Origin of the sequence: Rhizobium sp. TH2 (assembly GCF_024707525.1) — a bacterium.
GTDB lineage: Bacteria > Pseudomonadota > Alphaproteobacteria > Rhizobiales > Rhizobiaceae > Rhizobium_E.
The window spans coordinates 5055501-5108614 of record NZ_CP062231.1 but is presented as its reverse complement, the minus strand read 5'-3'; the positions used below and the strand labels follow the sequence as shown (position 1 = coordinate 5108614).

General features: G+C 61.1%; 63 protein-coding genes, 1 tRNA gene and 1 riboswitch (2 of these 65 cut by a window edge). Of the genes, 31 read left to right on the top strand and 33 right to left on the bottom strand.

Annotated elements, in window-relative coordinates; genetic code table 11:
• The 5 genes from IHQ71_RS25035 to IHQ71_RS25015 all read right to left on the bottom strand — a co-directional run.
• Positions 1-105: the start of an alkaline phosphatase gene (locus IHQ71_RS25035; RefSeq protein ID WP_258159114.1), read on the bottom strand. The gene continues 1479 nt to the left of window position 1, outside the view; 105 of the gene's 1584 nt are visible here — the first part of the coding sequence; the start codon lies at positions 103-105; the stop codon falls past the left edge of the window.
• A 128-nt stretch (positions 106-233) separates the two neighbouring features.
• A complete protein-coding gene (locus tag IHQ71_RS25030; protein ID WP_258159113.1) occupies positions 234-899 on the bottom strand; it encodes a Fic family protein in 666 nt (221 codons plus the stop codon).
• Positions 896-1072 carry a hypothetical protein gene (locus IHQ71_RS25025; protein ID WP_258159112.1) on the bottom strand — a complete coding sequence of 59 codons (177 nt, stop codon included), beginning with the start codon at positions 1070-1072 and terminating at the stop codon, positions 896-898. The genes IHQ71_RS25030 and IHQ71_RS25025 overlap by 4 nt, the downstream gene beginning before the upstream one ends.
• An 85-nt stretch (positions 1073-1157) precedes the next feature.
• Entirely contained in the window at positions 1158-3215 is a 2058-nt protein-coding gene (locus IHQ71_RS25020) for a M3 family metallopeptidase (RefSeq protein ID WP_258159111.1), read from the bottom strand.
• A gap of 116 nt (positions 3216-3331) precedes the next feature.
• Positions 3332-3886: a TetR family transcriptional regulator gene (locus tag IHQ71_RS25015; RefSeq protein WP_258159110.1), complete on the bottom strand. Its 555-nt coding sequence runs from the start codon at positions 3884-3886 to the stop codon at positions 3332-3334.
• A gap of 92 nt (positions 3887-3978) precedes the next feature.
• Here IHQ71_RS25015 and IHQ71_RS25010 point away from each other — a divergent pair, with 92 nt between their 5' ends.
• A complete protein-coding gene (locus IHQ71_RS25010; protein ID WP_258159109.1) occupies positions 3979-5154 on the top strand; it encodes an NAD(P)/FAD-dependent oxidoreductase in 1176 nt (391 codons plus the stop codon).
• An 87-nt stretch (positions 5155-5241) separates the two neighbouring features.
• Here IHQ71_RS25010 and IHQ71_RS25005 read toward each other — a convergent pair whose 3' ends face one another.
• The 3 genes from IHQ71_RS25005 to IHQ71_RS24995 form a co-directional block, all read right to left on the bottom strand.
• Positions 5242-6465: an argininosuccinate synthase gene (locus tag IHQ71_RS25005; protein ID WP_258159108.1), complete on the bottom strand. Its 1224-nt coding sequence runs from the start codon at positions 6463-6465 to the stop codon at positions 5242-5244.
• A gap of 87 nt (positions 6466-6552) precedes the next feature.
• Positions 6553-6984, bottom strand: coding sequence for a plasmid maintenance toxin (PemK-like) (locus IHQ71_RS25000; protein ID WP_258159107.1), 432 nt, complete (start codon positions 6982-6984; stop codon positions 6553-6555).
• The gene (locus IHQ71_RS24995) at positions 6971-7246 is read right to left on the bottom strand and encodes a type II toxin-antitoxin system Phd/YefM family antitoxin (RefSeq protein ID WP_258159106.1); all 276 of its coding nucleotides are present in this window, start codon (positions 7244-7246) and stop codon (positions 6971-6973) included. Before IHQ71_RS24995 ends, IHQ71_RS25000 begins: the two co-directional genes overlap by 14 nt.
• A 120-nt stretch (positions 7247-7366) precedes the next feature.
• Here IHQ71_RS24995 and IHQ71_RS24990 point away from each other — a divergent pair, with 120 nt between their 5' ends.
• Positions 7367-8230 carry an SDR family NAD(P)-dependent oxidoreductase gene (locus IHQ71_RS24990; RefSeq protein WP_258159105.1) on the top strand — a complete coding sequence of 288 codons (864 nt, stop codon included), beginning with the start codon at positions 7367-7369 and terminating at the stop codon, positions 8228-8230.
• Positions 8230-8871 carry a LysE family translocator gene (locus IHQ71_RS24985; RefSeq protein WP_258159104.1) on the top strand — a complete coding sequence of 214 codons (642 nt, stop codon included), beginning with the start codon at positions 8230-8232 and terminating at the stop codon, positions 8869-8871. Before IHQ71_RS24990 ends, IHQ71_RS24985 begins: the two co-directional genes overlap by 1 nt.
• A gap of 68 nt (positions 8872-8939) precedes the next feature.
• Here IHQ71_RS24985 and IHQ71_RS24980 read toward each other — a convergent pair whose 3' ends face one another.
• From IHQ71_RS24980 to rlmN, 7 genes are all read right to left on the bottom strand, one after another.
• Positions 8940-11171 (bottom strand): methyl-accepting chemotaxis protein, encoded by a 2232-nt coding sequence (locus tag IHQ71_RS24980; RefSeq protein ID WP_258159103.1) that lies wholly within the window; start codon positions 11169-11171, stop codon positions 8940-8942.
• Between the two features lie 127 nt (positions 11172-11298).
• Positions 11299-12549, bottom strand: coding sequence for an RNA polymerase sigma factor (locus tag IHQ71_RS24975; protein WP_258159102.1), 1251 nt, complete (start codon positions 12547-12549; stop codon positions 11299-11301).
• On the bottom strand, positions 12549-12902 hold the full coding sequence (locus tag IHQ71_RS24970; RefSeq protein WP_258159101.1) for a YciI family protein: 354 nt from the start codon (positions 12900-12902) through the stop codon (positions 12549-12551). Before IHQ71_RS24970 ends, IHQ71_RS24975 begins: the two co-directional genes overlap by 1 nt.
• An 87-nt stretch (positions 12903-12989) precedes the next feature.
• Positions 12990-13376: an MAPEG family protein gene (locus IHQ71_RS24965; RefSeq protein ID WP_258159100.1), complete on the bottom strand. Its 387-nt coding sequence runs from the start codon at positions 13374-13376 to the stop codon at positions 12990-12992.
• 94 nt (positions 13377-13470) lie between these two features.
• On the bottom strand, positions 13471-14019 hold the full coding sequence (locus IHQ71_RS24960) for a DUF924 family protein (protein ID WP_258159099.1): 549 nt from the start codon (positions 14017-14019) through the stop codon (positions 13471-13473).
• 75 nt (positions 14020-14094) lie between these two features.
• The gene (locus IHQ71_RS24955; RefSeq protein WP_258159098.1) at positions 14095-14724 is read right to left on the bottom strand and encodes a DUF1287 domain-containing protein; all 630 of its coding nucleotides are present in this window, start codon (positions 14722-14724) and stop codon (positions 14095-14097) included.
• Positions 14725-14814: 90 nt separating this feature from the next.
• Positions 14815-16005, bottom strand: a complete 1191-nt coding sequence (gene rlmN, locus IHQ71_RS24950; RefSeq protein ID WP_374990054.1) for a 23S rRNA (adenine(2503)-C(2))-methyltransferase RlmN — start codon at positions 16003-16005, stop codon at positions 14815-14817.
• A 221-nt stretch (positions 16006-16226) separates the two neighbouring features.
• On the opposite strand from rlmN, the gene IHQ71_RS24945 reads away from it, so the two are divergent.
• On the top strand, positions 16227-16484 hold the full coding sequence (locus IHQ71_RS24945; RefSeq protein ID WP_258159096.1) for a type II toxin-antitoxin system RelE/ParE family toxin: 258 nt from the start codon (positions 16227-16229) through the stop codon (positions 16482-16484).
• Positions 16477-16881, top strand: a complete 405-nt coding sequence (locus tag IHQ71_RS24940; protein ID WP_258159095.1) for a helix-turn-helix domain-containing protein — start codon at positions 16477-16479, stop codon at positions 16879-16881. The genes IHQ71_RS24945 and IHQ71_RS24940 overlap by 8 nt, the downstream gene beginning before the upstream one ends.
• Before the next feature lie 48 nt (positions 16882-16929).
• On the opposite strand, the gene IHQ71_RS24935 is transcribed toward IHQ71_RS24940, so the two are convergent.
• From IHQ71_RS24935 to IHQ71_RS24925, 3 genes are all read right to left on the bottom strand, one after another.
• Entirely contained in the window at positions 16930-17439 is a 510-nt protein-coding gene (locus tag IHQ71_RS24935) for a DUF1176 domain-containing protein (protein WP_258159094.1), read from the bottom strand.
• Positions 17440-17725: 286 nt separating this feature from the next.
• Positions 17726-18106: a YkvA family protein gene (locus tag IHQ71_RS24930; RefSeq protein ID WP_258159093.1), complete on the bottom strand. Its 381-nt coding sequence runs from the start codon at positions 18104-18106 to the stop codon at positions 17726-17728.
• Between the two features lie 51 nt (positions 18107-18157).
• On the bottom strand, positions 18158-18454 hold the full coding sequence (locus IHQ71_RS24925) for a 4a-hydroxytetrahydrobiopterin dehydratase (protein WP_258159092.1): 297 nt from the start codon (positions 18452-18454) through the stop codon (positions 18158-18160).
• Between the two features lie 36 nt (positions 18455-18490).
• On the opposite strand from IHQ71_RS24925, the gene IHQ71_RS24920 reads away from it, so the two are divergent.
• On the top strand, positions 18491-18976 hold the full coding sequence (locus tag IHQ71_RS24920) for a low molecular weight protein-tyrosine-phosphatase (protein WP_258159091.1): 486 nt from the start codon (positions 18491-18493) through the stop codon (positions 18974-18976).
• Here IHQ71_RS24920 and IHQ71_RS24915 read toward each other — a convergent pair whose 3' ends face one another.
• The 3 genes from IHQ71_RS24915 to IHQ71_RS24905 form a co-directional block, all read right to left on the bottom strand.
• On the bottom strand, positions 18977-19312 hold the full coding sequence (locus tag IHQ71_RS24915; protein ID WP_258159090.1) for a hypothetical protein: 336 nt from the start codon (positions 19310-19312) through the stop codon (positions 18977-18979).
• Between the two features lie 148 nt (positions 19313-19460).
• Positions 19461-20039, bottom strand: a complete 579-nt coding sequence (thpR, locus tag IHQ71_RS24910) for an RNA 2',3'-cyclic phosphodiesterase (protein ID WP_258159089.1) — start codon at positions 20037-20039, stop codon at positions 19461-19463.
• Between the two features lie 95 nt (positions 20040-20134).
• A complete protein-coding gene (locus tag IHQ71_RS24905) occupies positions 20135-20770 on the bottom strand; it encodes an arylesterase (protein ID WP_258159088.1) in 636 nt (211 codons plus the stop codon).
• 62 nt (positions 20771-20832) lie between these two features.
• On the opposite strand from IHQ71_RS24905, the gene IHQ71_RS24900 reads away from it, so the two are divergent.
• The 4 genes from IHQ71_RS24900 (at position 20833) to IHQ71_RS24885 (ending at position 25652) form a co-directional block, all read left to right on the top strand.
• Positions 20833-21513: an ABC transporter ATP-binding protein gene (locus IHQ71_RS24900; protein WP_258159087.1), complete on the top strand. Its 681-nt coding sequence runs from the start codon at positions 20833-20835 to the stop codon at positions 21511-21513.
• Position 21514: 1 nt separating this feature from the next.
• Entirely contained in the window at positions 21515-24070 is a 2556-nt protein-coding gene (locus IHQ71_RS24895) for an ABC transporter permease (protein ID WP_258159086.1), read from the top strand.
• A gap of 211 nt (positions 24071-24281) precedes the next feature.
• On the top strand, positions 24282-25028 hold the full coding sequence (locus tag IHQ71_RS24890; protein ID WP_258159085.1) for a Bax inhibitor-1/YccA family protein: 747 nt from the start codon (positions 24282-24284) through the stop codon (positions 25026-25028).
• 72 nt (positions 25029-25100) lie between these two features.
• Positions 25101-25652 (top strand): GNAT family N-acetyltransferase, encoded by a 552-nt coding sequence (locus IHQ71_RS24885; protein WP_258159084.1) that lies wholly within the window; start codon positions 25101-25103, stop codon positions 25650-25652.
• Positions 25653-25817: 165 nt separating this feature from the next.
• Here the strand turns inward: IHQ71_RS24885 and IHQ71_RS24880 are convergent, their stop codons facing one another.
• Positions 25818-26024: a DUF1737 domain-containing protein gene (locus tag IHQ71_RS24880; protein ID WP_258159083.1), complete on the bottom strand. Its 207-nt coding sequence runs from the start codon at positions 26022-26024 to the stop codon at positions 25818-25820.
• Complete coding sequence (locus tag IHQ71_RS24875) at positions 26021-26941, bottom strand: CoA ester lyase (RefSeq protein WP_258159082.1); 921 nt, start codon at positions 26939-26941, stop codon at positions 26021-26023. The genes IHQ71_RS24880 and IHQ71_RS24875 overlap by 4 nt, the downstream gene beginning before the upstream one ends.
• A 120-nt stretch (positions 26942-27061) precedes the next feature.
• Here IHQ71_RS24875 and IHQ71_RS24870 point away from each other — a divergent pair, with 120 nt between their 5' ends.
• From IHQ71_RS24870 to ubiG, 5 genes are all read left to right on the top strand, one after another.
• On the top strand, positions 27062-27316 hold the full coding sequence (locus tag IHQ71_RS24870; RefSeq protein WP_258159081.1) for a hypothetical protein: 255 nt from the start codon (positions 27062-27064) through the stop codon (positions 27314-27316).
• A 104-nt stretch (positions 27317-27420) separates the two neighbouring features.
• A complete protein-coding gene (locus IHQ71_RS24865) occupies positions 27421-28263 on the top strand; it encodes a MoxR family ATPase (protein ID WP_258159080.1) in 843 nt (280 codons plus the stop codon).
• A gap of 77 nt (positions 28264-28340) precedes the next feature.
• Positions 28341-28418, top strand: a riboswitch (SAM riboswitch).
• A 43-nt stretch (positions 28419-28461) separates the two neighbouring features.
• Complete coding sequence (metA, locus tag IHQ71_RS24860) at positions 28462-29403, top strand: homoserine O-succinyltransferase (protein WP_258159079.1); 942 nt, start codon at positions 28462-28464, stop codon at positions 29401-29403.
• Positions 29404-29412: 9 nt separating this feature from the next.
• Positions 29413-30597 carry a VWA domain-containing protein gene (locus IHQ71_RS24855; RefSeq protein ID WP_258159078.1) on the top strand — a complete coding sequence of 395 codons (1185 nt, stop codon included), beginning with the start codon at positions 29413-29415 and terminating at the stop codon, positions 30595-30597.
• Positions 30598-30648: 51 nt separating this feature from the next.
• Positions 30649-31392: a bifunctional 2-polyprenyl-6-hydroxyphenol methylase/3-demethylubiquinol 3-O-methyltransferase UbiG gene (gene ubiG / locus IHQ71_RS24850; protein ID WP_258159077.1), complete on the top strand. Its 744-nt coding sequence runs from the start codon at positions 30649-30651 to the stop codon at positions 31390-31392.
• Between the two features lie 12 nt (positions 31393-31404).
• Here ubiG and IHQ71_RS24845 read toward each other — a convergent pair whose 3' ends face one another.
• The 4 genes from IHQ71_RS24845 to secA form a co-directional block, all read right to left on the bottom strand.
• On the bottom strand, positions 31405-31785 hold the full coding sequence (locus tag IHQ71_RS24845) for a YciI family protein (protein WP_258159076.1): 381 nt from the start codon (positions 31783-31785) through the stop codon (positions 31405-31407).
• A 103-nt stretch (positions 31786-31888) separates the two neighbouring features.
• Positions 31889-32098: a dodecin gene (locus IHQ71_RS24840; protein ID WP_258159075.1), complete on the bottom strand. Its 210-nt coding sequence runs from the start codon at positions 32096-32098 to the stop codon at positions 31889-31891.
• A gap of 88 nt (positions 32099-32186) precedes the next feature.
• Positions 32187-32996, bottom strand: a complete 810-nt coding sequence (locus tag IHQ71_RS24835) for a sulfotransferase family 2 domain-containing protein (RefSeq protein ID WP_258159074.1) — start codon at positions 32994-32996, stop codon at positions 32187-32189.
• 231 nt (positions 32997-33227) lie between these two features.
• A complete protein-coding gene (secA, locus tag IHQ71_RS24830; protein ID WP_258159073.1) occupies positions 33228-35948 on the bottom strand; it encodes a preprotein translocase subunit SecA in 2721 nt (906 codons plus the stop codon).
• 241 nt (positions 35949-36189) lie between these two features.
• Between secA and IHQ71_RS24825 the strand changes: the two genes are divergently transcribed.
• From IHQ71_RS24825 to IHQ71_RS24805, 5 genes are all read left to right on the top strand, one after another.
• The gene (locus tag IHQ71_RS24825) at positions 36190-37044 is read left to right on the top strand and encodes a peptidylprolyl isomerase (RefSeq protein WP_258159072.1); all 855 of its coding nucleotides are present in this window, start codon (positions 36190-36192) and stop codon (positions 37042-37044) included.
• A 77-nt stretch (positions 37045-37121) separates the two neighbouring features.
• Positions 37122-38357, top strand: coding sequence for a bifunctional glutamate N-acetyltransferase/amino-acid acetyltransferase ArgJ (argJ, locus tag IHQ71_RS24820; protein WP_258159071.1), 1236 nt, complete (start codon positions 37122-37124; stop codon positions 38355-38357).
• Complete coding sequence (locus tag IHQ71_RS24815; protein ID WP_258159070.1) at positions 38338-39117, top strand: N-acetyltransferase; 780 nt, start codon at positions 38338-38340, stop codon at positions 39115-39117. Before argJ ends, IHQ71_RS24815 begins: the two co-directional genes overlap by 20 nt.
• A complete protein-coding gene (locus IHQ71_RS24810; RefSeq protein WP_258159069.1) occupies positions 39108-39530 on the top strand; it encodes a (deoxy)nucleoside triphosphate pyrophosphohydrolase in 423 nt (140 codons plus the stop codon). Before IHQ71_RS24815 ends, IHQ71_RS24810 begins: the two co-directional genes overlap by 10 nt.
• Positions 39531-39624: 94 nt before the next feature.
• A complete protein-coding gene (locus tag IHQ71_RS24805) occupies positions 39625-39945 on the top strand; it encodes a hypothetical protein (protein ID WP_258159068.1) in 321 nt (106 codons plus the stop codon).
• 117 nt (positions 39946-40062) lie between these two features.
• Here the strand turns inward: IHQ71_RS24805 and IHQ71_RS24800 are convergent, their stop codons facing one another.
• Positions 40063-40920: a methyltransferase domain-containing protein gene (locus IHQ71_RS24800; RefSeq protein ID WP_258159067.1), complete on the bottom strand. Its 858-nt coding sequence runs from the start codon at positions 40918-40920 to the stop codon at positions 40063-40065.
• Positions 40921-40977: 57 nt separating this feature from the next.
• Between IHQ71_RS24800 and IHQ71_RS24795 the strand changes: the two genes are divergently transcribed.
• The 6 genes from IHQ71_RS24795 (at position 40978) to IHQ71_RS24770 (ending at position 46192) form a co-directional block, all read left to right on the top strand.
• Positions 40978-41778, top strand: coding sequence for a ComF family protein (locus IHQ71_RS24795; protein ID WP_258159066.1), 801 nt, complete (start codon positions 40978-40980; stop codon positions 41776-41778).
• 39 nt (positions 41779-41817) lie between these two features.
• Positions 41818-42075 (top strand): glutaredoxin 3, encoded by a 258-nt coding sequence (grxC, locus tag IHQ71_RS24790; RefSeq protein ID WP_258159065.1) that lies wholly within the window; start codon positions 41818-41820, stop codon positions 42073-42075.
• Positions 42076-42086: 11 nt separating this feature from the next.
• On the top strand, positions 42087-42935 hold the full coding sequence (locus IHQ71_RS24785) for a carbon-nitrogen hydrolase family protein (RefSeq protein ID WP_258159064.1): 849 nt from the start codon (positions 42087-42089) through the stop codon (positions 42933-42935).
• Positions 42936-42939: 4 nt separating this feature from the next.
• Positions 42940-43368 (top strand): DUF1178 family protein, encoded by a 429-nt coding sequence (locus IHQ71_RS24780; RefSeq protein WP_258159063.1) that lies wholly within the window; start codon positions 42940-42942, stop codon positions 43366-43368.
• Between the two features lie 129 nt (positions 43369-43497).
• Positions 43498-44913, top strand: a complete 1416-nt coding sequence (locus tag IHQ71_RS24775) for an oligosaccharide flippase family protein (RefSeq protein WP_258159062.1) — start codon at positions 43498-43500, stop codon at positions 44911-44913.
• A 49-nt stretch (positions 44914-44962) separates the two neighbouring features.
• Entirely contained in the window at positions 44963-46192 is a 1230-nt protein-coding gene (locus IHQ71_RS24770; RefSeq protein ID WP_258162946.1) for a GNAT family N-acetyltransferase, read from the top strand.
• A gap of 6 nt (positions 46193-46198) precedes the next feature.
• On the opposite strand, the gene IHQ71_RS24765 is transcribed toward IHQ71_RS24770, so the two are convergent.
• Together IHQ71_RS24765 and IHQ71_RS24760 are read right to left on the bottom strand one after the other, a co-directional pair.
• Complete coding sequence (locus tag IHQ71_RS24765; RefSeq protein WP_258159061.1) at positions 46199-47119, bottom strand: prephenate/arogenate dehydrogenase family protein; 921 nt, start codon at positions 47117-47119, stop codon at positions 46199-46201.
• 23 nt (positions 47120-47142) lie between these two features.
• Positions 47143-47937 (bottom strand): class I SAM-dependent methyltransferase, encoded by a 795-nt coding sequence (locus IHQ71_RS24760; RefSeq protein ID WP_258159060.1) that lies wholly within the window; start codon positions 47935-47937, stop codon positions 47143-47145.
• A gap of 93 nt (positions 47938-48030) precedes the next feature.
• Here IHQ71_RS24760 and gloB point away from each other — a divergent pair, with 93 nt between their 5' ends.
• The 3 genes from gloB (at position 48031) to IHQ71_RS24745 (ending at position 50109) form a co-directional block, all read left to right on the top strand.
• Complete coding sequence (gloB, locus tag IHQ71_RS24755) at positions 48031-48801, top strand: hydroxyacylglutathione hydrolase (RefSeq protein ID WP_258159059.1); 771 nt, start codon at positions 48031-48033, stop codon at positions 48799-48801.
• 4 nt (positions 48802-48805) lie between these two features.
• A complete protein-coding gene (locus IHQ71_RS24750; RefSeq protein ID WP_258159058.1) occupies positions 48806-49447 on the top strand; it encodes a DNA-3-methyladenine glycosylase in 642 nt (213 codons plus the stop codon).
• Positions 49448-49551: 104 nt separating this feature from the next.
• Positions 49552-50109 carry an HNH endonuclease gene (locus IHQ71_RS24745; protein WP_258159057.1) on the top strand — a complete coding sequence of 186 codons (558 nt, stop codon included), beginning with the start codon at positions 49552-49554 and terminating at the stop codon, positions 50107-50109.
• A 318-nt stretch (positions 50110-50427) separates the two neighbouring features.
• Here the strand turns inward: IHQ71_RS24745 and IHQ71_RS24740 are convergent, their stop codons facing one another.
• Positions 50428-50952 carry a disulfide bond formation protein B gene (locus IHQ71_RS24740; RefSeq protein WP_258159056.1) on the bottom strand — a complete coding sequence of 175 codons (525 nt, stop codon included), beginning with the start codon at positions 50950-50952 and terminating at the stop codon, positions 50428-50430.
• 13 nt (positions 50953-50965) lie between these two features.
• A complete protein-coding gene (locus IHQ71_RS24735; protein WP_258159055.1) occupies positions 50966-51553 on the bottom strand; it encodes a YqaA family protein in 588 nt (195 codons plus the stop codon).
• A 155-nt stretch (positions 51554-51708) separates the two neighbouring features.
• Between IHQ71_RS24735 and IHQ71_RS24730 the strand changes: the two genes are divergently transcribed.
• Positions 51709-52665, top strand: coding sequence for an aldo/keto reductase (locus IHQ71_RS24730; protein ID WP_258159054.1), 957 nt, complete (start codon positions 51709-51711; stop codon positions 52663-52665).
• Positions 52666-52734: 69 nt separating this feature from the next.
• Positions 52735-52819: transfer RNA gene (locus tag IHQ71_RS24725), tRNA-Leu, on the top strand.
• 33 nt (positions 52820-52852) lie between these two features.
• Here IHQ71_RS24725 and IHQ71_RS24720 read toward each other — a convergent pair.
• Positions 52853-53114, bottom strand: partial view of a helix-turn-helix domain-containing protein gene (locus IHQ71_RS24720; protein WP_258159053.1) — the 3' portion only. It continues 107 nt past the right edge of the window; only the last 262 of its 369 coding nucleotides appear in the window; the start codon falls outside the window, past its right edge; its stop codon occupies positions 52853-52855.

Genomic DNA, 53114 nt, shown 5'->3' with positions numbered 1-53114 from the left:
CGCATAGAAGGGCAGCGCGAGACTGGACGTGGCCGCGAAGAGGCCTGTCGCGGCCGTGCTCTTCAAAAGGGTTCGGCGTGAAAGTGTGCTGGTGATCCTTGACATGAAGCTCTCCTTGATTCCGCTCGCGGGTCTTGCCCGCGGGCGGCAACAAACAGGGGATTCATGTCAGCCGGGTAATGCCCCGATGACGTTTCGATGATGCTTTGGTGACGGTGTCGGATAGAGCTTGGCTAAAGCAATGTCTTGCCGGTCGCTGTTTCCATCACGCTGGTCAGCTGTGCCGCGAGCATGTTTCCGAGCAGCTCTTCCATAGCCGACAAATCAAATGGTCCCTCAGAAGGATTTTGGTCGGCCTGTTCGAGGGCTGCAAAATAGGGAGTTCTATTTTCCACAATCTGGTCAGGTATCGTCTTTTGTCCTGGCAACAGAAGGCCAAGCTTGATGCAAAGCACTGCGTAGGAAATCATTCTGGATGTCCGGCCATTGCCATCGCTGAACGGATGAATCCAATTCAACCTCCACATGGCGAAGGAAGCCAGATGGATCGCGGTGCTCCTTGTCCAATGCTCGTTAATGTAGTCGCAAAGGTCTTCGATGAGTTCGGGAACTCGATGCGCATCGACCGGTTTGTGCCGACTGCCTTCGATAACAACCGAAGCAGGGCGATAATTGCCGGCGTAGGAGCTTATACCCTGAAGTGCTTCCCTATGTAGGCCAAGAAGTAAGGATGGCCGCAACCGCCAACTCGAGCCCTTTTCTATAGCATCGATGATCGCGCGGCACGCGTAGTCGTATTGGAGCAGGCCGTTTCTGGCTTCGGCCTCGGCACGCAATATCTCATCGGTGATAAGGGTCGCCTCACTGGCAACACTATGCCGACGAGTCTCATCAGTCATTTCGTCTCTTTCAGAATTTGTTCTGCAGCCTTGTCGATCATCTCGCGTGTGATCAACTGGTTCTCGAAATGCGTGTTCCCATAGGCGAAGCTGCGGCGCTGCTGCTCATGGTCCGATTCGGTAGGCTTCACTTTTCGTGCCGCCTCAACCAGTTTCTCCAATGACTCATTCATGTCTTTTCTCCCTCGGCTACACACCATAAGCTGATTGCCGGATCATGCGAATAGTGTTGCACGACTATTTTGATTCAAGCTGGATTCACGCCGCCAGCCCTTTCTTCTTCAGCATTGCGTCGGGGCTCGGCAGCTTGCCGCGGAAGGCCTTGTAGGCGTCTTCCGGATCGATCGAACCGCCGACGGAATAGATGTTTTCCTTGAGCCGCCTGGCTGTCTCGGCGTTGAACGGATTGCCGGTTTCCATGAAGGCTTCGAAGGCGTCGGCGTCTAGCACTTCCGACCACATGTAGGAATAGTAGCCGGCGGAATAGCCATCGCCGGAGAAGACGTGGCTGAAATGCGGCGTGCGGTGGCGCATGACGATCGACGACGGCATGCCGATCTCGGCGAGCACCTCCGCGGTCAGCACCATCGGGTCGCCCGGCGGCCTGGTGTGGAAGGCCATGTCGACCAGCGCCGAGGAGGTGAACTCGACCGTGTTGAAGCCGGCGTTGAAGGTGCGGGCGGCAAGCACCTTGTCGAGCAGTTCCTCGGGCATCGGCGAACCAGTCTCGTAGTGCAGCGCATATTCCTTGAGGATATCGGGCACGGTCAGCCAGTGCTCGTAAAGCTGTGACGGCAGCTCGACGAAATCGCGGGACACGCTGGTGCCGGAAACCGTGGGATAGGTCACGTTGGACAGCATGCCGTGGAGCGCATGGCCGAACTCGTGGAACAGCGTCTTGGCGTCGTCGATCGACAGCAGCGCCGGCTTGCTTTCGGCCGGTTTGGCGAAATTGCAGACATTGTAGATGATCGGAATCTCGCCCTTGGCGCCGTTCTTGAGCGGCAGCTTGTGCTGGCTCTGGAAGGAACTCATCCAGGCGCCGGAACGCTTCGAGGAGCGGGCGAAATAGTCACCCATGAACAGTGCAACGAGATTGTCTTCGAAATCGCGGATCTCGTAGACGCGGACATCGGGGTGGTAGCCGGCGATATCGGTGCGGCGCACGGCCCTGATGGAGAAGAGCTTGGCTGCGACCGCAAAGCAGGCGTCGATGATCCTCTCAAGCTGGAGATAGGGTTTGAGTTCGCTTTCCGAGAAGTTGAACGTCCGGGCCCTGAGCTTCTCGGCGAAATGCCGCCAGTCCCAGGGCTGCACGCCGTGGTTCCTGCCTTCCTCGGCGATCAGGCGGGCGAGATCGGCCTCTTCCTCCAGGGCGCGGAGACGGGCCTTTTCCCAGACCTTCATCAGAAGGCCATTCACGGTGCCGGCGTCCTTGGCCATGGTGTTGTCGAGCTTCAGCGCCGCGTAATGCGGGTAGCCGAGCAGCCTGGCCTTCTCGTCGCGGAGCGCCACGGTCTCGGCGATGATCTCGCGATTGTCTGTGGGGCCGGGATTTTCGCCGCGCGCGGCCCAGGCATTGAAGGCCTGTTCGCGGAGATCGCGGCGTTCGGAGAAGGTCAGGAACGGTTCGATGATCGAGCGCGAGAGAGTGACGGCATATTTGCCTTTCTCGCCGCGCGCCTCGGCGGCCGCGGCCATGGCGTCGCGGACGAAATCCGGCAGGCCGGCGAGCTCGTCTTCATCGGAGAGCAGCAGGAACCAGTTCTTCTCGTCGGCCAGCACGTTCTGGCCGAAATTGGTGCCGAGGCTTGAAAGCGTCTCGTTGATCTTGGCGAGCCGCTTCTGCTGGTCCTTGGGCAGCTTGGCGCCGGATTTCACGAAGCCCTTCCAGTGGCGCTCGAGCACGCGGGTTTCCTCGAGCGTCAGGCTGAGGCTGTCCTTGCTCTCCCAGAGCGCATCGATGCGCTTGAAGAGCGGCTCGTTCTGGCCGATCTTCGAATAGTGCCGCGACATGACGGGCGAAATCTCGCGTTCGAGATGCTGGATCGCTTCGTTGGTGTCCGAACCGGCCTTGTTCCAGAAGATCGACGAGACGCGCGACAGCTCGTCGCCGGCGATTTCGAGCGCGGTGATCGTGTTGGCGAACGTCGGCGCTTCCGGATTGTTGGCGATAGCGTCGATCTCCGCGTCATGGGCCACTAGAGCGAAATCGAAGGCCGGCTTGAAATCCTCGTCGCGGACGGCGGCGAAACGCGGCAGGCCGTGCGGGCCGTCCCAGTTGAAGATGGCCTGGTTGATGGCGGGTTCGGTCATGGGCTTTCCTTCGCGGATGCATCTGGTCTCGTGAATCACCAGCAATATAGGAAGTCATGCCGGGGATTTGATACCGCAAACGTTGAAAGGGCCGAAAATTCCGCTTGTTGCCTACCTCAGCCCTTCAGGTAGGCTTGCAGCGTACGCCCCAATTCGCGGACGATGAGTTCCGGGGGAAGATCGACGACAGGCTGCAGCTTGATGACGTAGCGGCTGAAGGCAAGGCCGAGCAACTGGCTTGCGACGAGGCCGGCTCGGTCCTTTGGGTTCAGCGGTCCCTCGATGCGCGCCAGCGCCGGCATGACCTGGCCGGCGAAGATCTCCCGCAGCTTTTGCAGCGCGAACTCGTTCGATGCGGCGGAGCGCAACAGAACCGCCATGCCGCTATTGCCCTGCTCGCCCTCCCAGATATCGAGGAAATGCCGGACCAGCACTTCGCCCAACCGGGAAGGCTCGATCTGGCCGGGGTCGGGGAGCTTGAGATCGAACACGGCAATGCGGGCAAAGAGTTCGTCCTTGCTGCCGAAATAGCGGATCACCATGGCCGGATCGATCGAGGCCGCCGAGGCGATATCGCGGATCGTGGTGCGCTCATAGCCGTTGCTGGCGAAGATCTGGCGGGCGGCCTCCAGTATGGTCGCTCGGGTTCGTTCGGATTTGGTCTGCTTCACGGAATCACTCACCTGACAAAAATGCCAACACATGTTGACAAATGCAAGGGCTTGATCTAAAAGTCAACACACGTTGACAAAAGGAGATCGAGATGTTGACCGAGAACACGGATGTACTGATCGTCGGCGCCGGCCCCACCGGACTGGCCCTGGCCATTGCACTGAAGCAGGCGGGCGTGGACCATCTGCTGGTCGAAAAGCTGCCTTCCGGAAAGAATACGTCGCGGGCGGCGGTCATCCATGCCCACACGCTGGAGGCATTGGAAAAACTGGGAGTCGTCGGCGAACTGACGCGCCGCGGTATGAACCTCACGAAGTTCGCACTCAGGGATCGCGACCGCACATTGCTCAAGTTGCGGTTCGACCAATTGCCTTCGCGCTATGCCGAGATTTTGATGCTGCCACAGGACGAGACGGAAGCGGTGCTGAAGGAGCGGCTTTTGGTTCTGGGCGGATCGGTTCACTGGAACACGGCGGTGTCGTCCGTTGAAAAGCATGGCGATGGCCATGTGGTGCGGCTCACGACATCAGAGGGCCAGCGTGTCGTCGAGGCCCGCTTCGTGGTCGGCGCCGACGGCATGCATTCGATCGTGCGCCAGAGTGCGGGGATCGGCTTCGAAGGCGAGACCTATGCCGGATCCTTCGTGCTGGCCGATATCACCATGGACTGGAGCATCGGCAATGAGGAAGTGTCGCTGTTCTTCTCGCCATCAGGCATGGCCGTTGTCGCGCCTTTGCCGCACGGCCGTTACCGCATCGTTGCTACGATGGAAAATGCGCCCGAAAAGCCCGGCATTGCCGACGTCCAATCGATCCTTGCGGCGCGTGGGCCTTCGGATGGCAAGACGAAGGTGCGAGACGTGATCTGGAGTTCGCGCTTCCGGCTGCATCACCGCGTCGCGACCGCCTATCGCAACGGCGGCATGCTGCTGATGGGTGACGCCGCCCATGTCCATAGCCCGGCGGGCGGGCAGGGCATGAATACCGGGCTGGTCGATGCCATGGTGCTGGGCGAGGCGCTGACACGGGTGATACGGGATGGAAAGCCGGAAACGGAACTCGACCGCTACGAGGCGCTCCGCCGTCCGGCAGCGATCGAGGTTCTCGCGATGGCGGATCGCCTGACCGGTCTCGCAATGGTTCAGGGCGGGTTTCGCCGCGCGGTGCGCAACATGGCGCTTGGCGTTCTCGACAAGATCGGACCGCTGAAGCGGAAGCTGGAACTTGGACTGTCGGGACTCAGTCGCAAGGCTTATTCCGAGCTGTGAGTTTCGGGCATCAAGTGCCCGAAGGACGGGCACTTAAGGAATTCAACGCTGCGGCCGATCGTCTGGCCGCGGAGCAAGCGTCAGGGATCAACCCTTGAGGTTGCGCTTGCCGAGCGTGCGCAGGCGCAGCGCGTTGAGCTTGATGAAGCCGGCCGCATCCTTCTGGTCGTAGGCACCCTGGTCGTCCTCGAAGGTGACCAGCTGGTCGGAATAGAGCGACTTGTTCGATTCGCGGCCAATGACCATGACATTGCCCTTGTAGAGCTTGAGCGTCACTTCGCCCTCGACATTTTTCTGGCTGAGATCGATCGCGGCCTGCAGCATTTCGCGCTCGGGCGAGAACCAGAAGCCGTAATAGATCAGCTCCGCATAGCGCGGCATCAGGTCGTCCTTGAGGTGGGCGGCACCCCGATCCAATGTGATCGATTCGATTGCGCGATGGGCCGTGAGCAGGATCGTGCCGCCGGGGGTCTCATAGACGCCGCGAGACTTCATGCCGACGAAGCGGTTCTCGACGAGGTCGAGGCGGCCGATGCCGTTGTCGCGGCCGTAATCGTTGAGCTTGGCCAGCAGCGTCGCCGGGCTCATGCGGACGCCGTTGATGGAGACAGCGTCGCCCTTTTCGAAGCCGACCTTGATCACGGTCGCCTTGTCGGGCGCGGCTTCCGGGGAAAGGGTGCGCATATGGACGTATTCCGGCGCCTCGACAGCAGGGTCTTCAAGCACCTTGCCTTCGGAGGATGAGTGCAGAAGGTTGGCATCGACCGAGAACGGCGCTTCGCCCTTCTTATCCTTGGCGACCGGGATCTGGTGCTGCTCAGCAAATTCGATGAGGTCGGTGCGGCTCTTGAACGACCAGTCGCGCCAGGGGGCGATGATCTTGATGTCGGGGTTGAGCGCATAGGCGGAAAGCTCGAAGCGGACCTGGTCGTTGCCCTTGCCGGTCGCGCCATGGGCGATCGCATCGGCGCCGGTCCGCTTGGCGATCTCGACGAGATGCTTGGAAATCAGCGGCCGGGCGATCGATGTGCCGAGCAGGTAGACGCCCTCGTAGACGGCATTGGCGCGGAACATCGGGAAGACGAAATCGCGGACGAATTCCTCGCGGACATCCTCGATGAAGATCTCCTTGATGCCCATCATCTCGGCCTTCTTGCGGGCCGGCTCGAGTTCCTCGCCCTGGCCGAGATCGGCCGTGAAGGTGACGACCTCGGCACCGAGTTCGGTCTGCAGCCATTTGAGGATGATCGACGTATCGAGACCGCCCGAATAGGCGAGCACGACTTTTTTCACGTCCTTGGGAAGCGCCATGATGTTATCCGCCTGGATAGATTGGAATTGCCGGTCTTTTAGCGCGAAATGCGGCAAGTGCAAGCCCTGATGACGATGTGAAAGGTCTTAGTCAGTGCGTGAAATTGCTCGATGCGAGGCACTTTTCGCGATTGCGACGAAACGTTCCTTCACCTGCCTGAAAAGTGTCGGCGGCAAAGGCCCGTAATAGCCATTCTCGGTATCGAGTGGTCTGACATCAGGACCGGGCCAGATGAACCGGTTGCTCTCGGTGAGGATGATCCAGGACCGTTCGTCGTCGAGCTTCAGGCGGGTCTTGACAGCATGCGGGATTTCAACCGCGTCCCCGGGATTGCCGGGTGGAGTGTGAGTGATCGGCAGAACCCTTACGATGCGATTGCCGTTTTCATCGATCTTGACCAATGCCAGCACAAGGCAGGGTCGGTCTTTGTCGCCCTCCACGCGGCCTTGGCGATATTGCTCATGCCAAAGATACGAATAGCGGAAGACGTAACCAACCCTGATGTCACTTGGAAACATCGGCTGCCGTCAGTTCCCGATCGAGATGTTCGAGACCCGGTTCCATCTCGGAATTCTCGATGACTGCCAATTCCTCTGTCGAAAGATCGGTCGTCAATTCTACTTGACGTTCGAGCTTCGAAAGCCGGACAAAGTCGTCATAGGCCATCAGGACGGTCCGGGGGCGCCCATTCTTGGTTATGATGACGGGCTCGCGCAGGGCATCGTCCTGATAGGCGCCGAAATTCTTCGAGATTGCAGCGGCCGGAACTTTTGAAACCATATTAATACTCCATACAGAAATATTACGGGAAATCCGTAATTTCCGCAACATCTATGGTCTTTGCCAATTCCCGCAATCGCGTTACAAGCATGGCAAATTCACCTCATATGGATCGCGACGATGAGCGAACAGCACCCTGTCTTCAAATCCGGCAACACCGCCGTCATCACCGGCGGCGCCTCAGGCATCGGCCTTGCCGCTGCCAGGCAGTTTGCATCGCTCGGCCTCAACGTCGTGATCGCCGATCTCGGCAGCGACAAGCTCCATGCGGCGGAACACGAGATTGCCGCCGCGTCGCCGCGCGGGGCGGATGCGGTTGCCGCGATCCCGACCGATGTCAGCGAGCTCGAAGACCTCAAGGTTCTCGCGACCGATGTCGCCGCACGATTCGGCAATGTGCATGTGCTGATGAACAATGCCGGCATCGGAGGCGGCAGCGCGCTGTTCGGGCCGCTGGAAAACTGGGAGCGGGTGTTCGCGGTCAATCTCTGGGGCGTCATCCATGGCAGCCGCGTGTTCGGGCCCAAGATGCTGGCGCATGGCGAGCCCGGCCTGATCATTAATACTGGCTCGAAACAGGGCATCACCACGCCGCCGGGCGATCCGGCCTACAACACGGCGAAGGCGGGGGTGAAGGTCTTCACAGAGGCCTTAGAGCATGAGCTGCGCAACACCGAAGGCGGCAGGGTCAGCGCGCATCTGCTGATCCCCGGCTTCGTGTTCACCGGGCTGACTGCGGGCAACCGCACGGAGAAGCCGGCGGGCGCCTGGACTGGCGAGCAGACGATCGATTTCATGATGACGTCGCTTGCGCGGGGGGATTTCTATATCCTCTGCCCCGACAACGATGTGTCGCGCGCGCTGGACGAAAAGCGCATCCACTGGGCGGCGCACGATATCATCGAGAACCGGCCGCCGCTGTCGCGCTGGCACAAGGATTATGGCGACGCGTTCAAGGCATTCCTGGAAAAGGACCTCAAGTGATGGAATTCCTGCCCGATCTCACGACGTTCGTCACCTTCACAATTGCCGTCTGGGTGCTCGCGATCACGCCCGGGCCGGATATGACGGCCTCCATCGCCCGGTCGCTGAGCGACGGCAAGGCCGGTGGAATGATGGTGGTGTTCGGCACTTCGACGGGGCTGGTGATCCACACGTTGCTCGTCGCGCTCGGTATTTCGGCGCTGATCATCGCCTCGCCCACCGCCTTCACCTTGCTCAAGACCGGCGGCGCGGCCTATCTCGTCTGGCTCGCGATCCAGGCGATCCGGCATGGCTCCAGCCTGTCGGTCAAGCGGGCGGACGGTCCGGTCAAGTCGCGGCTCGCCAACTATCTCACCGGCTTCTGGGTCAACCTGCTCAATCCCAAGGTCATTCTGTTCTTCATGACCTTCCTGCCGCAGTTCGTGACCGCCAGCGATCCGCATGTGACGGGCAAGCTTATCTTCCTCGGCTTCTGGGCCATCCTGATGGGCATGCCGTTCAACATTCTCGTCGTGATCGTCGCGGAGCGGCTTTCGGGCTGGCTGCAGAACAACCGCCGCGTCCTGCGCGGTATCGACTATACGTTCGCTGGTGTTTTCTCGCTCTTCGCCTTCAAGATTTTCATGACGCAGACGAAATAGTGGCCCGGTTGGTGAAAACCGGGCCATGATTTCATGCCATCAATTCAATCGCAAGGTGACACGAGCGGTCAGAACTCTTCCCAGTTATCCTGGCTGACGGCGACGGCGGCGGAGCCTGCCGATGCATAGCGCGGCGCCGCCTTCGGGGCCGGGCGCGGAGCAACGGGTGTGGCCGCGACGACGCGTGGTGCTGCGGCGGGATTGCGTGCCGCCATCGGCTGGCCGCCGCGCACCCTGAAGCGGGCGACGACGTCCGCGAGTGTCTCGGTCTCGCGTGAGAGGCTCTGGGTGGCGGCGGTGGTTTCCTCCACCATGGCCGCGTTCTGCTGGGTCGCCTTGTCCATATTGTCGGCGGAGGACGAGATTTCCCTCAGGCTCACGGCCTGCTCGCTCGTGCTCGCCGTGATAGTGTTGACGAAGAGACCCATCTGGCCCACTTCGGCGACGATCTCGCCGAGCGAGGCGCCCGACGCGCTCACCAGGTCCACGCCTTGCTTGACCTGAGCGGCCGAGGCGGAAATCAGCACCTTGATCTCCTTGGCGGCATCGGCGGAACGTTGCGCCAGACCGCGCACTTCCGAAGCGACGACCGCGAAGCCTCGTCCGGCGTCACCGGCACGTGCGGCCTCCACACCGGCATTGAGCGCCAACAGATTGGTCTGGAAGGCGATATCCTCGATGACGCTGATGATCGTGTTGATCTGCGCCGACGATTGCTGGATGGCAGCCATCGCCTCCACGGCATTGGCAACGATTTCACCGCCGCGCGAGGCTTTCTGCTGTGCCGCGGTGGCAACATTCTGGGCTCGGACCGCGCCCGAGGCGCTGTCATTGACCGCACTGGTCACCTGACCGAGGGCGGCCACGGTTTCCTCGAGCGATGCCGCCTGCTGTTCGGTGCGCTTGGCGAGGTCGTTCGAGGCGGTGGAGATTTCCTGCAGGCCCGCCCTGATCGTGCCGACGGAACCGACGACCGAGCCGATGACCTCTTCGAGTTCTGATATGCTTTGGTTGAATTTCGAGCGGATCGGCTCGAATTCGGCGGCAACGGCCGTGTCCAGCCGGACGGTCAGGTCGCCGGCGGCAAGGCTGTCGAAGCCTTTTTCAACGGCGTGGACGAAGGCGCGGAGATCCTCGGCCTTGGCGTTTTCGAGGTTCGACAGGCGGTCGCGTTCGGCTTCCTGCTTGCGGCGGGTTTCCAGTGCCTCCTCCTCGAGATGCTTCTTCTCGTTCGCCGCGACCTTGAACACATCGACGGCGCGCGCCATGGCGCCGATCTCGTCGTTGCGGTTCTGGCTCGCTATCGGTGCGTCGAGTTCGCCAGCGGCGAGACGGCCCATGGTGACGGCGATGTTGCGGATGACGCTGGCGATCGAGCGGGCAAAGAGCAGGAAGCCGACGAGTGTCATAAGCGAGACGAGAACCGTGGCGATGATCATCGTCCAGAGTGCCGTGGCATTGGCGGCGACGATCTCGGTCACGTCGGAGCCGATCTCGATGACGCCGAGTTTGGCGCCGGAGAAATTCAGGATCGGCTGAGCCTCGACCGCATAATCACGACCGCCACTGGAAATGCGAACACTCACCGGCTGGCCATCGAAGGCCGCCTGCAACTGTTCGGACGACAGGACGGATTCGCCGGGAAAGGTCGAAGCCTGTTTTTCGAAGGCGCCATCCTTGAACACATGGACGGCGACCTGCGCGCCCACCTTCGTGGCCAGCGGCGCGAAATACTCGTTGGCGAGCGCGGTGCCGACATCAACGACGCCGACGGTCTTTCCATCCTTGATCACTGGGGCGGAGGCGAACATGCTGACCGCGGTGCGGCCCGGCTCGGTTCCTGCCGCAAGCTTGCCGGCGGTGAGCGCGGCGACGATCATCTTGCGCCGGCCGGTCAGGTCATCACCGAACTTGTCGGGCGCGTGAATGCGCGCGACGGCCTTGCCCTCGGTGTTGGAGAAGGTGATCATTCCCATGCCACTCAGCTCGGTCATTTGCTTCAGGTTGGGGCCGAAACGCTCAAGAATGCCTTCGCGTGCGTTGGATTCGATCAGATCGGCGACCTCAGGCTGGCCGGCAATCGCCAACGCAAGGCCGGATGCGGCGCCCTTCTGGGCATCCATGTCGAATTCGATCACATCGAGATCGTTGGTCAGTTCCTTTTGGATCGCCTGTTCGCTGACCTCAGACTGGCGGTAAAGGCCTATGCCGCCGATCGCCACGCTGGCAAAAAGCACGGCTGCAAAGCCGTAAGCCGTTATGCGGATCCAGATCGGTTGTTTCACGTCAATCGAACTCATCAATATCCCCTTTTCCCACGATGCATGGTGCACTGCGAGGCCCTTGAAATGCCTGACAAATCAACAGAGAAGTTTAAAGTTTGAGTAAACTTTGGACTATGATTACTTGCGGAGATTTTTGTGCCGCTCAAGTGAATTGGCGGAGTTTCTTCTCGAAGAACAGCCGTTCGGCCTCGGTCTGCGAGAGATCATGGGCGAGCCGATAGGCGAGTTTTGCCTCCTCGCTGCGGCCCGTGCGGGCATAGAGATCGGCGCGCACGGCATGGAACGGTTGATAGTGCCCGAGCATGTGGGCAATCGGTGCGAGGCGCTCCAGCGCTGCATCCGGCCCATTGGCATAGGAGAGAGCGACGATCCGGTTGAGTTCGAAGACCGGGTTGTCGGCGATTGCGCAAAGTGATCCGTAGATCAGCAGGATCTGATGCCAGTCGGTTTCGGCGAAACTCGGGGCTTCCGCGTGGACCGCGATGATGGCAGCTTGCAGCTGATAGGGTCCGGGCCGCCCGCGCCGCAGCGCCCTTTCGAGCAGCGCGCTTCCCTCCGAAATTTCCCGGCGGTCCCACAGGCCGCGATCCTGGTCCTCAAGCGACAGGATTTCGCCCTCGGTGCCCAGCCGTGCGGAGCGGCGTGCATGGTGCAGCAGCATGAGGGCGATGAGCCCCTCGATTTCGGGCTCATCCGGGCATAATGCGGCCAGCAGCCGCCCGAGGCGGATCGCTTCCTCGCAGAGTTCGCGGCGGATATGTTCCGCGCTGGACGAGGCATAGCCCTCGTTGAAAATCAGGTAGATGACCGCGAGTACGCTTTCGAGCCGCTCGTTCCAGCCATCCGGCCCCGGCACCTCATAGGCGATGCCCGCCTGGGTGATCTTGTGGCGGGCGCGCACCAACCGCTGGGCCATGGCTTCCTGGCTGTCGAGGAAGGCGTCGGCGATCTCCACCGTCGTTAGGCCGCAGACCGATCGCAGGGTGAGCGCGACGCGCGTCTTCTTCTCGAGCGCCGGATGGCAGCAGGTGAAGATCAGCTTCAGCCGCTCGTCCCTGATCGGCTCTTCTGTCTCGTCCTCTACGGATTCGTTTTCCATTTGAATGAGATGGGCGATTTCTGCTGATTTTGTGCGGAAGTTCGCTGACCGCCGCAGGCGGTCGATCGCCTTGCGCTTGGCGGACTGCATGATCCAGGCTGCCGGCGAATGCGGCAGCCCGTTGCGTGTCCAGTGGATGAGCGCGGATTCGAGCGCATCCTGCAAACTGTCCTCGGCGAACTGGAAATCCCGCAAGGCGCCCACGAGGTTCGACAGAAGACGGCCGCCGTCCCGGCGCGCCAGCGCGTCGATCGCGCCGGCGATAGTGGCCGCTTCCGCCGAAGCCTCGCTCATCAGCGGTCGAAGACCATGATGGGACGAACTTCGACAGCGCCGCTGGCCGCACCGGGAATCAGCGCCGCGTAGCGGATGGCGTCATCGAGATTGGCGCAATCGAGAATGTAGAAGCCGCCGAGCTGTTCCTTGGTCTCGGCAAAGGGGCCATCCATGGATTCCGTCTTGCCGTTGCGAACCCGGACCGTGGTCGCGGTGGAGGATGGCTGCAGCGCGTCGCCGGTGACGTAGACGCCGTCACGCTGGTAGGTTTCGTTGGCGATCCGGTAGCCGGCCATCATTTTCCCGAACTCCGGGGATTCGGGCGGGGTCATGGTTGCCGGGTCGGTGTAGATCAAAGCCATGTATTTCATTTCTCATCTCCTCTTTGGCCAATCCTGTTGATTGGCACCTGATGACGAACGGGCTTTCGCGGATCGACATGCGACCCACGAAAAATTTCACGAAAGCGAATAGGCGAGGTAGGCGGCCGCGCCGAGCATGGTCAAATGGGTGCCGACAGCGCCCGCGATCCGGTACGGATCGGCCGGCTTCTCAAGATTGATTCCGAACAGGTGAAGGGCGCGTGCCGCGAGAAGCACGATGCCGATCACATGCAGCCACGTCGCCGGCATGCCGCGCGCCTCGGCCAATGCCATCAAGAACAGCGCGAAGGGCACGAATTCGGCGAAATTGCCGTGCTTGCGGATCCAGAGCGCGAGTTCCGGATGGCCGCCGTCCATGATGGCGACGCCGAACTTGCCGCGCTTGGTGCTGACGATGAGGGCGAGCACGATCATGGCGATCGCAAGAATGCAGGCGTAGATCGAAGTAACCTGGAAGGCCATGGGCCAATCCCCCTTTGTGTTGACGATACACCGGGGTGACGATCCGCCAATCGGCAAATCGACATGGAATTCAAATTATTTGTCGCGTCGATGCCTATCCGGCAAAGCCGCCATCGGCGAGGAACTTCAGCTCCTCCGGCGTGGATGTGCGGCCAAGCTGCGGATTGCGATGCGGGAAGCGCCCGAAGCGCTTGATGATCTCGTGATGCTCGTCGGAATACTTGGTCCACTCGCCACCAAGCGCGTTGAAGAGTTCGACGGACAATTCCTGATCCGCGAGGTCCTCCGAATGTTCGAAAGGCAGGTAGAAGAAGGCGGCGAGCACTTCGCCAACCTCCTTGTCGTGACCCTTTTCGATTGCCATGCGCGCATACGTTCTGGCCAGCGGATCGGTCGCGAACATGTGGCCGGTGCCTCGGAAGACATTGCGCGGGAACTGGTCGAGCAGGATCATCAGGGCAAGCGCGCTGTCGGGATGCTCGGTCCAGTCGTCATGCTCGCGGCGGGCCGCAGCGAAATGCAGATTCATGAAGCGGCTGCTGAATTCCTGGTCGAAGGCGGCGTCCTTGGTGAACCATTTTTCATAACCGGCGTCCTTCCAGAAGGCGAGGCAATCGATGGCTTTATGGATGGTCTGGTTCATGTCTGGCATCCCTCGGTTCATCTCTGGATGGAGGGTTTAGCCAATAATTCGAGGCATATGCAACCGATCTTCTGGTCAGCCGGCGAAACGATAGTGGCCTGTGATCTCCATGGCGAAGAGCACATCCTCCGCGCGGGCGCCAAACCCGATATTATGGATGAGAAGCGGTGCGGTATCGGCGTCGTTCATGCGCCTGGAGACGATGCCGATATGCGGGCGACCGTTGGGGAGGACCTGCGAGACGATATCGCCCGGCTTGTAGTCCATGGCCTTGGAGGAAACCGGCAGCGCGACGTCACGGCGCTCAAAGAAGGTCCTGAGGTTCGGCACGCGGCGGTGGTCGATATTGGTATCGGTCGATGCGAGGCCCCAGAGCTTCGGATAGGCGGAGAACGCCTTGCGCATGTCGTCATGGACGAGCTTTTGCAGGTCGAGTTCGAGACCGTCGCGATAGGCGCGGACGACGACATCGGTGCAGACGCCCATCAGGCGCGGCACGTCACCCTTGGGATAGTCGAGTTGCCGATAACTCGGATCGTAGATGAGGGTGACGCCGATCTGGTCTTCGGCGGCCTTGACCAGCTTTTCGGCCCACGGTTCGGCAGGGACAACCTGGCCGCTGCCTTTGGATGGCCAGAGTGAAACGCCGCCCGCAACCACGAGGCCCGTGGCAGCAGCCGTGACGAACAGCCGGCGCGAAATCATGAGAACCCCCGAAAATCTCTCCAGGAGCAAGTAGGGGTTGCGATTCCGGCGGATTTTTGGCGCGACCTGGGTCGCGCCGTCAGACGAGGCTCAATCTTCGCCGTGGTTGGCGATCATCATGGCTTCGAAGGCGAGGCGATCGGTCTTCTTCATCCGCTCGGATTCCGACTTCAGCTGGCCGCAGGCGGCGAGGATATCGCGGCCGCGCGGCGTGCGGATCGGCGAGGCATAGCCGGCGGCATTGATGAAATCGGCGAAGGCCTCGATCGTTTCCCAGTCCGAACACTCGTATTTCGAGCCCGGCCACGGGTTGAACGGGATGAGATTGATCTTGGCGGGAATGCCCTTGAGCAGCTTGACGAGATCGCGCGCGTCGGTGAGCTGATCGTTGACGCCCTTCAGCATCACATATTCGAAAGTGATGCGGCGGGCGTTCGATAGGCCGGGATAGGCCTTGCAGGCGGCGATCAGATCCTTCAGCGGGTATTTCTTGTTGATCGGCACGAGCAGGTCGCGCAGGTCGTCGCGCACGGCGTGCAGCGAGATCGCCAGCATGACGCCGGTCTCTTCACCGATGCGGACGATCTCCGGCACGACGCCCGAGGTCGACAGCGTGATGCGGCGCTTGGAGAGCGACAGCCCATCACCGTCGGAGGCGATGAGCATCGCCGTCTTGACGTGGTCGAAATTGTAAAGCGGCTCGCCCATGCCCATCATCACCATATTGGTGATCTTGCGACCCTCGGACGGCACGATCGCACCCTGCGGCGTGTCGCGGTCCGGGAAATCGCCCAGCCGGTCGCGGGCGAGCAGGAGCTGCGACACGATTTCCTCTGATGTGAGGTTGCGCACCAGGCGCTGGGTGCCGGTGTGACAGAAATCGCAGGTCAGCGTGCAGCCCACCTGGGAGGAGACGCAAAGCGTGCCGCGACCGTCCTCTGGAATGTAGACGGTTTCGATCTCGACCGGACGGCCGGCGCCGCGCGGGGGAAAGCGCAGCAGCCATTTGCGGGTGCCGTCATTGGAGATCTGCTCTTCGACGATCTCCGGCCGCTGGATGGTGAAATGGGCGTGCAGAAGTTCGCGCAAATCCTTCGAGACATTCTTCATGTCGTCGAAATCCGAGACGCCGCGGATATAGAGCCAGTGCCAGATCTGCTGCACCCGCATCTTGACCTGGCGCTCGGGCAGGCCCTTTTCGACCAGTGCCTTGCCGAGTTCCTCGCGCGTCAGGCCGATCAGCGAAGGCCGGACCTCCAGCATCGCAGGCGAAAACGCCATAGGTTTTTCTTGAGCCGGGCTCAGTGCTTCCATCGTGGTCATGTCTGATGTCCTGTCGCGCTTGCCCGCTGGAAAAGTCTCCGCTGGCTGCGCATCCCTGTCATATGGGAAATTTGCGCCCGCTTAGCATCATTTTCTCGTGGAGTCACCATTGACCGCCATATATTGCATTTTGCAATGGTCTACTTGAAATATATCGCGCAATATGCAATACCATCGAGATGAAGCCGGTCACATATTCGCGGTCCGCCCAAAAGGCGTTGCAGAAAATCCCGCGAAACATCGCGAGCCTGATCGTTTCCAAGATAAACCAATATGCCGCTGATCCCGCAAGCCTCGCCAATAACACGAAGACCCTGAAGGGCGAGTTTGCCGGACTTGTGAGATTGAGAGTTGGTGACTGGCGGGTCATCATGGATGATCGCGGCAACGTCCTGCTGATCGCAGAGATCAAGCCTCGAGGAGGCGCTTATGAATGAGATGCTGAACAGACAGGTTATCATCGCGCCGAGCGGCGAGCGCATGGTCGTCCTGCCCGAGGCCGACTATCTCGCATTGGTCGAGCGGCTGGAGGACGCAGAAGACGTGGCCTCGGCGAATGCGGTGCTGCGACGTATCGCTCAAGGCGAGGAGGAACTGATCCCCTCCGCGGTTGTCGAGCGGCTGCTGGATGGCGTCAATCCCATCACGGTCTGGCGGGAACATCGCGGTTTGACGATTTCCGCCCTAGCCGACAAGGCTGGGCTGTCGCAGTCTTATCTCTCGCAGATCGAGGCAGGCAAACGCGAAGGCCGGATCGGTGTGTTGAGCAAGCTGGCGCGCGCCCTGTCTGTCGATCTCGACGATCTCGTTTCGCCGCCGGAAGCCGTGGAATGAAAAAGGGCCGGTCGAACCGGCCCTCTTCAAATCGCCGTGCACTGCCTGTTACTGGCAGCTTTCGATCTTCTTGAGCGCGGCCGAGATGCCGGAGAGCGAGAAGACATAACCGGTCTTGGTGCCCTTCTTGGAGACAGCACCCATGCTCATGGCCTTGCCCGAGCGCATGGCGGCGACCAGCGCCGGTTCTTCGGCGGCGTTTTCCAGCCAGGCAGAGCGGCCCTTGGTGAACATGATGAACTGCTTGGCATCGACGGTCACGGTGACCTTGGAGCCGGCCTGAAGCTCATAGCCGAGCATGGCCTGCGGCTCATAGGAAATGTTCTGGCCCGGGCGCTGCGTGACCAGGAAGAAGACATCGCCGTGATCGACCTTGGCAGGCGTCAGTTGCTTCGGATCCGGAACGGTCAGCACATAGCAGACCTTGCCGGGGTTGCCCTGGTAGAAATAGGCACCCCAAGCCTTGAACTGCTCGATACGCGTCGGCGACTGCGCGAATGCGGACGAAGCGACGGCCATGACGGCCAGGAGGGCGGCAGCCAGTTTTTTCGCGAACATGTTTTCCTTCCGGTTTTACTCAACAGCCGGCTCGCATGGTGGAGCACAGCAGAATTTGCGTTCATTCTGACTTAATTCAGGTTACCAAAGAGTCAATGCGGCGTTCAGCCGGCGACAATAGCGTCCCATTTTCACACGTCCATACATTTCCCATGGCTATATACGAAGGAAATTCAGGAAATGACGCGCGTCTGCCGATTTTTATGAGGGGAGAAATCAGGCAGCATTTAGGCGTGGCTGTAAGCGGGCGATGGCCAAGAGGCCAAGAACTACAGCGGCTTGAGGCTCAACCGGTCTTCTCCGGATCGGCAAGCGCCCGATCGGCCCGGTCGTAGTGCTGCGGCTTGAGATGCACCCGCACCGCGCTGATTGCCGCAGCCAGGACGGCGATATCGTCGGAAAAGCCGACCACCGCCAGGATATCCGGGATCATATCGAAGGGCAGGATGAAATAGGCAAGCGCCGCAAGCAGGATGCCGCGGACGCGCTTCGGCGATTCAGGATCGATCGCGCAATAAAAGCCCGCCACGACATCTCGGGCGAAAGGCAATTGCCGGAAGGCACGGCGGAAGGTCGGCCAGAAACCGGCTTTCACCTTTTTGGCGCGCTTTTCGGCATCGGATTCTTCTCCCGGCAGCAGAATTTCGCCAATCTTGACGTCGTCCATCTAGGTTCCCCGTTCTCGGTCAAAAAACATATGGGAAGGTCTTTTGCGTTTTCAATGCTTCGCCGCCTTGTCCATCTTGCCGGCCATTTTGAAGTCGAGTTCAGTCAGGCCCTTGGCGTCGTGGGTGGTCAGCTTCACCTCCACGGTGCGATAGACATTGAACCATTCGGGATGATGGTCGAGCTTCTCGGCATGGATGGCGCATTCGGTCATGAAGCCGAAAGCCTCGACAAAGTTCCCGAACTTAAAGGTCTTGTTGATGGCGGTCCCGTCATCGGACAGCGTCCAGCCTTCCAGTGCTTGAAGGCCGGTCTCGACATCGGTAGTGGATAGTTTCTCGCGCGGCATTGGCTTCCTCGTTCTCTGATCGGCATGAATTGTAGCATGGAAAAAAGGCGAATTCTTTTCGTTTGTCTCGGCAATATTTGTCGTTCGCCATTGGGTGAGGGCATTTTGCGGCAGAGGGCGGTAGAGCGCGGCCTCTCGCACCTCGTCGAGACGGAGTCGGCGGGAACGGGGGGCTGGCATCAGGGCGATCCACCCGACCATCGCTCGATCGCCGTCGGCCGGTCGCATGGCATCGACATCGGCGCGCAGCGGGCGCGGCAGCTCAAGGTGGATGATTTCACCCAGTTTGACCTGATTTTCGCGATGGACCGCGACAATCTTCGTAACCTCGTGCAGCGTGCGCCACACGATTCCTCGGCGGATCTCCATCTGTTCATGGACTATGTCAGCGGCACGACGCGGGATGTGCCCGATCCCTATTACGGCACGCCGAAGGATTTCGAACACGTCTTCGCCATGCTCGACAAGGGATGCGGATACCTGCTCGATACGCTTTTCGGGCGTGCTGCCCGGCAGGGGTGATTAACCGGCGGCGCAGTTTTTGGACTGGTAGGCGGAATTGATCGCCTGGACTTCACCCTTGGCGCGGGCGACACCCTCTTCATTATCCTTGCCGGCCATCGAGGCGACGGGGATATGGATCACGGACATCGCCGCCTTGTCGTGCTCGGAGGCGTTGAGCTGCGCCTTTTCGAGCGCCGCGAGTTCGGCCTCCTTCTGCATCTTGAGAGGCCCGAGTTGGGCGCACTGCATCTGCAAATAGGGATCGACCGCGACAGGTGTCGCCATGATTTCGTCAGGCCGCTTGGCGCAGCCGGCAGCGAGCAGCATCGCCGCACAGACCAGAAGCTTCTTCATTGTACCCACCAGCATAAATCGCGGCAGCCCGGAAGCCGCCACCCTGAGAATGACGCTTATGCCTTCAAACCTGAGTGCTTAGCAAGAGCGTATCCATGATACGATAGCTGGCAGCCGGTGGTTTCCCAACCGTTGCAACAAATTTGGATCAGGGGTGCAATTCACCGAGCGGCACGGGCCGCGCCGGCACGGGTTGCAGCAGCGGATACTCCTCCTCGACCACGTAAGGTCCGCCGCCGGTGGAATCGCGCGACGACATCAGCAGGAACTTGGTGACGGTGAACGGTCCGGCGGAGAAATTGCCGCGTCCGGTCAGGTAATGCAGCACGTCATCGACCCGTGCGTTCCTGAGGCGCGCGAGCGTCACATGCGGCGTGAACTTGCGCGGTTCGGGCGGCAGGCCAATGCGCTGGCAGACGCGTTCGAGATCGGCCTGCAACGCCATCAGTTCCGGGGCGGGCTGCACGCCGGCCCAGATCGAATGCGGTTTCTTGTTGCCGAAGAAACCGGTGCCCAGCAGATTGAGCGTGAATTGCGGTTTCCGCACCCTGTCGAGCGCCTGGACCACTTCATCAGCGGTGCGGTGGTCGATATCGCCGATGAATCTCAATGTAATATGGAAATTCTCACGGTCGATCCAGCGGGCCCCTGGTACACCGCCCCGCAATAGCGAAAGGCTCATGGCCGCGCTTTGCGGGATTTCGAGGGCGGTAAAAAGTCTCGGCATGGCGAGCTCCCCGAATCGAACTGACTACCTCAAGGAATCATCGATTGGTCAGAGGCGCAATCCCCAAATATTGTTATACCGCATTGCATAACAAATCATTGCGGCAGGGATTTGAGGAAGGTCTCGAAGACGGGGAAGAACTTTTCGGCCATGATTTTTGTTCCCGCGCCATTCGGATGCATGCCGTCTTCGAGTTGCATGCCGGTGTTCAACGTCACGCCATCGAGGAAGAACGGATAGACCGGGACGCCGTGTTTCTCGCCAAGCAACTTGTACATGCCGTTGAATTTGGTCTCGTAGTCGGCGCCCATATTCGGCGGCGCCAGGATGCCGGCGAGCAGCACGTAAATCTTGCGCTCCTTGAGCCGGACGATCATGGTTTCGAGGTTTTTCAGGCTCTCCTCGGGGGAAAGTCCGCGCAAGGCGTCGTTGGCGCCGAGTTCGAGGATCACGCCATCCGTACCGTCGGGGATCGACCAATCGATGCGGGCGAGCCCGTCCGCCGTCGTGTCGCCGGAGACGCCGGCATTGGTGATCGTGACGTCGAGGCCCTTCGATTTGGCCAGCATTTCCAGCCGCGCAGGAAATGCTTCATCAGGGGGAAGTTGATAGCCGGCAGTGAGCGAGTCGCCGAAAGCAACGATGTTCAACGTGCGGGCACCGGCGGAATCCAGGGATAACAATAGCGTGAGGGCCGCAAATAAAGCGGTTCCGAGAGCTTTAAATGTCATCCATTGACTCCTAAGTTGCGGCGCAGCGCGCAGGGTAGAGCAGAATATAGGATTCATGATCCGTGGATGAAACCATCATCGAACTGAAAAAGGCCGATCTTACCCTCGGCCATGGCGCCAGTGCCGTCCACGTCCTCAAATCGCTCGACCTGGAAATCTTCAAAAGCACATCCTGCGGCATTACCGGTCCCTCCGGTTCCGGCAAGTCGACGCTGCTGATGGTGCTTGCGGGCCTCGAACGGCTCGATCGCGGCGAGATCCGCATCGCGGGAACCGACCTTCACAGTGCCGACGAGGACACGCTGGCCGCCTTTCGCGGGCGGAATATCGGCATCGTGTTCCAGTCGTTCCATCTCATCCCGAATATGACGGCGTTGGAGAATGTTGCCGTGCCGCTGGAACTCGCGGGCAATCGCGACGCGTTCGGCATCGCCCGGCGGGAGCTTGAAGCCGTCGGTCTCGGCGAGCGGCTCAGCCATTATCCCGGCCAGCTATCAGGCGGCGAACAGCAGCGCGTGGCGATTGCGCGGGCGCTGGCGCCATCGCCGAAACTGCTGATCGCCGACGAGCCGACGGGCAATCTCGATGGCGAAACCGGCCGCCACATCGCCGACCTCCTGTTCTCCAAACAGGCCGAGCGCGGCATGACGCTGCTGTTGGTGACCCACGACGAGACGCTTGCCGCACGCTGCGGCCGCCAGATCAAGATCCGCTCCGGCGAAATCATCGACGCAGGGCTCTGAGATGCGGAGCGCAAGGGTATTTTTCGGCCACCTGCCGCTGGCCTTCCGGCTCGCTTTGCGCGAAATGCGCGGCGGCTTGCGGGGCTTTTACATTTTCATGCTGTGCATCCTGCTCGGCACGGCGGCGATCGCGGGCGTCAATTCGGTCGCCCGGTCGATGACTTCGGCGATCGACGCCCAGGGGCAGGAAATCCTGGCCGGCGACCTGCGCTTCGGGCTCAAGAACCGCGATGCCTCGGTGGATGAGCTGGCCTATATCAAGAGCCTTGGAAAGGTACAGCTTTCCACCAATCTGCGTTCCATGGTCCGTAGCGGGGACAAATCCACCCAGGCGCTCACCGAACTCAAGGCGGTCGATGGTGCCTATCCGCTTTACGGCACGTTCACAGCCGAGCCTGACCAGCCGATGCAGGACCTGCTCGCGGAGAAAAACGGCACCTTCGGCGCCGTCGCACAGCCGCTGCTGCTCGATAGGCTCGGCGTGAAGGTGGGCGACACGATCCTGCTCGGCGACATGGCGATGACCGTGCGCGGCACGATCGTCGCGGAGCCCGACGCATTGTCGGACGGGTTTTCGTTTGCGCCACGGCTGGTGGTTTCACGTGATGCACTGACCAGGAGCGGACTGGTCAAGATCGGCAGCCTGGTCGATAATTTCTACCGCGTGAAGCTCGACGACCCCACGCGTGGGCGTCGCGATATCCGCAAGGAAGCCGAAGCGAAGTTCCCCGAGGCCGGCTGGTCGGTGCGCGGCTCGAGCAACGCGGCGCCGTCGCTGTCTGAGAATATCGAGCGCTTTTCGGAGTTTCTGACGCTTGTCGGCCTTGCCGCATTGGCCGCCGGCGGCGTCGGCGTTGCCAATGCCGTCGGCGCCTTTCTCGACAGCAAGCGGCAGGTGATCGCCAGCTTCAAGAGCCTCGGCGCGCCGGGGCATCTGATCGTGATGATCTACATGATCCAGATCCTCGCCATTGCAGCCATCGCGATTCTGGCGGGGCTGGTCATAGGCGCGGCGATCACGCCGATCGCGGGATATTTTCTCGAAGGCTATGTGCCGGTGCCGCGCGGGCTCAACCTCTATCCGTCGGCCTTGGGTATCGCGGCCTTGTTCGGCCTCTTGACGACCATCGCCTTTTCGATCCTGCCGCTGGGCCGCTCGCGGCTGATCCGGGCGACGGAACTTTTTCGCTCGCAATCCTATGATGGCTGGCGGATGGTGCCCTTGCGCTACTATATCAGCGCTGCCGCAGCCTTCCTACTGATCGCATTGCTCGCCGTGTTCTCATCCGAGAACCGGTTCATCGCGCTGGTTTTTCTCCTGGCAACCGCAGGCGCCTTCGTGGTGCTCAGGCTGGTGGCTGCCGGCGTCGCTCTCATCGCGCGGCGGGCGCCGAAGGTCACATCGCCGGCGCTACGCCTCGCCATCGGCAATATCCACCGGCCGGGCTCGCTGACGGCGTCTGTCGTTCTTTCGCTCGGACTGGGCCTGACGCTCCTCGCCTCGCTCGCGCTGATCGAGGGCAATCTGCGCGGCAATCTCGCCGGCGCGATGGCCGAGAAGGCGCCGAATTTCTTCTTCGTCGATATCCAGAGCCGCGATCTCGACCGGTTCCGGTCCGTGCTGGCCACGACCTCGCCGAAGGGCGAAGTAGTTGAGGTGCCGATGCTGCGCGGGCGGATTCTCGCGTTCAACGGCGAGGATGTGCAGAAGCGGAGCATCGACCCCGCCGCCCGCTGGGTGCTGCAGGGCGATCGCGGCATCACCTATTCCCAAGCGCTGCCGACCAATGCAACGCTCAAGGAGGGTCAATGGTGGGCGAAAGACTATTCCGGTGAACCGCTGGTGTCCTTCTCCGCCCAGGAGGCGGGGGAACTCCGCCTGAAGATCGGCGACACGGTGACCGTCAATGTGCTGGGACGGAACATTACGGCGAAGATCGCGAATTTCCGCAAAGTCGAATGGCGCTCGATGTCGATCAATTTCGTCATGGTCTTCTCGCCCAATACGTTCAAGGGCGCGCCGCATGCCTGGCTCGCCACGCTGACCGACGGCCATTCGACGACTGCGGCCGACGGGAAAGTCATGCGCGAGGTGACCAATGCGTTTCCGGGCATCACCTCGGTGCGGGTGAAGGATGCGCTGGATGTCGCCTCCAACATCGTGGCGCAGCTGGCCGTCGCGATCCGGGCGGCGGCCTCGATCGCCATTGTGGTTTCCGTACTGGTGCTGGCAGGCGCGATTGCCGCCGGCAACCGGGCGCGAATCCATGATGCGGTGGTGCTGAAGACACTTGGTGCCAAGCGGACCATGCTGATGCGGGCCTATCTCTACGAATATTTCCTGCTCGGCCTGTCAGCCTCGGTCTTCGCGCTCGCGGCGGCGACGGCGGCGGCCTGGTATGTGATGATCGCGATCATGGATCTGCCCTTCAGCTTCCTGCCGGGCACGGCGGCATCGACCGTGATCCTCGCGCTGCTGGTGACAGCGGGCACGGGACTCCTCGGCACATGGTCCATCCTAGGACAGAAAGCGGCGCCGGTACTGCGGGAGCTTTAGAAAAATCTGATTACTGCGCGTATTTTGGGGCCTCCCGAGGCGGCAGATGACGCATTTGTCATCACTTGCCTCTTGCCTAGAATTGAAAGCCGCCCCATATTCATCGGTAGCTTGCTGAAGCTCCCAGCGGCGCACGGGCAATGACCGCTCTTACGGCCTATGGTCCGACACCGTGTTTTTAAAACAAAACGGAGCTTTGTTAGAGGAAACTATGTCTGACATCAGAGACTTTCAAACCCGCACGGTGAACGCCGCCGGCGTGCGCACCGATGCAGATATCGACGCGGGCCTGCGCGCCCATATGCTCAAGGTTTATAACCTGATGGCATTGGGTGTGGCGCTGACTGGTCTCGTCGCCTATTTCGTCGCCGACCTCGCGTTCACGAATGGCCAGGTCAACGCCTTCGGCCAGGCTATCTACCTTAGCCCGCTGCGCTGGGTGGTGATCCTTGCTCCGCTCGCTCCGGTGCTCTTCCTGAGCTTCGGCATCGAACGGATGAGCGTATTCACGGCGCAGCTCCTGTTCTGGGTCTATGCCGGTCTCGTAGGTCTTTCGCTCTCGACCGTATTCGTCGTCTACACGAATGCGTCGATCGTGCAGACCTTCGCCGTGACCGCCGCGTCCTTTGCCGCCCTTTCGCTCTATGGTTACACGACCAAGCGCGACCTGTCGGCCATGGGCTCGTTCCTGATCATGGGCCTGTTCGGCCTGATCATCGCCTCGCTGGTCAACCTGTTCCTGGCATCGTCGGCGCTTGAATTCGCGATCTCCGTGATCGGTGTTCTGATCTTCGCCGGCCTGACCGCCTGGGATACGCAGAAGATCAAGGAAATGTACCTCGAAAGCGACGGCTTCGAAGCCGCCGGCAAGAAGGCCATCATGGGCGCGCTGAGCCTCTATATGGACTTTATCAACCTGTTCCTGTTCATGCTGCGCTTCATGGGCAATCGCGAATAGCAACGGTTTCTGCTAAGGATATCAGGGCGGCCTCCGGGTCGCCCTTTTTCATGCCTGATTTCGAGAGCCAAAATGAAGATCCGCATTCGCGATGCCGTGTCCGCCGACCTGCCCATCATCTGTGAAATATACCGCGATTCCGTGCTGACGAATGTCGCGACCTATGAGCTGGAGCCGCCTTCCGACGAAGAGATGGCGTCGCGCTTCGCCACGATCACCGGGCAGAACTACCCCTACATCATCGCCGAGGACGGCAACGGCAAGGTGCTGGGCTACGCCTATGCCTCGCCCTTCCGGACGCGCCCGGCCTACCGGTATCTCGCGGAGGATTCGATCTATGTCGCGCCGGATTCGCGAGGACTGGGCGTCGGCGGCGCGCTGCTGGATGCGCTGATGAGCGCCACAGCGAGCCTTGGCATCAGGCAGATGATCGCCGTCATCGGCGGCGCCAGCCCGGCCTCGATCGCCGTGCATGAAAAGGCGGGCTTCAAGCATGTCGGCCGGCTGCCGGCGAGCGGCTTCAAGTTCGGCCAGTGGATCGACACGGTGCTGATGCAGATCGAGCTCGGCGAGGGTGTTGATACGATTCCCACCGAGGAGCCGGGGTTGAGGAAGCTGGTGTAACGGGCGGCCGGGGACAGCCCCTCATCTGCCTGCCGGCATCTACTCCCTGCGGGCGGGGAGAAGGGACTCGCTGCACCCTTTTGCGCTACTTCGAGGTGTTGAGGAGGCGCAGCGGGTGAGCGCAGCGTCCCCTCGCCCCGTTCTTACGGGTGAGGGGCAAATCACTTACTGTTCCCCCAACTTCATCTCCGGATCATAATCCTTCCCCGGCACGTCCTTCACAATCGCCTGGCCGCAGATGACCTGGCCCGTCACACTGTTGAACGTCAGCGTCGGCGCGCCGTGCAGTTCCCAGCCCTTGTTGAGGTTCATCGTCACGCGATGGCAGAAGGCGTTGTCGTCGGGGCCGGTGAGGAAGCGGTAGACTTTCATATCTTTTTCCCTGCTTTAGTCATTCGGGCTTGGATCATCCGGGCGCGGGCGGCGATCCGGCCTGCCTGTTCGAAATGCAGCCGCTCGACCATGCGGCCGGCGACATTGATGGCGTTCTTGCCTTGGGCCTCGGGCGTTGAGAAGGCGGCGACGATCGCCTCCGCTTCCGCGAGTTCTTCGGCAGAGGGCTGGAAAATTCGGTTCGGAGCATCGATCTGTGCCGGGTGGATCAGCATCTTGCCATCGAAACCCATCGCACGGCCCTGTATGCATTCCGCCTCGAATTGTGCCAGATCCTTGAAATCATTCGACACCGAATCGATCACCGTCAGCCCGAAGGCGCGGGCGGCCAGCACCACCTGCATCAGCCAGTGGATGAGATAGGTGCGTGCGGGATCGAAGGGAATACGGGTGTCGTTGCGCAGGTCGTTGAGGCCCATGACGAGGCAATCGAGCCTGCCGCCCGCTGTGCGGCCCGCCTCGGCGATCGGTCCGGCATTGAGGATCGCGAGCGGCGTTTCCATCATGGCCCAGAGGCGGATCGTCTCCGGCGCATCGTTTTCCGAGAGGAAGACCGCAACATCGAGAATGTCGTCCTGCGCCCGCACCTTGGGCAGCAGCACGGCGTCGGGTTCGCATTCGAGCACCAGGGCCATGTCCGTATCGTAATGCGTCGAGGACGCCTGGTTTATCCGGATGATGACTTCGCGATCGGCTGTACCCCGCGCCTTGAAGAAGGCACGGATATTGGCGCGCGCCTCCTCCTTCTTTTCCTCGGCCACGGCGTCCTCGAGATCGAGAATCACCGCATCGCAATCAAGCTCCGCGAGCTTGTCGATGGCGCGCTGGTTGGAAGCAGGCAGGCAAAGAACGGAACGGCGCAGGTGCTGCGGGTGGTGGTCGAAAATCATGCTCATGGCCTCTCTATGGCCCGATTTAAGCCGGGTTTCAAGAATATGTGAGATTACTGATACGTCGAACCTCTTGCAATTCTCGGGCTTCTGCCCCACATTGCCATTAAAGGAATGGTGAAATCCATGAGAAGCATTCGTTCGTTTTTCCTCACGCTCGCGGGCCTGACGCTGGTCGCCATCGTCGCGCTGTTCACAGCGTCGATCGGTATTGCGATCGCCGGCGCGGTATCCGTGCTGCTGTTTGGCCAGTGGCTTTCCTCGCTGCTTGCCGGCAATGAGCGCGAACCGGTGCGCGCCTATGCCCGCACCCATCGCGCGCAGGACGGTCGTCCGGTGCGCGTCTGGAACGATGGCAAGGGCACGATTATCGACATGTGATACATCGGCCGGGCTCTTTGCCTTGGCCATGGGAAGGCGGACAATTGGTTCCGCCTTTTTTGTTGCCCGGATTTTTTCGACGAACATATTGATTGAGTGCCGACATGCAGTTCACGGGTACCGAAGACTACATTGCCGAGAAGGACCTGATGATCGCGGTCAATGCCGCGATCCGGCTTGAGCGGCCGCTGCTGGTCAAGGGCGAGCCGGGAACCGGCAAGACGGAACTGGCGCGCCAGATCGCCCGGAGCCTCGGGCTCGAACTCATCGAATGGAACGTGAAATCCACCACCAGGGCGCAGCAGGGGCTCTACGAATATGACGCCGTGTCGCGGCTGCGCGACAGCCAGCTGGGCGACGAGCGCGTGCATGACATCAAGAACTATATCCGCAAGGGCAAGCTCTGGCATGCCTTCGAAGCACACAAGAAAGTCGTGCTGCTGATCGACGAGGTCGACAAGGCCGATATCGAGTTTCCCAACGACCTGCTGCAGGAACTCGACCGCATGGAGTTCCACGTCTACGAGACCGACGAGACGATCCGCGCGATCACACGGCCCATCGTCATCATCACCTCCAACAACGAGAAGGAACTGCCGGACGCGTTCCTGCGCCGTTGCTTCTTCCACTATATCCGCTTTCCCGATGCCGATACGCTGGCGGCGATCGTCGAGGTCCACTATCCCGGTATCAAGAAGCGGCTGCTTTCGGCGGCGCTGACGCGGTTCTTCGAGATTCGCGACATGCCGGGGCTGAAGAAGAAGCCCTCGACATCGGAGGCGCTCGACTGGATCCGCCTGCTCGTCGCCGACGATGTCGAGCCGGAAACGCTTGCGGCAAGCGACAAGAACGCCCTGCCGAAACTGCACGGTGCGTTGCTTAAGAATGAGCAGGATGTGCATCTCTTCGAACGGCTGGCCTTCATGGCCCGGCGCGAGATGCGATAGGGCGCAGATCCCAGTGGCTGCGCCCGCCAAATCGACTGAATTTCAACCCGATTGAAAATGTGCATCACCCGGTATATGAGAGAAACCGTGGTGATTTGCCGGCCGGCTTGCAGCCACGTTAAACAAATCGCTAAATAGGGCCACCGGAACTCGGGGACCGTCAGCGATTGTTTATCGCCGGCGTATTGGAGTGCCCCGATGCCTATCAAGATTCCCGACCAGTTGCCCGCGTTCCAGACGCTTGTTGCCGAGGGCGTGTCCGTGATGACGGATTCCGCCGCCATCCGGCAGGATATCCGCCCGCTGCAGATCGGCCTGCTCAACCTGATGCCCAACAAGATCAAGACCGAGGTCCAGATGGCGCGCCTCGTCGGCGCCTCGCCGCTGCAGGTCGATCTGTCGCTCGTCCGCATCGGTGGGCACAAGTCGAAGAACACGTCCGAGGATCATCTGCTCTCGTTCTACAACACCTGGGACGAGATCAAGCACCGCAAGTTCGATGGCTTCATCATAACAGGCGCGCCGGTGGAGATGCTCGATTACGAGGATGTGACCTATTGGGACGAGATGAAGGCGATCCTCGACTGGACCGAGACCAATGTCCATTCGACGCTCAACATCTGCTGGGGCGCGATGGCGGCGATCTACCACTTCCACAAGGTGCCGAAATACATCCTGCCGGAGAAGGCCTTCGGCGTGTACCAGCATCGCAATCTCAATCCGTCCTCGCCCTATCTGCTTGGTTTCTCCGATGATTTCGCAGTTCCCGTATCCCGCTGGACCGAGGTTCTGCAGAAGGATATCGACCCATCCTCGGGGCTCGAGGCGCTGATGACTTCACCCGATGCCGGGCTGTGCCTCGTCGCCGAGAAGAAGGGCAACCGGCTCTACATGTTCAATCATGTGGAATATGACTCGACCTCGCTGGCCGACGAATATTTCCGCGATCAGTCGGCCGGCATCCCGATCAAGATGCCCGCCAACTATTTTACCCACAACGACCCGACCCAGCCGCCGCTCAACCGCTGGCGCAGCCACGCGCATCTGTTGTTCGGCAACTGGATCAACCAGGTCTACCAGACGACGGAGTTCGATCTGAGCCAGGTGGGGATTCGGGCCAAGGTGCTTGAGGAGGCGTAAGGCAAGCCCGTGTTCATCCCCTTCTTCCTCGAACTCAAGGCAGCGAAAGTCCCGGTCACGCTCCGGGAATATCTTTCGCTGCTCGAGGGGATGGATGCACATATCGCCGACTATGATATCGAGGCGTTCTACTTCCTGGCGCGTGCGGCGCTGGTGAAGGACGAGCGGTTCATCGATCGGTTCGACCAGGTTTTCGCGCATTATTTCAAGGGCGTCGAGGCGGTAGCCGGTACGTCGGCGGTCGATGTGAGCGACATTCCCGAGGAATGGCTGCGGCGGCTGGCGGACAAACATCTGACCGACGACGAGAAGCGGCTGGTCGAGAGCCTCGGCGGTTTCGACAAGCTGATGGAGGCGCTCAGGCAGCGACTCGAGGAGCAGAAGGGTCGGCATCAGGGCGGTTCGAAATGGATCGGCACCGGCGGCACCTCGCCCTTCGGCGCCGGTGGCTACAATCCCGAAGGTGTCAGGATCGGGCAGAAGGAATCGCGCCATCGCCGGGCGGTGAAGGTGTGGGACGAGCGCGCCTTCAGAAATCTCGACGATTCGGTCGAACTGGGCACCCGCAACATCAAGGTGGCGCTGAAACGCCTGCGCCGCTGGGTGCGTGATGGCGCGGACGAGGAACTCGATCTCGACGACACGATCCGCTCGACCGCCGAGCATGGCTGGCTCGACGTCAAGACCCGACCGGAGCGCAAGAACCGCGTCAAGCTCCTGATGTTCTTCGATATCGGCGGCTCGATGGACGATCACCTGAAGGTGGCGGAAGAGCTGTTCTCGGCGGCAAAATCGGAATTCCGGCAGCTCGAATATTTCTATTTCCACAATTGCCTTTACGAGGGCGTGTGGAAGGACAATCACCGCCGGCGCTCATCGATGATCGATACCGTGGATGTGATCCGCACCTATGGGCCGGACTACAAGGTGATCTTTGCAGGCGACGCCTCGATGAGCCCGTATGAGATCACCATGCCGGGCGGCTCGGTCGAGCATTGGAACAGCCGGGCGGGGGCGGCCTGGCTCAATCTGATCACCGGGCATTTCCGCAAGAGCGTCTGGCTCAATCCGGTGCCGGAGAAGCATTGGGGTTATACGCAGTCGATCGGAATCGTGCGCCAGCTCTTCGCCGGCAAGATGTATCCGTTGACGCTCGGCGGGCTGGAGGCTGCGGCAAAAGAATTGTCGCGATAGGGGTCTTCACCCTATATAGGTCCTGTCAGTTCAGTATTCCGGAGCACGACCATGAGCGAAGCGGCAAAGACCACAATCGACCAATCCGAGGTCGACCGTTTCTCCGCGATGGCGGCGGAGTGGTGGGATCCGGCGGGCAAGTTCAAGCCGTTGCACAAATTCAACCCGGTACGGCTCGCCTATATCAGGGACCGTGCCTGCCGGCAGTTCGGCCGCGATCCGAAGTCGCACAAGCCACTGGAAGGGCTGCGCTTGCTCGATATCGGCTGCGGCGGCGGGTTGCTGTCCGAGCCGGTGGCGCGGATGGGCGCCAATGTGCTCGGCGCCGATGCGTCCGAGAAGAATATCGGCATCGCCAAGACCCATGCCGAGCAATCCGGCGCGGTGGTGGATTATCGGGCGGTCACGGCCGAAGCGCTGGCCGCCGATGGCGAGAAATTCGACATCGTGCTCAACATGGAAGTGGTCGAGCATGTCTCTGATGTGCCCTTCTTCATGGAAACCTGCGCCTCGATGGTGAAGCCCGGCGGTCTGATGTTCGTCGCCACGATCAACCGCACATTCAAGGCGGCGGCGCTCGCCATCGTCGCGGCCGAAAACATCCTGCGCTGGCTGCCGCGTGGCACGCATCAATATGACAAGCTGGTGCGTCCGGAGGAGTTGGAGGCGCCGCTGGTGGCCTCGGGCATGGTGGTGACCGATCGCACTGGCGTGTTCTTCAACCCGCTGAGCAACCAGTGGAACCTGTCTAGGGATATGGACGTGAATTACATGATCGTGGCCGAGCGGGCGTAGTCGATCTTCTCGCTACTCCCCACCCTGCTCCAGTGGCGCGCCCGGCAGATAAAGTGAAATCGGCCTGATTTCGTAAACCGCCGATGGATTGGCGCGGCGCAGGTCGCGGGCTGCGGCCACGGCTTGCTCGATATCAGGGAAATCCACGACGTAGAGACCGAGAAGCTGTTCCTTGGTTTCGGCGAAGGGGCCGTCGATGACCACGCCCGCACCGGGGCCTCGCAGCGTGACGGCCCCAGTGGTTGGGCCAAGCCGCGCTGCCGGCCCGAGGTGCTTTGCCTTGACGAGACGATCGTTGACCTGCAGCAACTCGGTCATCAGCGTCGCGTCTTCCTCGGCGCTCCAGGATTCCACGACGCCTTCGAGGTGATAGGCCAGGATTGCGTAATACATGCATGATTTCCTTCAATAGGCACAATCGCGTTGCGCACGGAATCGCCCGCGAGCGATCACGCGCCGGACAGGTCTTTTCCGTGCAGTATCAGCAGGCCGGCCGTCAATCGTCGATCCGGAAACCGACCTTCATCGACACTTGGTAATGCTCCACCGAACCATTCTTGATATGTCCCCTGATCTGGTCGACTTCGAACCAGTCGAGGTTTCGCATGGTTTTCGAGGCGCGCGAAATTGCGGCTTCGATCGCATCGGTTACCGAGGTCTTGGAACTGCCGACGAGTTCCACTTTCTTGTAGACATGATTGGACATGCTAGCCTCCCTGGCCGGTCGGGCCATGGGCCGCGGCCGGCGATCACGATCAGGCAATTCTTGATCGATGTCAAACGGCACCGCCGCTTCAGAACATCTTGTATCCGTAGCGGTCGATGATGAAGCGGTCGCGATCGGCAACGAGCTTGTAGGTCTCGTCGTCATAATAGGTATCGTATTTGCGGTGGACGGAGACGTTGGTCTTGCCGATCGTCTCGATGTCTTCCATCGTCACCTTCGCGCCGACCGCTTGCAGCATGTCGTAGATATCGCCGTTCAATGTTTCCATCCGGAGGATGCGCCTGGTGATCGTGTGCTCGTCGGCGAAGCGTGAGAGCTCGTCATAGGTCCGGGCCTTGCGGCCGATATTGTTCCACTTGTCGAATTCCGTGGTCAGCGCCAGGAAGCGGTATGTCTTGAAGCCGATCACGGATTTCACGTCGCTCGTGGCATAGCCTTCCTTCTGGATGTGCCTGCCCTCTTCGCCCAGTACGAGCTTCAGCCAGGCCCGGAAGTTCGCCTCGTTGGAAGCATCGGCATAGAGCGCTTTCCAGTCCGGGCGGCGTCCGATGCGGGCTGCCGATCTCGCCAGCGCTCCTGCCGCTGCGCCGACGCCGCCATGCTTTTGCGCGTGGCGGATTTCGCTCCAGGGCGTGGCCACGAGATATTTGTGGAAGCCGCCGCTCCCGCCGCAGCCGAAGGCCCAGAGCGAGACGTACCAGTCCCAGGGATTGCGGACGGATGAAACGATCAGCCGGTCCTTGTAGGCGTCATAGTCCTCCAGCTGTTCGTGGCGTTCCTTCGTCTTGCCCTTGGTATGCTTCTTCAGCACCTTGGTCACATGGGTGCTGCCGGTTTTCTGCATCTGGAGATAGACGAGCTTTTTGGATACGAACATTTTGTCTTTCTTCGATTGATCTCTGCATCCGCCATAGGGATCGCTGGCATCTATGCCATGGAGGATGCGGGATTTGCAACGTCAGGCACCTTGGAGCCTCTTGCATTGAAATGGAGCCGATTCTGCCGGGCATCTTTCCGCCTGGATCAGAGGCGATTGGCTCGGACGTATATTGAAACGAAAATGCCCCGGATTATCCATCCGGGGCACGGTCATCGGTTGCTGGACTGATCAGGCGGTCTGGTATGCGCCGTGGCAGTGTTTGTATTTCTTGCCCGAGCCGCAGGGGCAGGGCTCGTTGCGGCCGACTTCGCCCCAGCTTGCAGGGTCGTTCGGGTTGCGGGTCGTCTCCTGGACCGCGAATACGGTGTTGCCAATCGGCGTGCCTTCGAGGAAATCGTCCTCGCCCGTCGAGGCATCGAGATGATGGCCGTGCATCTCGGGCAGGTCGTCCATCGGCGGGGCGTTCTGCACCAGTTCGACGCGCATCAGCTGGCCGACCACCGTGTTGCGGAGGTTGGCGAGCAGCGCCTGGAAGAGTTCGAACGCTTCCTGCTTGTATTCCTGCAGCGGGTCGCGCTGGGCGTAGCCGCGGAAGCCGACGACCGAGCGCAGGTGCTCGAGATTGACGATGTGATCGCGCCAGAGGTGGTCGAGGGTCTGCAGCAGCACGGAGCGCTCGACATAGTTCATCAGCTCGTCGCCGAAACGCTCGCGCTTTTCCTTCATTTCGTCGTCGGCGGCGGCCTTGACGCGCGCGGAGATGTCGTCCTCGGCAATGCCTTCCTCGGCGGCCCATTCGGGGATCGGCAGGTCGAGGTTAAGGCTCTTGATGATCTCGTCCTGGAGGCCCTTGGTGTCCCACTGCTCGGCATAGGCGCGCTCGGGAATATACTTGCCGATGATGGAATCGGCCACTTCGTGGCGCATGTCCTCGACGTCCTCGGTGACGCTTTCGGCGTCCATCAGTTCGAGGCGCTGCTCGTAGATCACCTTGCGCTGGTCGTTGAGCACGTCGTCATATTTCAGGAGGTTCTTGCGGATGTCGAAGTTGCGCGCCTCGACCTTCTTCTGGGCGCGTTCGAGCGCCTTGTTGATCCAGGGATGGACGATTGCCTCGCCTTCCTTGAGGCCGAGCTTGACCAGCATCGAATCCATGCGCTCGGAACCGAAGATGCGCATCAGGTCGTCCTGCAGCGACAGGAAGAATTTCGAACGGCCGGGGTCGCCCTGACGGCCGGAACGGCCGCGCAGCTGGTTGTCGATGCGGCGGCTTTCATGGCGTTCTGTTGCCAGCACGTAAAGACCGCCGGCCTCAATCGCCTTGGTCTTCAGCTTCTGGACTTCCTCGCGGATGGTGGCTTCGCGCGCATCGCGATCCGGACCGGGCTCGACATCGCCGAGTTCCTGGGCGATCCGCATGTCGGGATTGCCGCCGAGCTGGATGTCGGTGCCGCGACCGGCCATGTTGGTGGCGATGGTGATCGAGCCCGGCACGCCGGCCTGAGCGACGATGAACGCTTCCTGCTCGTGGTAGCGGGCGTTCAGGACCTGGAAGTCCTTGAAGCCTTCATTGCGCAGGCGGGTCGCGAGATATTCGGACTTTTCGATCGACGTCGTGCCGACCAGCACGGGCTGGCCGCGCTTGGCGCAATCGAGGATATCGATGATGATCGCCTTGTATTTCTCCTCGACGGTCCGGTAGACCTCGTCGTCCTCGTCGAGGCGCTTGATCGGCAGGTTGGTCGGCACTTCGACCACTTCGAGGCCGTAGATGTTGCCGAATTCCTCGGCTTCGGTCGAGGCCGTGCCGGTCATGCCAGCAAGCTTGGCATACATGCGGAAGTAGTTCTGGAAGGTGACCGAGGCAAGCGTCTGGTTCTCGGGCTGGATCGACACGTGTTCCTTGGCTTCGAGCGCCTGGTGCAGGCCTTCGGAGAAGCGGCGGCCCGGCATCATGCGGCCGGTGAATTCGTCGATGATGATGATCTCGCCGTTGCGGACGATGTAGTCCTTGTCGGCGGTGAACAGCTTGTGGGCCTTCAGCGCGTTGTTGACGTGATGGACGATCGCGACATTCTCGACGTCGTAGAGCGATTCACCCTTGAGGTGGCCCGCCGCGCGCAGCAGGTTCTCGAGCTTCTCGGTGCCGCCTTCGGAGAAGTTCGCCGAGCGCTGCTTCTCGTCGATCTCGTAATCTTCGGGGCTCAGCTGCGGGATGAAGGCGTCGATGAGATTGTAGAGGTCGGACTTGTCTTCGAGCGGGCCGGAGATGATCAGCGGCGTGCGGGCCTCGTCGACCAGGATCGAGTCGACTTCATCGACGATCGCAAAATTGTGGCCGCGCTGGACCATCTGGTTCTTCTCGTACTTCATGTTATCGCGGAGATAATCGAAGCCGAGCTCGTTGTTGGTGCCGTAGGTCACGTCGCAGCCGTAGGCCTCGCGGCGCTGGTCGTCATCGATGCCATGCACGATCACGCCCGTCGATAGTCCAAGGAAGGTGTAGATCTGGCCCATCTGGGCAGAGTCGCGCTGGGCGAGGTAATCGTTGACGGTGACGACATGCACGCCCTTGCCGGAGAGTGCGTTGAGATAGACGGGCAAGGTCGCGACGAGCGTCTTGCCTTCACCGGTCTTCATTTCGGCGATCGCGTTTTCGTGCAGGATCATGCCGCCGATGAGCTGTACGTCAAATGGCCGCATGCCGAGCACGCGGCGCGCCGCCTCGCGGGCCACGGCGAAGGCCGGCGCCAGGATGTCGTCGAGGCTCTTGCCGGCGGCGAGCTGCGCCTTGAACTCATCCGTCTTGGCCCGGAGTTGCTCGTCGCTGAGCGCCTTGATCTGCGGCTCGAGCGCATTGATCTCGGCGACGCGGGTGCCATAGGAACGGATTCGGCGGTCGTTGGAGGAACCGAACAATTTGCGGGCGATGCCGCCAAGACTGACCATTGCTATGGTCCTTTCCCAAATCTATTTCACGTTAAACGCCTGGAGGGATTCAATGAAGACCCGACAAAAGACGTTCCGGCGCACGCCGCTATTCGCGTCGCCAAGGTCGCGAGACAGATAAGAGGGGGTGTTCGCCATGTCAACGGGACCGGGTCAAAGTCTCGCTTTTCCGATTGCCTTTTAGCCCGAAAAATGCAAATCCCGAACCCGAATTCCGAATTGAGAGGAAAGTGGTAGAGAGATGTCCCGTTTTAACCTGATTGCCGCCACCGCGCTCGTCGCATTGACCGGCATTTCCCTGCCCGCCTTTGCCCAGGACACCAAGGATCCTGTCATCGCGAAGATCGATGGCACCGAGATCAAGAAGTCCGACCTCGACCTCGCCATCGGCAACCTCGATCCTCAGCTTGCACAGCTGCCCGACGACCAGAAGAAGCTCGCGGCACTCAGCACGATCATCGACGCCAAGGTCATCGCCGTGAAGGCCCGTGCCGAGAAGCTCGACCAGACGCCCGATTTCAAGGCGCGCCTCGATTTCATCCTCGATCGCGAACTGCACAACACCTATTTCAAGAAGCATGTCGTCGATACGGTGACCGATGCCGAGGTCAAGGCCCGCTACGAAAAGGAAGTCAAGGCGCTGCCGCCGGTCGAGGAAGTCCGTGCCCGTCACATCCTGGTCAAGACCGAGGACGAGGCCAAGACGATCATCAAGGAACTCGGCGAGGGCAAGGATTTCGCCGAACTCGCCAAGGCCAAGTCGACCGATCCCAACAAGTCGGATGGCGGCGACCTCGGCTACTTCAAGAAGGGCATGATGGTGCCGGAATTCGAAGCCGTCGTGTTCACCATGAACAAGGGCGACGTCACCAAGGTGCCGGTCAAGACCCAGTTCGGCTTCCACGTCATCAAGGTTGAAGACAAGCGCACAGCCCCGCCGCCGGCCTTCGACCAGGTCAAGGACCAGGTCAAGCAAGTCGTGCTGCGCGACAAGTATATGGAAATGCTCAAGACTTCGCGCGAAGGCGCAAAGATCGAGGTCGACGATCCGGCGCTCAAGAAGCTCTATGACGAAGCGAACAAGACCGCCAAGTAATTGATAGTTCGCGAAGTGGCGCCCGGTCTCCGGGTGCCATTTTTGTTTACTTCCGTGCCGATCTGACGGAGAAGCCGATGCCTCACACCGTTTCACCGCTCGCGCCCAAATCCTTCCCCGACATGCCCGCCGTGGATGGCGTCCGTATGGCCACTGCAGAGGCGGGCATCAAATACAAGAACCGCACCGATGTGCTGCTGATGGTGTTCGACGAGCCGGCTAGCGTGGCGGGCGTCTTCACCCGTTCGAAATGCCCTTCGGCGCCGGTCGATTTCTGCCGTGTCAACCTGGCGACGGGCCGGGCGCGTGCCGTCGTGGTCAATTCCGGCAATGCCAATGCATTCACCGGCAAGAAGGGCCGCGCGGCGACCGAGCTGACGGCCAAATCCGCGTCCGAAGCGATCGGCTGTGGCGTGGACGAGATCTATCTCGCCTCCACCGGCGTGATCGGCGAACCGCTCGATGCAACCAAGTTCGCAGGCGTTCTCGGCGACATGAACGGCAAGGCGAAGGGCGATTTCTGGCTCGACGCCGCCAAGGCGATCATGACCACCGATACCTATCCGAAGGTCGCTACGCGCACGGCCGAGATCGGCGGCGTCAGGGTCACGATCAACGGCATCGCCAAAGGTGCGGGCATGATCGCACCAGATATGGCGACGATGCTGTCCTTTGTCGTGACGGATGCGGATATTGCTCCTGGCGCACTTCAGGAACTGCTCGGCAAGGGCGTCGGCCCGAGCTTCAATGCGGTGACGGTCGATAGCGACACATCGACCTCGGACACGCTGATGCTGTTTGCCACGGGTGCGGCGAAAAACCGCGGCCAGAAGCGCGTCGAAAAGGCCTCCGAGGCCTCCGGTTTTGCCGATGCGCTCAACGCCGTGCTGCTCGACCTTGCGCATCAGGTGGTGCGCGACGGCGAAGGCGCACGCAAGATGGTCGAAGTGACCGTTACGGGCGCTGTAAGCGACGAGAGCGCCAAGCGGATCGCGCTGTCGATCGCGAATTCCCCCTTGGTCAAGACGGCGATCGCCGGTGAGGACGCCAATTGGGGCCGCGTGGTCATGGCTGTCGGCAAGGCCGGCGAACCGGCCGACCGCGATCGCCTGGCGATTTCGTTCGGCGATATCCGCGTGGCGGTCGAAGGCGAGCGCGATCCTGATTATTCGGAGGCAGCCGCATCCGCCGTCATGAAGGGGCAAGAGATTCCCGTGAAGGTCGATCTGGGGCTTGGCGATGGCAAGGCAACCGTTTGGACCTGTGACCTGACCAAGGAATATGTCGAGATCAATGGCGACTATCGCAGCTGACGTTCCAAGATTGCCGCTGGTCCGCCGGCTGGAGGCTGCGGGCTTCCGGGCTTGGCCGGCCGCGCGCGTTACTTTCGATGGCAGCTGGCAGCTTCGCATCACGCCAGGCCATCCATCCAAGCGGCTCAACAGCCTTGTGCCGCTGGATCCGCATGACGAGCGCGACATGGAGGCCCGCATTCGCGCGGCCGAGGCCGCCTTCGCCGCCGAGGGATTGAACGCAGCCATCCGCCAGTCGCCGCTCTGCCCGCCAGCACTGCCTGATCTGCTCGGTCGTCTCGGCTGGCACAGCGGCTATGAGACGCTGGTGATGATGGCCGATCTTGATGAGCTCGATCTCGAGGGCGGCATGGATCACCTGCCGACCCATGATATACAGCGGTTTGCCGAAGCTTGTGTCAGGATCGACGAGGCGCGCGATACGACGACCGCGACTGTTGCGAGTATCATCTCGGCAATCGAGCCGGCGGCTGGCTTGTTCCTGATGGAAAGCGCAGATGGTCCTTCGGCTGTCGGCATCTGCGTGCAGGACAACGATCTTGCCGGGCTGCAGCAGGTCGTGGTCGCGAAGAACCTGCGCGGCAAGGGCATCGGCCGGGAACTGGCCTCTTCGGCACTGCGCTGGGCGCGGCTACGCGGCGCCCGGCAGGCCTGGCTGCAAGTGCTGGTCAAGAACACCAATGCCCGGAACCTCTACGATTCGATGGGCTTCAAGGACGCCTACACCTATGCCTACTGGCAGAAGGGAGAATGGGTTTGAGCGGCGAGCCGAAGAAGATCGTGCTGGTCGCCGCCTGTGCGTTGGTCGATACGGATCGCCGCGTGCTGATCGCGCAGCGCCCCGAGGGCAAGCCGATGGCGGGCCTGTGGGAATTCCCGGGCGGCAAGGTCGAAGCCGGCGAGACGCCCGAGGAGACATTAATCCGCGAACTCAAGGAGGAACTCGGCATCATCACGCAGGTGCCGTGTCTTGCGCCCCTGACCTTCGCCAGCCATGCGTACGATGACTTCCATCTGCTGATGCCGCTCTATATCTGCCGGCGCTACGAGGGCATCGCGCGGGGCCTTGAGGGCCAGGCGCTCAAATGGGTCCGGACCCGCGATTTGCGGACCTATCCGATGCCGGCGGCCGACGAGCCGCTTGTGCCATTCCTGGTCGATCTGCTCAATTGAATCGTTAAGAATAAGTTTCTGTTAAGGTTTCGTTTAGGTCCCTGTGGCAAAAATCAAGCTCGTTATGATTTTGATTTTTCTACAGGACTGACAGATGAACAATGAGCACTGGCATGAAGAGCCGGACCGGGAGTTCGTGAGCGTCAAGCCTAACCGCATGGGCGCTCTCAACATGGCACTCCTGTTCGGGACGGCGGCGATCGCCCTTTCCCTGATCGTCACGCCGATGCTGGCGCCCGACAAATCCGGCGCCCGGCTTCAGGCGAGCACGATGGATTACGACAATATCACGACCGGCTCGGTGCCGGCGAAGGACAGCAAGACCAGGCACTATACGATCCGTCGCAGCGTGCTGTCGGAGAATCCGGGCGATGCGTGCATTGTCGGTGAATCCGACGAGAATGGCGGCTGCTGAAGGCGTTTCGTCATTAGTGGCAATTATCGGAGCCCGGCTAAGCCGGGCTCTATTCGTTTTCAGCCTGGGCACCCCCCTCTGCCCGGCAGGGCAGAGGGGGGTGCCCAGCCCTTACACTCAGCCCTTCGGATCCTTCAGAGCATCGGCGAGACGCACCGTTGCCGAACCCGGCTTCAGGGGCTTGGCCTGGCTTTCATGTGGCGCCCAGCCAGAGAGATAGGTGATCGAGAAGGTCGCCCGAATGCGTCCGTCCGGGTCGGCATAACGTTCCGCATAGAGCTTGGCCGCTTCGATGAAGAACTGCCGCGAGACCGGCCGGCGTGAGCGATCGGCCAGCATGTTGGTCATGCCGAATGCCCGGAGGTCCTTCATCAGCCCGAAAAGGGATTCATAGCGGACGGTATAAGTCTCGACATCGGCGACAGGTAGCGCAAAGCCCGCCCTTTGCAGCAGCGCACCGATGGAGCGCACATCGCCAAATGGGATGACGCGGGGACTCGCGCCGCCATAGAGCCGGGTCTCGGTCTCGAGTAAGACTTCATTGAGTTCGCTGAGTGTGCCGCTGCCGGGTATTGCAGCGAGGAAAAGCCCGTCCGGTTTCAACGCCCGGCGAATGCGGATCAGGCTGCCGGGCAGGTCGTTGACGACATGTAGCGACAGCGGCGCCAGAACGAGATTGAGCGAAGCGGGCTCTAGAGGAACATCCTCGAAGCTACCGGCCTCAATATCGGCGTTGCCGGCCACATCGACGCGCTTCAATTCCCCGATCTTGCCCGTCATCATGGCCGCAGTCGCAACACTGCCAGTGCCGCCAAACATCTCGGCCGCATGATCGAAATGCCGCTCGACGGCATGCAGGCGGAAGGCGAGCTCCTCGGCCGCGAGATCCATGAGGAAACCCGCCTTCGGTTCGAAGCTTTTCGCCGCGCGTTTGCGCCGCGCCACCACCAGGTCGGGATCGAACAGAATATCCATGTCATGCGCTCGTTTGTTTTTCTCGCAAAGTCACGAGGCCTCGCATAATGTCAAGGAATGGAAGAGCTGGACACGAAAACGAGGCGGCCATTCTTCACGCCGCTGCTGGTCAGATATGCGCGTGCGCAATGGCATCGCGCGTCCGATTTCGTGTTTCCGCCGACCTGTCCCGGCTGCGGCCGGATGAACGCCAGCCATGGCGCGCTCTGCCAGGAATGCTGGCAGGATATCAGCTTCATCGAGCGGCCCTATTGCGAGGTGCTCGGCACGCCGTTCGAGCATGATCTCGGTGCCGGGTTCCTGTCGGCCGAGGCGATCGCCGATCCGCCGGTGTTCGACCGCCTGCGGTCGGTCTGCACGTTCGATGGCACGGCCCGCAAGCTGGTGCATGGGCTCAAGTACCGCGACCGGACCGAGCTTGCGCCGATGATGGCGAAGTGGATGGCGCGTGCCGGCGGTGAGGTTCTCGCCGAATGCGACCTGATCATCCCCGTGCCGCTGCATACCTGGCGGCTGTTGTCGCGCCGCTTCAACCAATCGGCGGAGCTGGCCCGGGCGTTGGCGGAGATCACCGGCAAGCCGCTTGCCGCCAATGCCGTGCGGCGGAAGAAATCCACGGCGCAGCAAATCGGGTTGGGAAAGGCGCAGCGTGAGAACAATATGCGCGGCGCGTTCGAAGTCACTGTTCAGGGCAAGACGGAGCTTTTCGGCAAGCGGATCGTTCTGGTGGATGACGTCTACACGACCGGTGCGACCGTCTCGGCCGTGACCCGCGTCATGAAGCGCGCCGGTGCCGCGGATGTGACCGTGCTGACCTTCGCAATGGCCATTGCAAGGCCGGGCGCCGGCATTATATGAGATATCAAAGGGCTGAGACCCAATCGTTTGGAGAAGATCATGGCTTCGGTCGTCATCTATACACGTCAATATTGCGGCTATTGCTCCGCGGCGAAGTCCCTGCTGGAAGGCAAGGGCGTGAACTATGTCGAGCATGACGCCACCGGCAATTCAGGGCTGCGCGCCGAGATGATCGAGAAAGCGCGTGGCAAGAGCACATTCCCGCAGATATTCATCAACGGCCAGCATGTCGGTGGCTGCGATGATATCCACGCACTTGATCGGGCCGGCAAGCTCGATCAACTGCTTGCCGCTTAGGACATAAAGACATGGTCAAGGTCGCCGCCATCCAGATGTGCTCCGGGGTCGATCCCGAGAGGAACATGCGCAGCGTGGAAAAGCTGGTGCGCGAAGCGCATGCCGCCGGCGCCACCTATATCCAGACGCCCGAGATGACCGGCGCGCTGCAACGCGACCGCAAGGGGCTGATGGAAATCCTGCGGCCGGAAGCGACCGACCTGATTGTCGCCGGCGCTTCGGCTCTGGCCAAGGAACTTGGCATTCACCTGCATATCGGCTCGACGGCGATCCTGCTCGACGACGGCAAGATCGCCAATCGTGGCTTCCTGTTCGGTCCCGATGGCGGCGTGGTTACCCGCTACGACAAGATCCATATGTTCGATGTCGATCTCGACAATGGCGAGAGCTGGCGCGAGAGCGCGGTCTACCGTCCCGGCAGCGAGGCGCGGCTGGCTGATCTGCCTTTCGGTAGATTCGGCTTTGCGATCTGCTACGATGTGCGCTTCCCGCAGCTCTTCCGTGCCGAGGCGGTTGCCGGCGCCGAGATCGTCAGCCTGCCCGCCGCCTTCACCCGGCAGACCGGCGAGGCGCATTGGGAAATCCTGATCCGGGCGCGGGCCATCGAAAACGGCGTCTTCATGATTGCCGCAGCGCAAGCCGGCGTCCACGAGGACGGCCGCGAGACGTTCGGCCATTCGATGATCGTCGATCCATGGGGTCGCGTGCTGGCGATCGCCGGTGGCAGCGGTGAGGCGGTCATCACGGCCGAACTCGACATTGCGGAAGTGGCGGCCGCGCGTCGAAAAATCCCCAATCTCAGGAATGCGCGGGAATTCGAAGTAAAGGAGACGGCGCCCGATCGCGCCGCTGTGGCGTGAAGATTTGATCAATTATTCCCTTCAATGTGATGCCGGGCACCAGTTCGAGGGCTGGTTTGCCTCGAGCGCGGATTTCGATCGCCAGGCGGAAGCCGGGTACGTCAGCTGTGCCCATTGCGCGTCGAAATCCGTCTCCAAGCTGCTGATGGCGCCGAATGTCACGACGGGCCGCCAGAAGGACAAGACCCAGGCGGTGGTGATGGATAATGTCCGCCGCGACATGATGGACAAGCTCAAGGAGGCGGTGCGTGAAGTGCGCGCCAATGCCGAGGATGTCGGCGAAAAGTTTCCCGAGGAAGCCCGCAAGATCCATTACGGCGAGGCCGAAGCACGCGGCATCATGGGCCGCGCCTCGCTTGAGGACGCCCAGGCGCTGACCGAGGAAGGCATCGAGATTTCGGCTTTGCCCGACCTGCCCGAGGACGCCAACTGATCACTTCGACGTGATCGCAAAACCTAACGCACCTCGATCTTTCGCAGGCTTCTCGAACCGTTTCTTAACCTTGATGTGTGAGAAACGAGTAAGTTGTTTCGCGTTCACACATATCGAGTATTGCGTTTCATGACCCTTCTCCAGGCATCCGAAAAGGATTTGCCGGAAACCGGTTCCGGCGGGCTGAAAGGCCTGTTGGGAAAGGCATACGAACTCCTGACATCAAGCGACGGCGACGGACGCGCGGGCCGCAATGCCCTGATCGCCTTCATGATCCGCATCGTCTCGGCGGCAATCGCCTTCATCTCGCAGATCGTTTTGGCCCGTATGATGGGCCAGCACGAATACGGCATCTTCGTCTTCGTCTGGGTGCTGGTGATCCTGATCGGTAACCTCTCCTGCCTCGGCTTCCATTCGGCGCAGATACGCTTCCTGCCGCAGTTCGAGGCGGCCAACGATGTCGAGCGCATTCGCGGCCTGACGGCGACCGCGCGGCTCTTTGCGCTGATGTCTTCGACGGCAGTTCTGCTTGTCGGCCTCGTGGCGCTGCATTTCGCGCAGGGGCTGATCGAATCCTACTATGTGATGCCGCTCTATATCGCGCTGTTCATCCTGCCGATGATCGCGCTCGGCGACACGATGGAAGGCACCGCACGCGCCAATTCCTGGGCCATCGCGGCACTTTCACCGACCTATATCATCCGGCCGGTGCTGATCCTCCTCTTCATGCTGGCTGCGGTCTGGTTCGGTGCCGCGCAGACGGCGCAGACCGCGCTCGTGGCTGGTCTCGCGGCGGCCTATGTCACGACGGTTGGCCAGTTCTTCAACATCACATGGCGGCTGCGCCGGCGCTTCGACCGGGGGCCGGCGAAGGTTGAATTCGCGCCCTGGTTCCGCGTCGCGATCCCGATCTTCCTGATCGAAGGCTTCATCTTCCTGCTGACCAATTCCGATACGGTCGTCACCGGTCTGTTCCTGGCACCGAGTGAAGTCGCGATCTACTTTGCCGCATCGAAGACCATGGCGCTGGTGCAGTTCGTCTATTTCTCGGTGAAGGCGGCGACCGCACCGCATTTCTCGGCGCTGTTTGCCGGGGATGACCGAGAGGCGCTGGCGAAATTCTCCGGCCAGAGCGTGCGCTGGGTGTTCTGGCCGAGCCTGCTCGTCGGGCTGACGGCGCTGGCTCTCGGAAACATCCTGCTCGGCATGTTCGGCGAGGGTTTTACCGCAGGCTACAATGTCATGGTGATCCTGTTTTTCGGCATCATGTGCAAGGCCGCTGTCGGTCCGGGCGAGGTGTTGCTGACCATGGCCGGCCAGCAGTCGCTCTGCGTCAAGCTTTATGTCGTGGCGCTGGCCGCCAATATCGGCCTCAATCTGCTGCTGATCCCGCTTTACGGCATCCAGGGCGCGGCCACAGCCGCGGCGCTTGCCATGCTGGTTGAAGCGGTGCTGCTGCATGTGGCGGTGCGCAGCCGCCTGAAAATCACGCTTTTCGTATTCGCGCGGCCACTAACCGCGCGTCCAGTTCGTGAGGATGTCTGAACCCATGTCGCCGACCCCGACACTGCACGAAGAAGCCTTCCACGCCTCCATGCAGCTTGCGCATGGCGAGATTGGCACGACACGGCAGCGCCCGGCGCCGTCGCTTTCGATCGAGGCGGGACGTCCCGGCCGCGCCCTGTCGATCTATGCGCCGCAGGCCGGCTACGACCTGCAGGAAGAGCTCGATTTCCTCTCGAACCGGGCGATGGAGCCGAATGTCTTCTTCACCAGCCGTTTCCTGGCGCCCGCCATGCCCCGGCTGGAGGACCGCGAGATCAGGCTCGCCGTCGTCCGCGACGAGACGGACGGCAAGAGCCGGCTGCGTTTCCTGATGCCCTTCTCGGTCGAGCGTCCCGGCTTCTCGATCGGCGCGCCGATCATCCGCGCCTGGTCGAATTCCTATGGCCCGCTCGGCACGCCGCTGGTTGATGCCGAAGGTGCGGCCGAGACGATCGACAATTTTCTCGATGCGCTCGGCCGCGAGGAAAGCCGGCTGCCGAGTGTGCTTGTCCTGCCCGACATCCGACTTAACGGCCAGTTCGCCCAGGTGGCGCGCGCGATCGCCATGTCGCGCAACCTGCCGATCACCACGACCAACGAGCAGAGCAGGCCGATGCTCGACAGCCTGCTCGATGGCGACGCCTATCTCAAAGCCTCTATCAAATCGTCGCACATGCGCGAGATGCGCAGGCAGTGGGGTCTGATCGAAAAGCTCGGCACGGTGAAATACGAGATCGCCCGCCAGCCCAGAGATGTCCGCATGCGCATGGAAGAGTTCCTGATGCTCGAAGCGAGCGGCTGGAAGGGCAAGAAGCGCAGCGCGATGCTATCCGACCGCCTGCGTGCCGCCTTCGCCCGTGAGGCGGTGAACAATCTCGCCGAGATCGACGCCGCGCGCATCCACACGATCGATCTCGACGGCCAGGCGATCGCCTCGATGATCGTGCTGATGATGAACGGCGAAGCCTATACCTGGAAGACCGCCTTCAACGAGGAGCTTTCGCGCTTCTCGCCCGGTAAGCTGCTGGTCGCCCAGCTGACCGACTGGCACCTCGATGATGCCAATATCGTGCGCACGGATTCCTGCGCCATCCCCGATCATCCCATCATGAGCCGGCTCTGGAAGGAGCGCGAGGCGATGGGCACGCTGATCATCGGGCTCAGGGAAAATTCCGACCGCGAAGTGCGCCAGGTCGGAACGCAGTTGCATCTCTACCAGAACACCCGCAACGTGGCGAAGATGATCCGCCAGAAGATCATGTCTCTGGGTAGGAAGTAAGCCGGCTTACTTTTCTGGATAACGTCCGAAGTTCGGCGCGGCCACGTCCTGGCCGGCTTCGATGATCGAGCGGCGGACATCGCGGGTGCGGGTGAAGAGTTCGAACAGCTTGTCGCCCTCGCCCCAGCGGATGGCCCGCTGCAGATAGGCGAGATCTTCCGAAAACCGCGACAGCATTTCAAGGATCGCATCCTTGTTGTGCAGGCAGACATCACGCCACATCACCGGATCGGAGGCGGCAAGGCGAGTGAAATCGCGGAAACCCGATGCGGAATATTTGATCACTTCCGATTCCGTCACCGTCTCGAGATCCTCGGCGGTGCCGACGATATTGTAGGCGATGATGTGCGGCAGGTGGGAGACGATCGCCAGCACCTTGTCATGATGCTCCGCGTCCATCTCCTCGACGAGGGAGCCGAGCGTCTCCCAGAAATGCCTGAGCCTCGCGACCTGAGTCGGATCGGCATCGGGGGTCGGAGTGAGGATGCACCAGCGGCCTTCGAACAGCGTCGCAAAGCCGGCATCCGGGCCGGAATATTCGGTACCGGCAACCGGATGGCCGGCGATGAAATGCACGCCATCAGGCATATGCGGCTTCATCTGGTTGATGACCGAGGCCTTGGTGGAACCGACGTCGCTGATGATGGCGCCCGGCTTCAGCGCCGGTGCGATATCGGCTGCGACCGCGCCCGACGCGCCGACCGGCACCGAGACGATGACGAGATCGGCATCCCCGACCGCGTCTCGGGCGCTGGCGTGATAGCTGGTACCCAGGCCGAGTTCTCTAGCGCGGGCAAGCGTCGCCTCGCTGCGGGTGGAAATGGCGATTTCCTTCGCCAGGCCCTTTTCAGCAATCGCCCGCGCAAGCGAGGAGCCGATCAGGCCTATGCCGACCAGGGCGATCTTGTTGAACTCTACGTCACTCATGTCTCGGGAAATCCGGTGAAAAATCAGACCGGATGGCCATAAACCGGGGACGAGGCATTGTCGAGAGGGAGAGAGGCCGCTGCATCACGCGATGTCGGCACACCCTGCGGTGAGAGCACGGGCACGAAGACCCGGCGCGAGGAGCGTGCGAACACCGGCAGGCCCTGATAGAGCCGCTTCTGCGCCTCGACCACGATGACGCCGGAGAAGACCGGCATCACGCGGCGGCCGAACGGCTCCATCCATTGGCAGAGCCTCAGCATCCAGTGCTTGCGGTAGGGCGGAAAGAACAGCGCTTCGGCGAAAGCGCCAGGCGTGAAATTGGCCTCACGCAGGATCGAGGTCAGCTGTCCGCGCGAATAGGGCCGTCCGGCCCCGAAAGGCGTATGCTCCAGTCGCGCCCAGACGCCGCGCCGGTTGGGCACCACGACCACCAGCCGCCCGCCTGGTGCCAGCACCCGCCAGAGTTCCTTCAATGCCTCACGCGGGTTCTCCGCGAATTCCAGCGAATGGACCAGCAGGATGCGGTCGATCGAGGCATCCGGCAGCGGCAGTTCCTCGTCGAACACCAAGGCCGTCGCCGAAAGTGCGCCGGGCGGCCAGTTCACCGCGCCCTGGCCGGCGGGCATGAAGGCGAAGGTCCGCTCCGCACCGCTCTGGAACATTTCAAGATAGGGCAGCGTGAAGCCGAGGCCCATCAGCCGCTCGTCCGGCAACCGCGGCCAGACCGTACCGATCGCGCGGCCGATCGAGGCGATCGCCATCTGTCCGAGAGGAGAATGATAGAACTGTCTGAGGTCAACGATATCGGTACTCATGGGCGAAATGTAACGTGACCGGGTTGGACTTCAAGGGCGATGGCACTACATCTTCGCGAAAAGCATTTTGAACAAACGAGATAGGGACATCCGATGGCAAATCTAGAGATAGAGCTTTTCCGTTGCCGCAGCGATAATTTCGGCGTGCTGCTGCACGATCCCGAGAGCGGCAAGACCGCGTCCATCGATGCACCCGAGGAACAGCCGATCCTCGATGCGCTCACCCGGCGCGGCTGGACACTGACCGATATCTTCACCACGCACCATCATCAGGACCATGTCGAGGCCAATCTGGCGCTCAAGGCGCGCTTCAATGCCGAGATCACCGGCCCCAAGAACGAGGCCGACAAGATTCCCGGCATTGGCTTTGCGTTCGGTGATGGCGGTCAGTTTTCCTTCGCGGGCCACCCCGTAGAGGTGATCGAGACGCCCGGCCATACGGCGGGGCATATCTGCTATTACCTGCCGCAGGACAGGTTGCTGTTTGCCGCCGATACGCTGTTCGCGCTTGGCTGCGGCCGGCTGTTCGAACGCGGCCCGCGCGACATGTGGCAGTCGCTTCTCAATCTGCGCAAGCTGCCGGATGATACGGTGGTCTATTTCGGCCACGAATATACGATGAGCAATGCGAAGTTCGCGCTGACGATCGATCCGCAGAATGCCGCATTGCGCGACCGTGTGAAGGAGATCGAGGCAACGCTCGCCTCAGGCGGTCACACCGCGCCGACGACGATTGGTGTCGAGCGCGCCACCAATCCTTTCCTGCGCGCCGACGATGCCGGCATCCGCAAGCATCTCGGCATGGAAGGCGCGGAGGATTGGGAGGTCTTTGCCGAAATCCGTGCCCGCAAGGACAAGTTCTGATCCGATGCAGCCGATCAGGACCGAGGCCGATATCGCGGCGGCCGCGTTAGCACTCGCCGAGATCGATCCGGCCTTCGCGCCGGTGATTGCGCGCGCAGGTGCCATTCCGCTCCGCCACCGCCCACCGGGCTATGAGGGATTGGCACATATCATCGTCTCGCAGATGGTTTCACGCGCCTCGGCCGATGCGATCTGGGGCCGGCTCGAAGTGTTGACGGGAATGGTGACGGCGGAGAACATCCTCGCCCATTCGGTCGAGGAACTGCGGTCAGTGGGTCTTTCCGGCGCCAAGGAAAGCACGTTGCGCGGATTGGCGCGGGCCTGTACCGATGGGCTGGTTCTGGAGACTGCCGCCTACCTGCCGGCTAGCGAAGCCATCGCCACACTGACGGCGGTGAAGGGCATCGGGCCATGGTCGGCGGAGGTCTTCCTGCTGTTCTGCGCCGGTCACCCGGACATCTTCCCTTCGGGCGATGTGGCGCTGCAAAGTGCTGCGGGCAGCGCCTTCGGCCTGTCCCCACGCCCGGGTGACAAGGCCTTGCGCGCCATGGCGACCCGCTGGCAGCCCTGCCGGTCGATTGCTGCGCGTGTGCTTTGGGCGTACTATGCTGTCCAGCACAAGCGTGACGCAATCCCGGTTGTATAAAAGCAGTAATTGCGAAAAACGTATTCTTTTCAGGGCTTCACAATCCTGTTGCAATACGCCTAGTATGAAGAAGCAGGGAATTCGAATCGATCAGGGAGTAGGACTTGACGATTGCAGTATCACCCCAGTCGCTTCCAGCCCTGGTCCTCAATGCGGATTACAGGCCGCTAAGCTATTACCCTTTGTCGCTGTGGTCCTGGCAGGATGCGATCAAGGCGGTGTTCCTCGACCGGGTCAATATCATCGCGGAATATGAGCAGGCGGTGTCCTCGCCGAGCTTCTCCATGAAGCTGCCGAGCGTGGTCTGCCTCAAGTCCTATGTCCAGCCGTCGCGCTTTCCGGCCTTCACGCGCTTCAACGTGTTCCTGCGCGACAAGTTCGAATGCCAGTATTGCGGCGACGAGGATGACCTGACCTTCGACCACGTCACCCCGCGCGCCAAGGGCGGCCAGACGACATGGGAAAATGTCGTCACTGCCTGCGCGCCCTGCAACCTGCGCAAGGGCTCGAAGCTGCCCAAGCAGGCCGGCATGTTCCCACACCAGAAGCCCTACCGGCCGACGGTGCAGGACCTGCACAATAACGGCCGCCACTTCCCGCCGAACTATCTGCATGAAAGCTGGGTGGACTATCTCTACTGGGATACCGAACTGCAGCCGTAGCGCGTTCTTCAAGCTGGGCTGCAAACGGCGACTTTCCGCGCTTCCGGTGCTCACGTACGAAAAGTACGCTGCGCGCCGGTTCTCGAAATTCGCCGTTTTCGACTCAGCTTGAAGAACGCGGGGCAGCGTCGCGGTTGGGGCAAAGACCCCGCCCCAAACCCCTCCCCACAAGGGGGAGGGGCTTAACTTGCCGCTCTCGTCATGCCTCAATCGCCGTTCCACTTACGGCGACATTGCTGTTGTGGCGATGAGGGTACCACCGATTGGCCCCTCCCCCTTGTGGGGAGGGGTTTCGGGGCGGGGTCTTTCTTGAATCTGCTAGGCCTTCCGCGTCGCCCCAAATACGGCAATCCCCGCCAGGATGAGGCTCGTAATCACGTTCCACCCAGCAAACGACAGTCCCAGCACCCGTAGCGTCGCATCAGTGCAGGACGGGCCGTGTTGGGTGTTGAGATCGTTGAGCAGGTCGGCGGCGTTGTTGGAGATTGCGTTGGCGGAGGTCGCGCATGTCGCCGGACCTTCCCAGAATTTCCACTCGACGCCGGCGTGATAGACGCCCATGCCGGCGCCAACCAGCATAGCAAGTCCCGCCAGCAGCAGCAGCGTGCGGGTGACGGCGGGCGGCGCGTTCATCGCCGAGGAGAGCACTGCCAGCAGGGCGATCGGGATGCCGACGTAATATGGCCAGCGCTGCATGAGGCAGAGCGCGCATGGGATATAGTGGCCGATATGCTCGAAGCCGAGCGCCGAGAGGATGACGACGGCCATGCCTGACGTCAGCAGGACCGCCGGCCACAGCATGGCGCGGGATGTTGCGGGCATGGCAAGCGAGGTCGTGGTCATGGGGCGTTTCCGGCTATTTCAGGTACAGATAAACAAGATATGCGGCGATCAGCAGGCCGGCCGCCAGTCCTGCCAGCCAATTGAGGCGTTTTTCGATGAAATCACGGATCGACACGCCGTATTTCGCAAACAGCCACGAGAGCAACATGAACTTGCCGCCGCGCGCGACCACGGCCGCGACGAAGAACAACAGCAGATTCACGTGAAGCACGCCTGACAAGATCGTTACCACCTTGAGCGGCGGCAGATGCGCGGCGCCCGATGTGATCAGGAACAGCAGGATTAGGTTGATGTCGATGCCATTCTTCATCGCCTCGAATTCATCGAGCTTGCCGTAGAATTCGAGCACTGGGGCTGCGATTGTCGCGAAGGCGAAATAGCCGATCATCCAGCCCGCCACGCCGCCGAGGATCGAGCCCACGGAAGCAATGATGCCGTAGCGCCAGACCTTTTTGGGATTGGCGATCGCCATTGGCAGGAACAGCACTTCCGCCGGTACCAGGAAAATCGAACTCTCGATGAAGGCAATGACGAAAAGCCAGATTTCGGCGGAGGGACGCTCGGCGAGCCGCATGGTCCAGTCGTAAAGGCTTTTCAGCATCGGCACGTCCCGTTGGCGAGTTTGGATTTCGTTCATAGGCTCGGGCGAGGCTGCTTGTAAACCGGGGCGATAATGCGGCGCAGCATGTTTCACGCGATTGTCATTGCCGGGGCGCCGCTGCCCCCTTAAACTCGGAGAAAACAAGGGAGTTTTGCATGGAAAGGCGTCCGCTCGGAAATACCGGCTTTGAGATCGCCCCGCTCGTATTGGGCGGAAACGTATTCGGATGGACGCTGAACGAACGGGAAAGCTTCAAGATTCTCGATGCCTTCGTCGACCATGGATTCAATGCGATCGATACTGCTGATTCCTATTCCACCTGGGTGCCCGGTAACAAGGGCGGCGAATCCGAGACGATCATCGGCAGCTGGCTGAAGGCCAATCCGGGTAAGCGCGACAAAACAGTGGTGTTCACCAAGGTCGGCTCACCGATGAGCCCTTCGATGACGAAAAAGGACCTGTCGGCCCGCTGGATCCTGGAAGAGGTCGAGAATTCGCTGAAACGGCTCGGGGTCGAACGGATCGATCTCTATTTCTCGCATTGGCCGGACCCGGACACGCCCTATGCCGAGACGCTCGGCGCCTATGACAAGCTGATCGAGGCCGGCAAGGTGAAAGCGATCGGCTGCTCGAACCTGAACGCGGCGCAACTCGGCGAGGCGCTCAAGGTCGCCAAGGACAATGGATTGCCGGCCTATCAGGTGCTGCAGCCGGAATACAATCTCTATGCCCGGTCGGGTTTCGAGGGGCCGCTGGCGGATCTCTGCATCCGCGAGGGGTTGGGCGTGGTCAATTACTACGGCCTGGCATCCGGCTTCCTGACCGGCAAATACCGCAGCGAGGCCGATTTCGGCAAAAGCCAGCGCGGCGGCGGCATGGCGAAATATCTCAACCCACGCGGCCTGAAAATCCTCGCCGCACTCGATCAGGTCGCCTACCGGCAAAATGCGCTGCTGGCGGAAGTGGCGCTTGCCTGGCTGATGGCCCGCCCCGGCGTCACCGCCCCGATCGCCAGCGCCACCCGCTCCGATCAGGTCGCAAGTTTTTCGCGCGCGGCCAGTCTCACGCTGACCGAAGAAGACATGACGGATCTCAACGCGGCGAGCGCCTGACCGCGGCTCAAAAACCGGTTGACCAACCTGATGTCATTCGTATAGTCCGCCGCTGTTACCTTCCCTTATGCCCCATTGGCGGAATTGGTAGACGCGCTCGACTCAAAATCGAGTTCCGAAAGGAGTGCTGGTTCGACTCCGGCATGGGGCACCATCCTTGTTTGCGCGATGCCGCAATTAAAGCCTGCTACCGTATCTCGTCGTAGGCATTTTCCGCATTGCTCGGGGTGTCCATCCGAGCTCCGCCGTGAAGACCGAATTGCTCGCCCCAGCTGCATAATGAGCCTGCCGCGGCATTGAGCGCCGCACCGCGTTCCGTCAACGAATAGACCACTTTGGCCGGCGTCTCCGAATAGACTTTCCGGTCGACAAGCCCATCGGTCTCCAGTTCACGCAATTGCTGCGCCAGCATCTTTTCACTGACCCCGGGGATTGACTGCTTCAATCGC

Excerpts from the sequence above, each read along its gene's own strand:
- IHQ71_RS24875 (WP_258159082.1), bottom strand. The coding sequence starts at position 26,941 with ATGAGCATGATTTTCGACCACCACCCGCAGCACCTGCGCCGTTCCGTT.
- IHQ71_RS24955 (WP_258159098.1), bottom strand. The coding sequence starts at position 14,724 with ATGATTTCGCGCCGGCTGTTCGTCACGGCTGCTGCCACGGGCCTCGTG.
- IHQ71_RS24865 (WP_258159080.1), top strand. The coding sequence starts at position 27,421 with ATGCAGTTCACGGGTACCGAAGACTACATTGCCGAGAAGGACCTGATG.
- IHQ71_RS25030 (WP_258159113.1), bottom strand. The coding sequence starts at position 899 with ATGACTGATGAGACTCGTCGGCATAGTGTTGCCAGTGAGGCGACCCTT.
- IHQ71_RS24935 (WP_258159094.1), bottom strand. The coding sequence starts at position 17,439 with ATGTTCGCGAAAAAACTGGCTGCCGCCCTCCTGGCCGTCATGGCCGTC.
- IHQ71_RS25000 (WP_258159107.1), bottom strand. The coding sequence starts at position 6,984 with ATGTTTCCAAGTGACATCAGGGTTGGTTACGTCTTCCGCTATTCGTAT.
- IHQ71_RS24925 (WP_258159092.1), bottom strand. The coding sequence starts at position 18,454 with ATGCCGCGCGAGAAACTATCCACTACCGATGTCGAGACCGGCCTTCAA.
- IHQ71_RS24765 (WP_258159061.1), bottom strand. The coding sequence starts at position 47,119 with ATGAGTGACGTAGAGTTCAACAAGATCGCCCTGGTCGGCATAGGCCTG.
- IHQ71_RS24895 (WP_258159086.1), top strand. The coding sequence starts at position 21,515 with ATGCGGAGCGCAAGGGTATTTTTCGGCCACCTGCCGCTGGCCTTCCGG.
- IHQ71_RS24825 (WP_258159072.1), top strand. The coding sequence starts at position 36,190 with ATGTCCCGTTTTAACCTGATTGCCGCCACCGCGCTCGTCGCATTGACC.
- thpR (WP_258159089.1), bottom strand. The coding sequence starts at position 20,039 with ATGCCGAGACTTTTTACCGCCCTCGAAATCCCGCAAAGCGCGGCCATG.
- IHQ71_RS24805 (WP_258159068.1), top strand. The coding sequence starts at position 39,625 with ATGAACAATGAGCACTGGCATGAAGAGCCGGACCGGGAGTTCGTGAGC.
- IHQ71_RS24930 (WP_258159093.1), bottom strand. The coding sequence starts at position 18,106 with ATGGACGACGTCAAGATTGGCGAAATTCTGCTGCCGGGAGAAGAATCC.
- IHQ71_RS24770 (WP_258162946.1), top strand. The coding sequence starts at position 44,963 with ATGCAGCTTGCGCATGGCGAGATTGGCACGACACGGCAGCGCCCGGCG.
- IHQ71_RS25005 (WP_258159108.1), bottom strand. The coding sequence starts at position 6,465 with ATGGCGCTTCCCAAGGACGTGAAAAAAGTCGTGCTCGCCTATTCGGGC.
- IHQ71_RS24740 (WP_258159056.1), bottom strand. The coding sequence starts at position 50,952 with ATGACCACGACCTCGCTTGCCATGCCCGCAACATCCCGCGCCATGCTG.
- IHQ71_RS24750 (WP_258159058.1), top strand. The coding sequence starts at position 48,806 with ATGCAGCCGATCAGGACCGAGGCCGATATCGCGGCGGCCGCGTTAGCA.
- IHQ71_RS24960 (WP_258159099.1), bottom strand. The coding sequence starts at position 14,019 with ATGAACCAGACCATCCATAAAGCCATCGATTGCCTCGCCTTCTGGAAG.
- secA (WP_258159073.1), bottom strand. The coding sequence starts at position 35,948 with ATGGTCAGTCTTGGCGGCATCGCCCGCAAATTGTTCGGTTCCTCCAAC.
- IHQ71_RS24760 (WP_258159060.1), bottom strand. The coding sequence starts at position 47,937 with ATGAGTACCGATATCGTTGACCTCAGACAGTTCTATCATTCTCCTCTC.
- metA (WP_258159079.1), top strand. The coding sequence starts at position 28,462 with ATGCCTATCAAGATTCCCGACCAGTTGCCCGCGTTCCAGACGCTTGTT.
- IHQ71_RS25010 (WP_258159109.1), top strand. The coding sequence starts at position 3,979 with ATGTTGACCGAGAACACGGATGTACTGATCGTCGGCGCCGGCCCCACC.
- IHQ71_RS24920 (WP_258159091.1), top strand. The coding sequence starts at position 18,491 with ATGGAAAAAAGGCGAATTCTTTTCGTTTGTCTCGGCAATATTTGTCGT.
- IHQ71_RS24970 (WP_258159101.1), bottom strand. The coding sequence starts at position 12,902 with ATGAAATACATGGCTTTGATCTACACCGACCCGGCAACCATGACCCCG.
- IHQ71_RS24815 (WP_258159070.1), top strand. The coding sequence starts at position 38,338 with ATGGCGACTATCGCAGCTGACGTTCCAAGATTGCCGCTGGTCCGCCGG.
- IHQ71_RS24890 (WP_258159085.1), top strand. The coding sequence starts at position 24,282 with ATGTCTGACATCAGAGACTTTCAAACCCGCACGGTGAACGCCGCCGGC.
- IHQ71_RS24735 (WP_258159055.1), bottom strand. The coding sequence starts at position 51,553 with ATGCTGAAAAGCCTTTACGACTGGACCATGCGGCTCGCCGAGCGTCCC.
- IHQ71_RS24905 (WP_258159088.1), bottom strand. The coding sequence starts at position 20,770 with ATGACATTTAAAGCTCTCGGAACCGCTTTATTTGCGGCCCTCACGCTA.
- ubiG (WP_258159077.1), top strand. The coding sequence starts at position 30,649 with ATGAGCGAAGCGGCAAAGACCACAATCGACCAATCCGAGGTCGACCGT.
- IHQ71_RS24940 (WP_258159095.1), top strand. The coding sequence starts at position 16,477 with ATGAATGAGATGCTGAACAGACAGGTTATCATCGCGCCGAGCGGCGAG.
- IHQ71_RS24795 (WP_258159066.1), top strand. The coding sequence starts at position 40,978 with ATGGAAGAGCTGGACACGAAAACGAGGCGGCCATTCTTCACGCCGCTG.
- IHQ71_RS24945 (WP_258159096.1), top strand. The coding sequence starts at position 16,227 with ATGAAGCCGGTCACATATTCGCGGTCCGCCCAAAAGGCGTTGCAGAAA.
- IHQ71_RS25020 (WP_258159111.1), bottom strand. The coding sequence starts at position 3,215 with ATGACCGAACCCGCCATCAACCAGGCCATCTTCAACTGGGACGGCCCG.
- IHQ71_RS24870 (WP_258159081.1), top strand. The coding sequence starts at position 27,062 with ATGAGAAGCATTCGTTCGTTTTTCCTCACGCTCGCGGGCCTGACGCTG.
- IHQ71_RS24835 (WP_258159074.1), bottom strand. The coding sequence starts at position 32,996 with ATGTTCGTATCCAAAAAGCTCGTCTATCTCCAGATGCAGAAAACCGGC.
- IHQ71_RS24985 (WP_258159104.1), top strand. The coding sequence starts at position 8,230 with ATGGAATTCCTGCCCGATCTCACGACGTTCGTCACCTTCACAATTGCC.
- IHQ71_RS24810 (WP_258159069.1), top strand. The coding sequence starts at position 39,108 with ATGGGTTTGAGCGGCGAGCCGAAGAAGATCGTGCTGGTCGCCGCCTGT.
- rlmN (WP_374990054.1), bottom strand. The coding sequence starts at position 16,005 with ATGGCGTTTTCGCCTGCGATGCTGGAGGTCCGGCCTTCGCTGATCGGC.
- IHQ71_RS24840 (WP_258159075.1), bottom strand. The coding sequence starts at position 32,098 with ATGTCCAATCATGTCTACAAGAAAGTGGAACTCGTCGGCAGTTCCAAG.
- IHQ71_RS24730 (WP_258159054.1), top strand. The coding sequence starts at position 51,709 with ATGGAAAGGCGTCCGCTCGGAAATACCGGCTTTGAGATCGCCCCGCTC.
- IHQ71_RS24885 (WP_258159084.1), top strand. The coding sequence starts at position 25,101 with ATGAAGATCCGCATTCGCGATGCCGTGTCCGCCGACCTGCCCATCATC.
- IHQ71_RS24800 (WP_258159067.1), bottom strand. The coding sequence starts at position 40,920 with ATGGATATTCTGTTCGATCCCGACCTGGTGGTGGCGCGGCGCAAACGC.
- IHQ71_RS24880 (WP_258159083.1), bottom strand. The coding sequence starts at position 26,024 with ATGAAAGTCTACCGCTTCCTCACCGGCCCCGACGACAACGCCTTCTGC.
- IHQ71_RS24965 (WP_258159100.1), bottom strand. The coding sequence starts at position 13,376 with ATGGCCTTCCAGGTTACTTCGATCTACGCCTGCATTCTTGCGATCGCC.
- IHQ71_RS24990 (WP_258159105.1), top strand. The coding sequence starts at position 7,367 with ATGAGCGAACAGCACCCTGTCTTCAAATCCGGCAACACCGCCGTCATC.
- IHQ71_RS24995 (WP_258159106.1), bottom strand. The coding sequence starts at position 7,246 with ATGGTTTCAAAAGTTCCGGCCGCTGCAATCTCGAAGAATTTCGGCGCC.
- IHQ71_RS24915 (WP_258159090.1), bottom strand. The coding sequence starts at position 19,312 with ATGAAGAAGCTTCTGGTCTGTGCGGCGATGCTGCTCGCTGCCGGCTGC.
- argJ (WP_258159071.1), top strand. The coding sequence starts at position 37,122 with ATGCCTCACACCGTTTCACCGCTCGCGCCCAAATCCTTCCCCGACATG.
- gloB (WP_258159059.1), top strand. The coding sequence starts at position 48,031 with ATGGCAAATCTAGAGATAGAGCTTTTCCGTTGCCGCAGCGATAATTTC.
- IHQ71_RS25025 (WP_258159112.1), bottom strand. The coding sequence starts at position 1,072 with ATGAATGAGTCATTGGAGAAACTGGTTGAGGCGGCACGAAAAGTGAAG.
- IHQ71_RS24980 (WP_258159103.1), bottom strand. The coding sequence starts at position 11,171 with ATGAGTTCGATTGACGTGAAACAACCGATCTGGATCCGCATAACGGCT.
- IHQ71_RS24975 (WP_258159102.1), bottom strand. The coding sequence starts at position 12,549 with ATGAGCGAGGCTTCGGCGGAAGCGGCCACTATCGCCGGCGCGATCGAC.
- IHQ71_RS24775 (WP_258159062.1), top strand. The coding sequence starts at position 43,498 with ATGACCCTTCTCCAGGCATCCGAAAAGGATTTGCCGGAAACCGGTTCC.
- IHQ71_RS24845 (WP_258159076.1), bottom strand. The coding sequence starts at position 31,785 with ATGTATTACGCAATCCTGGCCTATCACCTCGAAGGCGTCGTGGAATCC.
- IHQ71_RS24785 (WP_258159064.1), top strand. The coding sequence starts at position 42,087 with ATGGTCAAGGTCGCCGCCATCCAGATGTGCTCCGGGGTCGATCCCGAG.
- grxC (WP_258159065.1), top strand. The coding sequence starts at position 41,818 with ATGGCTTCGGTCGTCATCTATACACGTCAATATTGCGGCTATTGCTCC.